This is a genomic window from Sphingobacterium thalpophilum (assembly GCF_901482695.1).
In the GTDB taxonomy this organism is placed as follows: domain Bacteria; phylum Bacteroidota; class Bacteroidia; order Sphingobacteriales; family Sphingobacteriaceae; genus Sphingobacterium; species Sphingobacterium thalpophilum.
Genome location: NZ_LR590484.1, coordinates 1,209,015 through 1,266,685, shown reverse-complemented (window position 1 = coordinate 1,266,685; position 57,671 = coordinate 1,209,015). Strand labels below are relative to the sequence as shown.

At 43.9% G+C, this 57,671-nt stretch carries 56 protein-coding genes (1 of these 56 only partly in view); 39 read left to right on the top strand and 17 right to left on the bottom strand.

Annotated elements, in window-relative coordinates; translation table 11 throughout:
- Positions 1-918 carry the 5' portion of a T9SS response regulator signal transducer PorX gene (gene porX / locus FGL37_RS05575; RefSeq protein ID WP_028070754.1) on the bottom strand. Its footprint begins 636 nt before the window's first position, so the window shows 918 of its 1,554 coding nt (coding positions 1-918); the start codon lies at positions 916-918; the stop codon falls past the left edge of the window.
- A gap of 260 nt (positions 919-1,178) precedes the next feature.
- On the opposite strand from porX, the gene FGL37_RS05570 reads away from it, so the two are divergent.
- The 8 genes from FGL37_RS05570 (at position 1,179) to FGL37_RS05535 (ending at position 9,712) form a co-directional block, all read left to right on the top strand.
- Positions 1,179-2,429, top strand: coding sequence for an HD domain-containing protein (locus tag FGL37_RS05570; protein ID WP_028070753.1), 1,251 nt, complete (start codon positions 1,179-1,181; stop codon positions 2,427-2,429).
- Positions 2,430-2,462: 33 nt separating this feature from the next.
- Entirely contained in the window at positions 2,463-3,503 is a 1,041-nt protein-coding gene (gene lpxD / locus FGL37_RS05565) for a UDP-3-O-(3-hydroxymyristoyl)glucosamine N-acyltransferase (protein ID WP_028070752.1), read from the top strand.
- Between the two features lie 135 nt (positions 3,504-3,638).
- Entirely contained in the window at positions 3,639-5,039 is a 1,401-nt protein-coding gene (locus tag FGL37_RS05560) for a bifunctional UDP-3-O-[3-hydroxymyristoyl] N-acetylglucosamine deacetylase/3-hydroxyacyl-ACP dehydratase (RefSeq protein WP_028070751.1), read from the top strand.
- A gap of 10 nt (positions 5,040-5,049) precedes the next feature.
- Entirely contained in the window at positions 5,050-5,838 is a 789-nt protein-coding gene (lpxA, locus tag FGL37_RS05555; protein ID WP_028070750.1) for an acyl-ACP--UDP-N-acetylglucosamine O-acyltransferase, read from the top strand.
- Positions 5,839-5,860: 22 nt separating this feature from the next.
- Positions 5,861-6,484: an ABC transporter ATP-binding protein gene (locus FGL37_RS05550; protein WP_028070749.1), complete on the top strand. Its 624-nt coding sequence runs from the start codon at positions 5,861-5,863 to the stop codon at positions 6,482-6,484.
- Between the two features lie 85 nt (positions 6,485-6,569).
- Entirely contained in the window at positions 6,570-7,130 is a 561-nt protein-coding gene (efp, locus tag FGL37_RS05545; RefSeq protein WP_028070748.1) for an elongation factor P, read from the top strand.
- Between the two features lie 133 nt (positions 7,131-7,263).
- Positions 7,264-7,839: a 5-formyltetrahydrofolate cyclo-ligase gene (locus tag FGL37_RS05540; RefSeq protein WP_037533766.1), complete on the top strand. Its 576-nt coding sequence runs from the start codon at positions 7,264-7,266 to the stop codon at positions 7,837-7,839.
- 193 nt (positions 7,840-8,032) lie between these two features.
- Positions 8,033-9,712 (top strand): helix-turn-helix transcriptional regulator, encoded by a 1,680-nt coding sequence (locus FGL37_RS05535; protein WP_138096682.1) that lies wholly within the window; start codon positions 8,033-8,035, stop codon positions 9,710-9,712.
- A 637-nt stretch (positions 9,713-10,349) separates the two neighbouring features.
- On the opposite strand, the gene galE is transcribed toward FGL37_RS05535, so the two are convergent.
- On the bottom strand, positions 10,350-11,381 hold the full coding sequence (gene galE, locus FGL37_RS05525; protein ID WP_028070745.1) for a UDP-glucose 4-epimerase GalE: 1,032 nt from the start codon (positions 11,379-11,381) through the stop codon (positions 10,350-10,352).
- A complete protein-coding gene (locus FGL37_RS05520) occupies positions 11,381-12,373 on the bottom strand; it encodes a UDP-glucuronic acid decarboxylase family protein (RefSeq protein WP_028070744.1) in 993 nt (330 codons plus the stop codon). The genes galE and FGL37_RS05520 overlap by 1 nt, the downstream gene beginning before the upstream one ends.
- A 65-nt stretch (positions 12,374-12,438) precedes the next feature.
- On the opposite strand from FGL37_RS05520, the gene FGL37_RS05515 reads away from it, so the two are divergent.
- Entirely contained in the window at positions 12,439-13,683 is a 1,245-nt protein-coding gene (locus tag FGL37_RS05515; protein ID WP_028070743.1) for a 3-deoxy-D-manno-octulosonic acid transferase, read from the top strand.
- Between the two features lie 89 nt (positions 13,684-13,772).
- On the opposite strand, the gene FGL37_RS05510 is transcribed toward FGL37_RS05515, so the two are convergent.
- Positions 13,773-15,221 carry a glyceraldehyde-3-phosphate dehydrogenase gene (locus tag FGL37_RS05510; protein WP_028070742.1) on the bottom strand — a complete coding sequence of 483 codons (1,449 nt, stop codon included), beginning with the start codon at positions 15,219-15,221 and terminating at the stop codon, positions 13,773-13,775.
- A 134-nt stretch (positions 15,222-15,355) separates the two neighbouring features.
- On the bottom strand, positions 15,356-16,483 hold the full coding sequence (hemW, locus tag FGL37_RS05505) for a radical SAM family heme chaperone HemW (protein WP_028070741.1): 1,128 nt from the start codon (positions 16,481-16,483) through the stop codon (positions 15,356-15,358).
- Here hemW and FGL37_RS05500 point away from each other — a divergent pair.
- Positions 16,482-17,720: a glycoside hydrolase family protein gene (locus tag FGL37_RS05500; protein WP_197734450.1), complete on the top strand. Its 1,239-nt coding sequence runs from the start codon at positions 16,482-16,484 to the stop codon at positions 17,718-17,720. The genes hemW and FGL37_RS05500 overlap by 2 nt on opposite strands.
- Before the next feature lie 98 nt (positions 17,721-17,818).
- Here FGL37_RS05500 and FGL37_RS05495 read toward each other — a convergent pair whose 3' ends face one another.
- The gene (locus tag FGL37_RS05495) at positions 17,819-19,696 is read right to left on the bottom strand and encodes a M1 family metallopeptidase (RefSeq protein WP_028070739.1); all 1,878 of its coding nucleotides are present in this window, start codon (positions 19,694-19,696) and stop codon (positions 17,819-17,821) included.
- A 159-nt stretch (positions 19,697-19,855) separates the two neighbouring features.
- On the opposite strand from FGL37_RS05495, the gene FGL37_RS05490 reads away from it, so the two are divergent.
- The gene (locus tag FGL37_RS05490; protein ID WP_028070738.1) at positions 19,856-20,713 is read left to right on the top strand and encodes a hypothetical protein; all 858 of its coding nucleotides are present in this window, start codon (positions 19,856-19,858) and stop codon (positions 20,711-20,713) included.
- A 72-nt stretch (positions 20,714-20,785) separates the two neighbouring features.
- Here the strand turns inward: FGL37_RS05490 and FGL37_RS05485 are convergent, their stop codons facing one another.
- The 6 genes from FGL37_RS05485 to FGL37_RS05460 form a co-directional block, all read right to left on the bottom strand.
- Positions 20,786-22,183 (bottom strand): MBL fold metallo-hydrolase, encoded by a 1,398-nt coding sequence (locus FGL37_RS05485; RefSeq protein WP_028070737.1) that lies wholly within the window; start codon positions 22,181-22,183, stop codon positions 20,786-20,788.
- A gap of 10 nt (positions 22,184-22,193) precedes the next feature.
- Positions 22,194-23,009 carry a sulfite exporter TauE/SafE family protein gene (locus tag FGL37_RS05480; protein ID WP_028070736.1) on the bottom strand — a complete coding sequence of 272 codons (816 nt, stop codon included), beginning with the start codon at positions 23,007-23,009 and terminating at the stop codon, positions 22,194-22,196.
- A 47-nt stretch (positions 23,010-23,056) separates the two neighbouring features.
- Entirely contained in the window at positions 23,057-23,470 is a 414-nt protein-coding gene (locus FGL37_RS05475; protein ID WP_028070735.1) for a DUF6691 family protein, read from the bottom strand.
- 1 nt (position 23,471) lies between these two features.
- Positions 23,472-24,032, bottom strand: coding sequence for a YeeE/YedE family protein (locus tag FGL37_RS05470; RefSeq protein WP_028070734.1), 561 nt, complete (start codon positions 24,030-24,032; stop codon positions 23,472-23,474).
- An 89-nt stretch (positions 24,033-24,121) separates the two neighbouring features.
- Positions 24,122-24,466 carry a hypothetical protein gene (locus FGL37_RS05465; protein ID WP_150113827.1) on the bottom strand — a complete coding sequence of 115 codons (345 nt, stop codon included), beginning with the start codon at positions 24,464-24,466 and terminating at the stop codon, positions 24,122-24,124.
- 85 nt (positions 24,467-24,551) lie between these two features.
- Entirely contained in the window at positions 24,552-25,949 is a 1,398-nt protein-coding gene (locus tag FGL37_RS05460; protein WP_028070732.1) for a WG repeat-containing protein, read from the bottom strand.
- A gap of 292 nt (positions 25,950-26,241) precedes the next feature.
- On the opposite strand from FGL37_RS05460, the gene FGL37_RS05455 reads away from it, so the two are divergent.
- The 27 genes from FGL37_RS05455 to groL all read left to right on the top strand — a co-directional run bounded on the left by FGL37_RS05455 (position 26,242) and on the right by groL (position 50,336).
- On the top strand, positions 26,242-26,922 hold the full coding sequence (locus FGL37_RS05455; RefSeq protein ID WP_028070731.1) for a response regulator transcription factor: 681 nt from the start codon (positions 26,242-26,244) through the stop codon (positions 26,920-26,922).
- Positions 26,912-28,294 carry a sensor histidine kinase gene (locus FGL37_RS05450; RefSeq protein ID WP_028070730.1) on the top strand — a complete coding sequence of 461 codons (1,383 nt, stop codon included), beginning with the start codon at positions 26,912-26,914 and terminating at the stop codon, positions 28,292-28,294. Before FGL37_RS05455 ends, FGL37_RS05450 begins: the two co-directional genes overlap by 11 nt.
- 156 nt (positions 28,295-28,450) lie before the next feature.
- Positions 28,451-29,641 carry a porin gene (locus FGL37_RS05445; protein ID WP_028070729.1) on the top strand — a complete coding sequence of 397 codons (1,191 nt, stop codon included), beginning with the start codon at positions 28,451-28,453 and terminating at the stop codon, positions 29,639-29,641.
- A 36-nt stretch (positions 29,642-29,677) separates the two neighbouring features.
- Positions 29,678-29,980 carry an urease subunit gamma gene (gene ureA, locus FGL37_RS25695; RefSeq protein ID WP_028070728.1) on the top strand — a complete coding sequence of 101 codons (303 nt, stop codon included), beginning with the start codon at positions 29,678-29,680 and terminating at the stop codon, positions 29,978-29,980.
- A gap of 15 nt (positions 29,981-29,995) precedes the next feature.
- Positions 29,996-30,367 (top strand): urease subunit beta, encoded by a 372-nt coding sequence (gene ureB, locus FGL37_RS25690; protein WP_028070727.1) that lies wholly within the window; start codon positions 29,996-29,998, stop codon positions 30,365-30,367.
- Positions 30,368-30,373: 6 nt separating this feature from the next.
- The gene (ureC, locus tag FGL37_RS05430) at positions 30,374-32,224 is read left to right on the top strand and encodes an urease subunit alpha (protein WP_081817916.1); all 1,851 of its coding nucleotides are present in this window, start codon (positions 30,374-30,376) and stop codon (positions 32,222-32,224) included.
- A 10-nt stretch (positions 32,225-32,234) separates the two neighbouring features.
- Positions 32,235-32,804, top strand: coding sequence for an urease accessory protein UreE (locus FGL37_RS05425; RefSeq protein WP_051607054.1), 570 nt, complete (start codon positions 32,235-32,237; stop codon positions 32,802-32,804).
- On the top strand, positions 32,794-33,498 hold the full coding sequence (locus tag FGL37_RS05420; protein WP_232048640.1) for an urease accessory protein UreF: 705 nt from the start codon (positions 32,794-32,796) through the stop codon (positions 33,496-33,498). Before FGL37_RS05425 ends, FGL37_RS05420 begins: the two co-directional genes overlap by 11 nt.
- Positions 33,499-33,514: 16 nt before the next feature.
- Positions 33,515-34,135, top strand: a complete 621-nt coding sequence (gene ureG / locus FGL37_RS05415) for an urease accessory protein UreG (protein WP_028070724.1) — start codon at positions 33,515-33,517, stop codon at positions 34,133-34,135.
- 12 nt (positions 34,136-34,147) lie between these two features.
- Entirely contained in the window at positions 34,148-35,083 is a 936-nt protein-coding gene (locus FGL37_RS05410; RefSeq protein WP_051607052.1) for an urease accessory protein UreD, read from the top strand.
- Positions 35,076-35,555, top strand: coding sequence for an urease accessory protein UreE (locus FGL37_RS05405; protein ID WP_051607049.1), 480 nt, complete (start codon positions 35,076-35,078; stop codon positions 35,553-35,555). Before FGL37_RS05410 ends, FGL37_RS05405 begins: the two co-directional genes overlap by 8 nt.
- A 105-nt stretch (positions 35,556-35,660) precedes the next feature.
- Positions 35,661-36,710 carry an A/G-specific adenine glycosylase gene (gene mutY, locus FGL37_RS05400; RefSeq protein ID WP_028070722.1) on the top strand — a complete coding sequence of 350 codons (1,050 nt, stop codon included), beginning with the start codon at positions 35,661-35,663 and terminating at the stop codon, positions 36,708-36,710.
- 19 nt (positions 36,711-36,729) lie between these two features.
- A complete protein-coding gene (locus FGL37_RS05395; protein WP_028070721.1) occupies positions 36,730-37,188 on the top strand; it encodes a single-stranded DNA-binding protein in 459 nt (152 codons plus the stop codon).
- 330 nt (positions 37,189-37,518) lie between these two features.
- Positions 37,519-38,559: a phenylalanine--tRNA ligase subunit alpha gene (gene pheS / locus FGL37_RS05390; RefSeq protein WP_037533789.1), complete on the top strand. Its 1,041-nt coding sequence runs from the start codon at positions 37,519-37,521 to the stop codon at positions 38,557-38,559.
- Positions 38,560-38,566: 7 nt separating this feature from the next.
- Positions 38,567-38,695, top strand: a complete 129-nt coding sequence (locus tag FGL37_RS25910; protein WP_262709446.1) for a hypothetical protein — start codon at positions 38,567-38,569, stop codon at positions 38,693-38,695.
- Positions 38,696-38,700: 5 nt separating this feature from the next.
- Positions 38,701-39,276 (top strand): TetR/AcrR family transcriptional regulator, encoded by a 576-nt coding sequence (locus FGL37_RS05385; RefSeq protein ID WP_028070719.1) that lies wholly within the window; start codon positions 38,701-38,703, stop codon positions 39,274-39,276.
- 107 nt (positions 39,277-39,383) lie between these two features.
- Entirely contained in the window at positions 39,384-40,793 is a 1,410-nt protein-coding gene (gene rlmD, locus FGL37_RS05380) for a 23S rRNA (uracil(1939)-C(5))-methyltransferase RlmD (protein WP_028070718.1), read from the top strand.
- A 4-nt stretch (positions 40,794-40,797) separates the two neighbouring features.
- On the top strand, positions 40,798-41,196 hold the full coding sequence (locus FGL37_RS05375; RefSeq protein ID WP_028070717.1) for a hypothetical protein: 399 nt from the start codon (positions 40,798-40,800) through the stop codon (positions 41,194-41,196).
- Between the two features lie 167 nt (positions 41,197-41,363).
- Positions 41,364-42,125, top strand: coding sequence for a hypothetical protein (locus FGL37_RS05370; RefSeq protein ID WP_138096680.1), 762 nt, complete (start codon positions 41,364-41,366; stop codon positions 42,123-42,125).
- A 200-nt stretch (positions 42,126-42,325) separates the two neighbouring features.
- Entirely contained in the window at positions 42,326-43,015 is a 690-nt protein-coding gene (locus FGL37_RS05365; RefSeq protein ID WP_028070716.1) for a YiaD family glycine zipper/OmpA-like lipoprotein, read from the top strand.
- A 184-nt stretch (positions 43,016-43,199) separates the two neighbouring features.
- Entirely contained in the window at positions 43,200-44,636 is a 1,437-nt protein-coding gene (gene miaB, locus FGL37_RS05360) for a tRNA (N6-isopentenyl adenosine(37)-C2)-methylthiotransferase MiaB (protein WP_028070715.1), read from the top strand.
- 35 nt (positions 44,637-44,671) lie between these two features.
- Positions 44,672-45,949 (top strand): sigma-54 interaction domain-containing protein, encoded by a 1,278-nt coding sequence (locus tag FGL37_RS05355; RefSeq protein ID WP_028070714.1) that lies wholly within the window; start codon positions 44,672-44,674, stop codon positions 45,947-45,949.
- 10 nt (positions 45,950-45,959) lie between these two features.
- The gene (locus tag FGL37_RS05350; RefSeq protein WP_028070713.1) at positions 45,960-46,475 is read left to right on the top strand and encodes an LptE family protein; all 516 of its coding nucleotides are present in this window, start codon (positions 45,960-45,962) and stop codon (positions 46,473-46,475) included.
- A gap of 22 nt (positions 46,476-46,497) precedes the next feature.
- Positions 46,498-47,640 (top strand): DUF8458 domain-containing protein, encoded by a 1,143-nt coding sequence (locus FGL37_RS05345; protein ID WP_028070712.1) that lies wholly within the window; start codon positions 46,498-46,500, stop codon positions 47,638-47,640.
- 12 nt (positions 47,641-47,652) lie between these two features.
- Positions 47,653-48,063 (top strand): preprotein translocase subunit SecG, encoded by a 411-nt coding sequence (gene secG, locus FGL37_RS05340; RefSeq protein WP_028070711.1) that lies wholly within the window; start codon positions 47,653-47,655, stop codon positions 48,061-48,063.
- Between the two features lie 259 nt (positions 48,064-48,322).
- Positions 48,323-48,598 carry a co-chaperone GroES gene (locus tag FGL37_RS05335; RefSeq protein ID WP_028070710.1) on the top strand — a complete coding sequence of 92 codons (276 nt, stop codon included), beginning with the start codon at positions 48,323-48,325 and terminating at the stop codon, positions 48,596-48,598.
- Between the two features lie 100 nt (positions 48,599-48,698).
- The gene (gene groL / locus FGL37_RS05330) at positions 48,699-50,336 is read left to right on the top strand and encodes a chaperonin GroEL (protein WP_028070709.1); all 1,638 of its coding nucleotides are present in this window, start codon (positions 48,699-48,701) and stop codon (positions 50,334-50,336) included.
- 58 nt (positions 50,337-50,394) lie between these two features.
- On the opposite strand, the gene FGL37_RS05325 is transcribed toward groL, so the two are convergent.
- The 5 genes from FGL37_RS05325 to FGL37_RS05305 form a co-directional block, all read right to left on the bottom strand.
- Complete coding sequence (locus FGL37_RS05325) at positions 50,395-50,739, bottom strand: hypothetical protein (RefSeq protein ID WP_037533761.1); 345 nt, start codon at positions 50,737-50,739, stop codon at positions 50,395-50,397.
- 193 nt (positions 50,740-50,932) lie between these two features.
- Positions 50,933-52,636 (bottom strand): gamma-glutamyltransferase, encoded by a 1,704-nt coding sequence (gene ggt / locus FGL37_RS05320; RefSeq protein WP_028070707.1) that lies wholly within the window; start codon positions 52,634-52,636, stop codon positions 50,933-50,935.
- Positions 52,633-52,959, bottom strand: a complete 327-nt coding sequence (locus FGL37_RS05315) for a nucleotide pyrophosphohydrolase (protein ID WP_028070706.1) — start codon at positions 52,957-52,959, stop codon at positions 52,633-52,635. The genes ggt and FGL37_RS05315 overlap by 4 nt, the downstream gene beginning before the upstream one ends.
- Before the next feature lie 18 nt (positions 52,960-52,977).
- Complete coding sequence (gene dtd, locus FGL37_RS05310) at positions 52,978-53,436, bottom strand: D-aminoacyl-tRNA deacylase (protein WP_028070705.1); 459 nt, start codon at positions 53,434-53,436, stop codon at positions 52,978-52,980.
- A 133-nt stretch (positions 53,437-53,569) separates the two neighbouring features.
- A complete protein-coding gene (locus FGL37_RS05305) occupies positions 53,570-56,005 on the bottom strand; it encodes a TonB-dependent receptor (RefSeq protein WP_037533758.1) in 2,436 nt (811 codons plus the stop codon).
- A 421-nt stretch (positions 56,006-56,426) separates the two neighbouring features.
- On the opposite strand from FGL37_RS05305, the gene FGL37_RS05300 reads away from it, so the two are divergent.
- Positions 56,427-57,602 (top strand): amidohydrolase family protein, encoded by a 1,176-nt coding sequence (locus FGL37_RS05300; protein ID WP_028070703.1) that lies wholly within the window; start codon positions 56,427-56,429, stop codon positions 57,600-57,602.
- Positions 57,603-57,671: the final 69 nt, after the last annotated feature.

Genomic DNA, 57,671 nt, shown 5'->3' with positions numbered 1-57,671 from the left:
GTATAGATTTTTGCCGCCTTCGTCTTCATCGTTCTGCCACATTTTTGGGAAGCGTTTTTCCATTTCGAGTGGTGTCAATCCGCTGAAAATAGCGTTTCTGGCGTACTGCGTCGCTGTGGGAAGGATACTGAAATAGTTGGTTTCTTCTTCCAGTCTAAAATAATCGGTGATGACTTCATTGATGATTTTCCATTGATCGTACCGTAAGTTGTCAATCAAGATGAAAAATGTGGACTTTTCCTCATCAAGTGCTGGAAATACCTTTTTTTTAAATAGCTGGTGGGATAATATCGGGGCAATTTCAGGACGGTTGATCCAATTGATATAATTGTTTTCGATAAATTTGGAAAACTGCATATTGGCTTCCGACTTTTGCATGGTCAATATTTCGTGCATATTGCTATCTTCGAGTTTCTCGAGCGATAGTTCCCAATATACTAACTTTTTATACACTTCTGACCACTGTTTAAAGTCCAGATTGTCATTTAGGATCATGCCGAGATTACGAAAATCCTGCTGATAGGCCATGGATGTCTTCTCGTTGACAATACGTTTGTTTTCAGTAAGTTTTTTTATCGTCATCAAAATCTGTTTGGGATTTACAGGTTTTATGAGATAATCGTCTATTTTGGAACCGATGGCGTCTTCCATGACGTGTTCTTCTTCATTCTTTGTCACGAGCACGATAGGAACAGTTGGATTGACGGATTTGAGAATTGCGAGCGTTTCGAGCCCTGTCAGCCCGGGCATGTTTTCGTCCAGAAATACTAAGTGAAAAAAACCATTTTTAAAGGCTTCAACAGCATCATTTCCATTGTTGACCGTGTCAACTTTATACCCCTTACTTTCTAAAAACAATATATGTGGTTTTAGAAAATCAATTTCATCATCGGCCCAGAGAATATGTGTTTTTTGCATCTTGTTATTATATGTCTATATATATCAGAGGCCGGTCGTGTGACCACATTCAGATGTAACAAATGTGTATGGCCTCTTTGATGAATGGATTTCAATATGATACTAACATAAGCAAATATCGTGCTTTAGATTTATTTTTAACATTTCTTAACGATGAACTAATTATCTTTGTTTTAAGTTTATAGTAGTGATAACCATGATTTTGTGCCAAAGTCTGGTTGTCTGCTGATATGTTAAGAATACCTTAATTTATTGCCACATTGAATAAGAACAAAATCATCAATGATCCTGTATATGGGTTTGTCTCAATCCCTGCGGGTCTGGTCTTTGATCTGATACAGCACCCCTATTTTCAGCGGTTGCGCTATATCAAACAGGTGAGCATGACCCATCTTGTCTACCCGGGTGCTTTGCATACGCGATTTCAGCATGCGATAGGGGCCATGCATCTGATGTCCATGGCCATAGAAACCTTACGGAGCAAGGGGATCATGATTTCGGAAGAGGAGGGCGAAGCGGTACTGGCTGCTATTTTGCTGCATGATATTGGCCATGGCCCTTTTTCGCATTCACTTGAGCATAGCTTGATTACAGGCGTTTCCCATGAATTGCTATCCTCCCTGCTGATGGATCGTATCAATCAGGATCTGGGCGGTAGATTGAGTTTAGCAATCAATATTTTTAATAATCACTACCCGAGAAAATTTCTGCATCAGCTGGTGTCCAGTCAGCTGGATGTCGACCGTATGGATTATTTAAACCGGGACAGCTTTTTTACCGGTGTTTCCGAAGGGGTCATTTCCTTTGACCGTATTATCAAGATGCTGCACGTGGTCAACGATGAAATCGTTGTTGAATATAAAGGTCTCTATTCCGTGGAGAAGTTTCTTATCGCGCGGCGGCTGATGTATTGGCAGGTCTATTTGCATAAGACCGTTATCGGTGCAGAGCAATTGCTGATAAAAATATTGCAGCGGGCGAAGGACCTGACCGCTGCGGGGGCGGCGCTATACTCGACGCCAGCATTTCACTGGTTTCTGAGCCAGCAGATTGACCGAACAAATTTTTTGGATGACCCGTTGCATTTGGACTGGTTTACTCGTTTGGATGATACAGACATTATGTCGGCGATAAAAACCTGGGAAAAACATGATGATAAAATTTTAAGTCGTATGTGCCAGCGGATTATGAAGCGGGATTTGTATCGGTCAATAATGAGCAATAAACCTTTTTCAGCAGCGGATATGGAGCTTGTGGAAAGGCGAGTTGGCCAGGCGCTGGATGTGAATGACGCGGATATTCATTATTATGTGTTCACACAGGAAATTCAGAATCGGGCGTATAATCCATCAAAGGATCCGATCAGGATCCTGTTGAAGTCGGGTGCACTTGTTGACATTACGGAGGCATCGGATCTCGGGAATTTAGAAGCATTGTCAAAAAACGTGTCTAAATACGCGTTATGTTATCCAAAAGAGGTAGGATATATAGCAATTCCTTCGGTTGGGTAGTTATTTTTTAATAAAAAAACATAGATTTGTACCATGCAATTTACTGCTCAACAAATAGGAACATTATTAGAAGGAAGGATTGAGGGGAATCCAGAAGTTACAGTGGGTAACCTTGCCAAAATTGAGGAAGGTAAAAAAGGTGATCTTTCCTTTTTGTCAAATCCGAAATATGAGCATTTTATATATACTACGGATGCTTCTATCGTCATTGTGAATGAAGATTTGCAATTGGCTCAGCAGACCAAACCTACATTGACGATCATTCGGGTGAAGAACGCCTACGCAGCCTTCTCCACGATATTGAATATGTATAACGAATTTCGTCTGGATAAGAGCGGGCGTGAGGAACCGTGTTACATTCATGCGGAAGCCAAGATTGGCAGCGGCGGCTATATCGGTGCATTTGCCTATATTGGAAAAGGTGCCCAAATCGGCGATAATGTCAAGATTTACCCTCAGGTTTTTATCGGGGATAAAGTCACGATTGGCGACAATACCACGCTTTATCCCGGAGTAAAGATCTATCACGATTGCAAGGTCGGTAAGAACGTCGTCATTCATTCCGGCGTTGTTATTGGGTCGGATGGTTTTGGATTTGCTCCCCAGGAAGATGGCACCTATAAAAAGGTACCACAGATCGGTTATGTTCAGGTGGAGGATAATGTGGAGATTGGAGCGAATACGGTCATTGACCGGGCAACCATGGGTGCGACGATTGTGCGCGAGGGCGTTAAATTGGATAATCTCATCCAGATAGCCCATAATGTGGATATTGGAAAAAACACGGTTATTGCTGCACAGACCGGGATTTCGGGCAGTTCGAAAATTGGAGAACATGTCGTCTTGGGTGGACAGGTGGGGGTTGTTGGGCATATTACCGTTGCTAAGGGTTCCCAAATACAGGCACAATCAGGTGTGAACAGGTCGATTAAAGAAGAGGGTAAAAAATGGGGCGGAACACCGGTCATGCCATATCAACCTCAATTGCGCTCAAACGTCATATTTGCACGCCTACCGGAGTTGGAAAAGCGGATCCAGGAGTTGGAGAAGCTGTTAGAAACAAAAGTAAAATAATCTTTTTTCATTGAAATAAACTGTTCTTTAATTGTTAAGCTATCATGGGCAGGCCTACTTGCTGCTATCGATATGTATTATTGTCTCATGATGGGTTGTCAAAAGAAGTTTTGATTTAAAAATATGTTAATAGAAATGAATGTAAAACAGAGAACCATCAAAAACGAGGTCGAAATTTCGGGGGTAGGTCTTCATACAGGGAAAATAGTATCGATGACCATCAAACCAGCTCCGGAAAATCACTGGTTTAAGTTCCGGCGTGTGGATTTAGAAGGACAGCCTGAAATATTGGTTGATGCGGATAATGTCACCGATACTTCCAGAGGAACCACTATTTCTCAAAACGGCGCGAGTGTCAGTACAATAGAGCATTTAATGGCTTCCTTGATCGGTCTGCAGATCGACAATGTACTGATCGATATTGATGGTCCTGAAATTCCTATATTAGATGGCAGTGCGGCAATTTTTGTTAAATTGCTGGAGGAGGCTGGATTTGAAGAACAGGAGGCCGATAGAGATTATTATGAAATTTCGAATAATATCCATTATGCCGAGCCAGATCGTAAAGTAGAGATTCTGGGTATGCCTATGGACGGTTACCGTCTGACCTGTATGATCGACTTTAATTCACCTGTGCTGGGCAGCCAGCATGCAGCCATTACTTCTATTGAAGATTTCAAGTCAGAGATTGCTTCTTCACGCACGTTCTGTTTTCTGCACGAGTTGGAAATGTTGGTCGACCACGGGCTGATTAAGGGTGGCGACCTAAGCAATGCCATTGTGATTGTCGATAAAGAAACCTCACCCGAAGAGCTTCAGAAACTTGCTCATCTTTTCCATAAAGAGACTGTTGCTGTCGCAAAAGAGGGAATATTAAACAATAATCAACTACGTCACCAGAATGAACCGGCCCGACACAAACTGTTGGATATGGTCGGGGACTTAGCATTGGTTGGAAGGCCGCTGAAAGGGCACATCATGGCTGCCCGCCCCGGGCATGCGGCGAATGTAGCTTTTGCCAAGAAAATCAAGGAGCAGATTAAGAAAGACAAAACGCGTAAAAGAGTCAAGGTTTATGACCCGAATATGCCGGCATTGTACGATACCGTGGAAATTATGAAAATCCTCCCGCATCGTCAACCGATGCTGATGGTCGATAAGATTTTGGAATTAACCGAGACCCATGTTGTCGGTTTAAAGAATGTCACGATGAACGAGGATCTGTTTATGGGACATTTTCCCGGCGCCCCGTTATTCCCCGGCGTATTGCAGGTGGAAGCCATGGCACAGACAGGCGGTATTCTGGTACTAAAGACTGTTCCGGATCCTGAGAACTGGCTGACGCTATTTCTTAAAATTGAGAATGCACGTTTTAAGGCGCAGGTGACTCCGGGAGATTCCGTGATCTTTAGGTGTGACCTGATGGAGCCTATTCGTCGAGGGATAGCGAAAATGAAGGGGGTTGCCATGGTGGGAGAGAAGATCGTCTGCGAGGCCGAACTTATGGCTCAAATCGTAAGAGTAAATAACAACTAAATAAGTATAGATGATACAGCCATTAGCTTATATTCATCCTGAAGCAAAAATTGCTAAAAATGTGGTCATAGAGCCCTTTGTTACCATATACAAGGACGTTGTCATTGGCGAAGGTACGTGGATCGGCTCCAACGTGACCATTATGGATGGAGCTCGAATTGGAAAAAACTGTAAAATATATCCAGGTGCTGTAATTTCGGGAGAACCTCAAGATTTAAAATTTGACGGGGAAGTCACGACAGCGGAAATTGGTGATAATACAACCATTCGTGAATGTGTAACCATTAATCGTGGTACAAAAGATAAATATAGGACGGTCATCGGCAAAAACTGTCTGATTCAGGCATATAGCCATGTTGCACACGATTGTGAAGTGGGCGATAACTGTGTTTTTTCCAACAATAGCACCCTAGCAGGACATATCACTGTCGGTGATTATGTAGTTTTGGCAGGGATGGTAGCGGTACACCAATTTGTGAAAATTGGTTCGCATGCTTTTGTCACTGGTGGATCATTGGTACGTAAAGATATCCCACCCTTTGTGAAGGCAGCCCGTGAACCTATTTCTTATGCGGGGATTAATTCTGTAGGACTTAGACGGAGAGGTTTTTCGGAGGAGCAGATTGCCGAAATCCAAAATATTTATCGTATCCTATTTGTTCAGAACCGCAACCTGGCAAAGGCCATGGAAATCATTGAAGCGGAGTATCAGGCTACAGAAATTCGTGACGAGATTCTGGATTTCATCCGGAATTCGGGACGCGGTATCATGAAAGGATTCAACAACCGGGCAATGTAATTGCACTACTGATTCATTCACTTTGGAAATAACACTGAAAGATATCGGCCGAAGGTATAATAATGAATGGATTTTCCGGCATATCAATTATCGTTTTGAGTCTGGTAAAAGTTATGCTATCCTTGGACACAACGGTTCGGGTAAATCAACGCTACTAAAAGTGCTATCGGGAAGTTTAACGCCGTCGGCGGGCGAACTGGTTTATACGCAGGGAGATCGAGTAGTTGGTGCTGATCAGGTGTATCAGTGGCTCGCTATCGCAGCACCTTACATGGATCTGATAGAGGAGTTTAGTTTGCATGAATTACTTGACTTTCATTTTAAATTTAAGGGCTATCTGACAGGCTTTGACAAGAACCGTGTGGTGGAGCTGCTGGGGCTGGAAAATGCTTTGGATAAAGAGATCAAATTTTTTTCATCGGGCATGCGTCAGCGGGTAAAGTTGGTTTTAGCCTGTTGTTCGGCTTCGGATCTGGTATTGCTGGATGAGCCAACGAGCAATTTGGACCGTGCAGGAGAAGAATGGTATCTCAGCCTAATTGATTTGACAAGGCGCCAATCCAGATTATTTATTATTTGTTCAAACCAAGAGAAAGAATACAGATTTTGTGACGAAACTATTTCAATTACGGAGTTCAAAAAGTAACGAATGAAATTTTAATAACACAATTAGTTTTTGTATTTTTGACGACTCAATAATGAGATAACCGTTTAAAGTTCAAATCAGAAAAATGGCCAAGGCATCAGAGGTAAAAGCAGGAAATATTTTAAGATTTAATGGGGAACTAGTCTCCGTAGAGGAATATATACATCGTACACCTGGAAATCTACGTGCATTTTATCAGGCGAGAATGCGTAATGTGAAGACTGGAAAATTAGTTGAATATCGTTTTCGTGTGGATGAGAGTGTAGAGATTGCACGGGTCGAAACCAATGATTATCAGTATTTGTACGAAGATGGAGAGTTTTTTGTTGTCATGGATAACGATAGCTATGAGCAATTTAACATTCCTAAATTTTTGTTCGGTGATTCAGCGCGCTTTTTAAAAGAAGGCATGAATGTGATCGTTGCCTTTGAAAGTGACGAGCCTATTATGGCAGAGGCTCCCAAAAGTGTTGAGCTGGAGATTACCTACACTGAACCAGCGGTCAAGGGCGATACCTCAACAAATGCGTTAAAAAAAGCTACAGTAGAAACTGGGGTAGAGATTATGGTGCCTTTATTTATCAATCAAGGAGAAAAAGTAAGAGTAGATACGCAAACCGGTAATTATATCGAGCGCGTAAAATAATATAAAGATTTTAGGTTTAGGTTGATTATTCGGTCTTGATAGCGCTCGCTACAAGGCCGTTTTTTTTAACATGGCAGGCTTAAAAATTTCTTTGTAGCAGTATCGATCTGATGCAGAACAGATAATACCAATTATGAAATCAAAAAAAGACCTTAGACAGGAGTTTAAAACAAAACGGTGTCAGCTTTCGGAGGAAGAGGAACACATGCTGAACCAAAAATTACAGATGCAGTTTCGTGGAATAGATCTATCGTTGATCCGATACTTGCACGTGTTTTTGCCGATCACAAAATATCATGAACCCAATACCTATCCGATGATCGAGTACCTGAAAGAGGCTTTTCCCCAGATGATGCTGGTGGTGTCACGGTCCAATTTTGAGGATTGTTCGATGCAGCATTATATCCTTGATCAGCACACCGTTTTTGAAATCAATAGGTGGGGGATTCCCGAGCCCGTGGCGGGCCTTGAGGTGGCCCCTTCGGAGATTGATTTTATTTTGGTTCCTCTGCTCGCTTTTGATTCAAACGGACATCGAGTAGGATATGGGAAAGGATTTTACGACCGTTTTTTCGCATTGTGCAGACCAGATGTTCAACGCGTTGGACTATCTTTTTTTGATCCGGTTGAAAACATTGCTGATGAAAACGAACACGATGTAAGGCTGACAAAAGCCATTACACCGGAGCGCATTTATCACTTTGATTAGTCCGAACTTTTGCACCGTATTTGCTATCTTTCCCGCTTGCAGGCTTCTCCCTGATGCTGAGCCGCGCGAGGCACATGGTAGAATAAAATTTATTTTCTATTTTTAGCGTAAATTCAATTGCTGTATCGGTATGCCGAGATTTTTGTTTATTCTATTTTTTATCGTTCTAAATTCTGGGATTACTGTCTCTGGAATGGATCTAATAGGTACCAATAGCTCGGTAGAAGAACGCAATTTTTATGAACGCATTATTCAGGAGGCGCAGCAGCATCAAGTTTCCAGTTCGGCTTTGACGCGGTACCTTACGCCCTATTTTGATCAGGCCATACGGAAAAATGACAAGGCCTTGCTGGCCATTTATTACTGCCTGTTGGCTGACCAGTCGTTTGAAGTAGAAGATACCAGGAATAATTTCAGTGATAAATATTATCTAAAAGCACTTGATCTCGAGAAGGATTACAGCTATCAAAATGTGAAAGCTTGGGTAAAAGTGATGTATGGTTTTTATCTGTACAGATGCTTAAAAGCTTCTGAAGCCCTTCCTTTTATGTTGGAAAGTGAAAAGGCATTAGAGGATATACCCAAAGATCTGGTGCTGGATCTGACACAAACGTATAAGAAGTTAGGATATTTCTTTGGGACCTTGGGAGATTATGCAACCGGAATCAAATACTTGAAGCTTGGGGCACAGCAAGCAGGAGTACCGTCGCGGCTGAAGGCTGCCATTTTGGACAATTTAGGTCTTTTGACGCTAAAAAGCGGGGGAGATACCGCACAGGCAATGAAGCATTTTGTGTTTGCCCGGGATTTGGCGCTTTCCGTGAGAGATTCTCTCCGATATGCCAAGATTTTGGGCAATCAGGCCAAGGTCTTTGAAGGTAGAAAAGATTACCGGAGGGCGTTGGCGTTGTTAGAGCAGGATCTGGCGATCTCCAGGGCTTTGGGCAACAATAAGAACAGCGTTTACGCTCTGATGGCCCGTATCCGTCTATACATTTCGATGGGGGATAATAAGGGAATACCTCATATGCTTGATGAAGCGGAAGACCTCTTGACGGGATCGGATGATAAAAAGACGATCCTCGAGCTGGAGGGGTATAAACTACGTCTGGCGTTACAGGACGGCGATGCACGAAAGGAGCTCCAAGCGCGGCGCAGGATCGATCGCCTTCAGGATTCCCTGCGATTTTTGGATGGAGACCCGGTATTGTCCCAGTTGAAATTCATGGCTGATAAACAGAAATACGCCTATAAGCTTTCATTGGCTCAGGCTCTGGTCAAGAAAAAACAAGCGGAGAAAAGAGTGTGGGTTATGTTAAGTCTTTTTGTATTAGCCCTGTTCTTTTTTATTTATCAAGCTTTCCGTTACCGCTCCAAAAAGCGCTTGCGTGAGTATGAATATCAGCTGCTTCATTTAAAGTATACGAAAGCCAAGCTGGATAAAGAACTGGTCAGTTCTAAAAGTCAGGTGGAGGAATATATGGTTTATCTGAAGCGGAACAACGAACAGATCAATCTGTTGTCCTCCATGCTGGAGGAAATCGGGGAGAGCAGTGCCAAAGATCGGGATGAGCTGAAATCACTGTTGCACTCCCATCTCATCACAGAAGAGAAGTGGCAACAATTTAAGCTATTGCTGGCAAGAGAGTTCCCGCATTTGCTACAGGATATTCAGGGTAAGTTTCCTGATATTACCGAATCCAATCTTCGGGTGATTGTGCTAATGAAATTGGGGCTAAATAACAGAGAGGTGGCCAATGTCCTTGGCGTCACCCCAGATGCGATTAAGAAATCGATGCAACGCTTAAAAAAGAAACTCGGAGAGCAGGCAGGATTATTAATGGAGTACATTTCGGATAAAGAGCTTGTTTAGGCCATTTTATCTCTTGGTCACTTGGATGCCACACCGCAATCTTTCACTCAAGCCATTGCCAATTCATAATCTTTTGCCCGAGGGCCTTGTCGTATGATCCCGTAAATGAACTTCTTGTTCTCTTTTGCCCGCTGGGGATGTTATTCCATAAACATGCGGAAGCGGAGCAGTTGACCAAGCAGACGATAGGACGATGCTGTTAGATCGGACCTTAAACTGTGATCAGTCTGTTATGAACAGATAGCAGTTTGTTCAGAACTCCCTATGGTTTACGATAACCAAGGAGGAGTTTATATCGAAATATCCTCAGTCTAGGGTAAAGTTTACGTATACTAGGTTAAACTGCCAGCTGTTTATGTGCTTATGCACTGAGTTTATATCAAGCTGTCGTTCGTTTAAGGTAAAGTGTAATAAGTTGACAGTATACTGCTGGGAGTTTGGTGTAGCCCTATAGCAGTATGCTGTAAATTTGTTGCAGCTGAAAGTAGACTGCTCTGTGTTTGTGATAAACTGTCAGGAGTCTATGATAGACTGATAGGAGTTTATATTGGACTGATAGCAGTTTAAAGGAGCGTATATTATCGTGAGTAGATAATATACGCTTTTCTATCCGCTTCAAAAATGTCGGTCGGATCGATTAATCCAGCGGATTTTCCTTTAGGTACTTTTCCCAGGCCCAGGCTGAGGCCATCATTTCATCAATGCCTAGTGCAGCCTTCCAGTGCAGCTGCTGAGCTGACTTCGTTACATCGCCATACACTTTGATGATGTCACCATCACGTCGCGGGCCGATTTCATAATTCAGCTTCTGGCCTGATGCCTTTTCGAAGGCTTTGATCGCTTCCAGTACAGAGTATCCATTGCCTGTACCCACGTTGAACACGTCGTATTTGCCGTTTGGATTGCCTTGTTCCAATAATCTGATAGCGGCGACATGAGCTTTTGCCAGATCGACGACGTGGATATAGTCGCGGACGCATGAGCCATCCGGCGTGTCGTAATCGGCTCCGAATACCGTCAATTTTTCTCTTTTTCCGATGGCCGTCTGCGTGATAAACGGCAGTAAATTCTGCGGCACGCCGTTTGGCAGTTCACCGATCAGTGCGGACTCGTGAGCACCTACAGGATTAAAATAGCGCAATGCGATAATATTATAGTTGTCGTATGCTGCCGCTGTTTCTTCCAGGATCTCTTCTGCAATTTGCTTTGTATTACCATAAGGAGATGCTGCCTTTTTGACTGGAGCAGTTTCGTCTACCGGAAGACGGTCCGGTTCTCCATATACCGTGCAGCTTGAAGAGAATACAAAGTTGATCGGTCTGCTGCGGTATGCTTCCAAAAGATTGATTAAGGAGAAGAAGTTGTTGTGATAGTACTTTAAGGGGTTCTGTACAGATTCTCCAACTGCCTTAGAAGCGGCAAAGTGGATAATTCCCGAGATGTCGCTATTATTTTTGACAAATTCATTGACCTTGGCGGTATCACAAAGATCGAACTGGTGAAATTCGGGTTTTATCCCGATGATCTTTTCGATCTGATCCAAGATTTTAATGTTTGAATTCGAAAGATCATCGATGATTACGGGAATATATCCCGCCTGGTGAAGTTCGACAACGGTGTGCGAACCAATATAGCCTGTTCCTCCTGTGACTAATATTTTTTTGTTCATTATTGTTGATTATAGTAAGTAAAGTCTTTATCTGATAAGATATCCAAAGGCAATTTTCGGTAAAAATCAATAGTTTTTTGCAGGCCTGATTTTCGACCTACCTGCGGCTGCCAGTTCAATTTAGCCTTCGCCAGGCTGATGTCCGGCTTTCGTTGTTTTGGATCATCCACGGGCAATGGCTGGTAGCTGATTTTACTTGGACTGCCTGTCAATTCCAAAATTTCCTTTGCAAGTTGCACGAGTGATATTTCGTCCGGATTGCCAATATTGATGGGGTTTACGCAGTCGGAATGCAGTACACGGTAAATCCCTTCCACCTGATCGTCGATATAACAGAATGAGCGCGTCTGAAGCCCATCGCCAAATATGCTAATGTCTTGACCGCGGATGGCCTGCGCAATGAAAGTCGGGACAGCACGGCCATCGTTGAGGCGCATTCTCGGGCCAAAAGTATTGAATATTCTTACAATCCGCGTGTCAAGCCCATGTGCATTGTGATAAGCCATGGTAATAGCTTCCTGAAATCGTTTTGCCTCATCATATACCCCTCTGGGGCCCACGGGATTTACATTTCCCCAATAGTCTTCCGATTGTGGAGAAATCAAGGGATCCCCATAGACTTCCGAGGTAGAGGCCACCAATATGCGGGCTTGCTTTGCTCTGGCCAGGCCAAGGAGGTTGTGAGTACCTAACGAACCTACTTTGAGGGTTTGAATCGGGATCTTGAGGTAGTCTACCGGACTTGCGGGGGATGCGAAATGCAGGATATAATCCAGCGGCCCCGGGATGTGCACAAATTTGGACACATCGTGATGATAAAAGTCAAAATTTTCGAGTTTGAATAAATGTGCGATATTCTGAAGATCACCTGTGATCAGGTTATCCATGCCAATCACCTCATAGTCTTCAGCAATAAAACGGTCGCAGAGGTGGGAGCCGAGGAAGCCGGCTGCTCCCGTGATCAAAATCCGTTTACGATGTTTATTTTCCACTCAATGCTTCCTTTTAATGAAATGGGTTTAATATCTTTGACTAAGATAAACATTATTTTAAAAACATGCGTTTGCTTTATTCGATTGGAATCTCTCTATATGGACTCTTATTGCGTATGTTGGCTCCTTTTCATGCCAAAGCCCGCCTCATGGTCGAGGGTCGCAGAGAATGGTATTTTCGGATGAAACAAACGGTTGACCCAACGCAAAAACATATCTGGTTTCACTTTGCTTCCCTGGGAGAATTTGAACAGGGAAGACCCGTGCTGGAGTGTGTAAAAAATAATTATGGTGACCATAAAATCATTGTAACATTTTACTCTCCTTCGGGCTACGAAATCCGGAAAAATACCAATCTGGCGGATTATGTTTTCTATCTGCCTTATGATAACGCTGACAATGCCACGCTATTTTTGGAGCTTGTCAATCCCACTTTTGCCGTTTTTACGAAATACGAATATTGGTATTATTATTTTGAAGGATTGCACCGACGCGGGATACCTCTATTCCTGATTGCGGCTATTTTTAGACCGGAGCAAATATTTTTTCAGGATTATGGCGCGTTTTTCAGGAAGATTTTAAGTTATGTGACGTATTTTTTTGTACAGAATGAAGAGAGTGTCCGGTTGCTGAAAGAGTATGGTATCCGTAATGCCGGGCTGGCCGGAGATACTCGTTTTGACCGTGTCATTGATCTTCCAAAGCACCGGAAAGCAGTTCCTTTGATCAGCGATTTTGTGGAGACATCACCTACACTGGTAGCCGGAAGTACCTGGCCGGAGGACGAAAAACTGTTGAAGGAGCTGTTGGGACAGTTTACTGGATATAAGCTGATTTTAGCACCCCATGAGGTCGACGAAGCACATGTCTCGAGCGTCATGACACTATGGCCGGAAGCGTTGCGGTTTTCAAAAATACATACATATAGTAAAGATACATTGCGGGGGGCGAAGGTTTTGGTCATCGATAATATCGGGCTGCTGTCTTCCCTGTATGGTTATGGGCAGATTGCCTATATAGGTGGGGGATTCGGAGCAGGTATACACAACACATTGGAAGCTGCGACGTACGGAATACCGGTACTATTTGGTCCCAACTATAAAAAGTTTCAGGAGGCAAAAGATCTGATCGAGCTTGGCGGTGGGTTTTCGTTTACGGGAGCTGAGGGGTTGAAGAAAGCGTTTACTTCGTTGCAAGATCCTTCCAGGCTGAACGATGCCGCAGCATCTGCACGGCAGTATGTGCAACAAAAAGCTGGCGCGACACCTATTATTATGAAATATCTAAAGAACGCCATTGGTCAGAGGTAAAGGCGGCCATTGCCCATACTGCGGCTCAGAAAACTACCTGCCCATACAGTACCGCTCCGGCCGGCCTTCTATCTATTGAAAATTGGATTTTAGTAGTACGTGTAACGTCTTACTCCGGCAATATGACGGGCCAGACGCATGACCTGATGTGAATAGCCGTACTCATTATCGTACCAAACGTACAGTATGACGTTTTTGCCGTCTGCGGAAACGATGGTCGAAGGCCCGTCGACGATTGCTGCTGCTGTGGTTCCTATAATATCCGAGGAGACGAGCTCATCGTTGTCCGAAAACTTGATCTGCTCGGCAAGCCGATAGCTCAAAGAACTGTTCCGTAGAAGCCTGGTTATCTCCTCAAGGGATGTTGGGACAGAAAGCTCCAAATTTAATATCGCCAGAGAACCATTGGGTACCGGTACCCGGATGGCGTTAGAGGTTAAGCGACCATTTAATACTGGTAGTACCTTGGCAACAGCATTGCCAGCGCCCGTTTCCGTAATGACCATATTCAATGCTGCCGCGCGGCCTCTTCTGGATTTCTTATGCATATTATCGACCAGATTCTGATCATTGGTATAGGAATGGATCGTTTCTATATGTCCTTTTTCTATACCTATTGCCTGTACCAGTACCGATAGAACAGGAGCAATGGCATTGGTTGTACAGGATGCTGCTGAATACAAGTCGTAAAGTGAAAGGTTGACGGAGGTTTCGTTGACGCCATAGACAATATTGGGCACTCCCTTACCCGGAGCGGTCAGTAATACTTCTGCAGCCCCTTTGGATTTTAAATGGCGTGCAAGCGCTTCTTCGTCTCGAAAAACTCCGGTGTTGTCAATTATCAGGGCATTATGTATATCATAGAGGGTATAGTCAATATCTTCTGGTTGTCTGGCAGAAATAAACCGTACTGTGGTGCCGTTAATAATCAATGCGTTTTTTTCAGGATCCGGATAGATGTCGGCTTTAAATTCTCCGTGGATCGAATCACTTTTCAATAGGGCGGCCCTTTTTTGAAGCGATTTTGGATCGTTAGCATCGCGGGTAACGATCGCCCGCAAACGAAGCTGTTGTCCCGCACCCGATTTATTGATAAGTTCACGTGCCAGGAGACGTCCTATACGTCCGAATCCGTACAGGACAACATCGCGCGGTTTTAGTTCCTGATAAGCCTCAATCCCTTCCAACTCGTTGTGTATAAACGCAGATAATCCATCATTACTGTTCATATAGGCTTGGGCTTTTGCGGCTAGCTTGCCTATATCAATCCTGGCGGGAGGAAGGTCGGCCTTTTCAAGGATGTTTGCGACCCTCAGTAGATCAAATATCGTCGGCCCGCTATTGGTCAGCGTCGTGTTTTTGCGCAACAGACTAATAATTGAATCGACTGTTTCATCGATAAGCTGTTCGCGGAAAAGAACGAGTTCGATGGAACGGTTGTACCAAAGATGGCTAATGATCTGAATTAGGTTTACAGCGGCATTTTGCTGTTCCTTATAACTTTTGATCTCTAAATCAAAAGATGTACGATGTAACATAATATTTATAATAGATTATGTCACAAACATAGGGTAAACGGATTTAAAAAAGGATTTTATTTTTATTTTCGTAATTTTTTGAATGTTAAAACGTTTTATATTGATATTTTTATAAATTTAGCGTTCTTTTTTTATTAATCATTAATTATAAAGAGCTCGGACATGATACGGTCTGCGATCAGCTTGCCCGAATCGGAGAGCCGTAAGCTATTGTCCTCGATAACCAATTGTTGCTCTTCCAAAAAAGGTGCCGCTTCGTCCAAGATTTTCGCCTTTATGGAGGAATCAAAATTCTGCTCCAACTGCGCTAAGTCGAGTCCCCACATAGTTCTGAGTGATGTCATGATACATTCATTGATCTGATCTGTAGTGGAAAGATGCTCTACTTCGAGCGGAAGTTGCTTAGCCTGAATGGAGGAGATGTATTGAGCATTGTTGGCTATATTCCAAGCTCTGGAACTGCCATTAAAAGAATGGGCAGAGGGGCCAATTCCCAGGTAGTGCTTTCCCTTCCAATAATTTGTATTGTGGCGTGCATAACAGCCATCTTTTGCAAAATTCGAAATTTCGTATTGTTCGTAACCCGCACGCTGTAGGGTTGCGATCAGCAGGTTCATTTGATCTGCGGCCTGATCTGCATCAATAGCAGGGCTTAGTCCTTTTTTGATAAAATGGTCGAGCGCTGTTTTAGCTTCTACGGTCATGGAATAGGAAGAAATGTGGGGCACGGCCAAGTCTATCAGCTGCTGCATGTTGTACCGCCATTTTTCATCTGTCAGCAGTGGATAACCATAGATCAGGTCGCAGGTGATATTTTCAAAACCAGCATCCTGCACACGCATGACCGCAGCGGAGGCCTCCTGACTGTTGTGCGCGCGGTTCATCCATCGCAGGTCTTCTTCGAAAAAAGACTGTATTCCAATACTGAATCTATTGATCGGGGTGGACTTGAATGCCTTGACCTTTGCGGCACTCAGATCATCTGGATTGGTCTCTAGGGTGATCTCGGCGTCCGTACTGATTTCGAAATGTCGCGCTATGGTGTCAATTATCCGTGATATTTCATCAGCTTCTAATAAAGAAGGCGTACCACCACCAAAATAGATCGATTCCAATTTCCGGTCTTCCAGATAAGAATACCGGAGTTCAATCTCCCGAATGAAGGCATCGATCATTTCGGATTTATACTGTAACGAAGTGCTAAAATGAAAATCACAATAATGACATGCCTGTTTACAGAACGGAATATGGATGTAGATCATGAAGACAAACTTAGATAAATTGCCTTTTTTTCACAAATGTTTATTTGAGCGTACCAACGCTTATGATATCTTTGTATATAAAATAACCTCGTGTAAACCAAAGATCAAAAAAATGAACCGGAGTTCGAGACGTGTCTTCCTCAAGAATATGGTCGGTGCTGGAACGATGCTGGCGCTATCAAAATACAGCTTTGCCTTAACGGATCATGCTGAAGAAGCATTTATTGATAAACTGCTTCCTGCCCCCAAGGGCGGCGGGTTTGCGATGGAAAACTATTGGATCTGGGACCCTTCGGTGATTAAGGGCGAAGATGGGAAGTACCATATGTTTGCCTCCCGCTGGAGCAAGAAATACGGATTTGGCAATTGGGTGACCAATTCGGAAGTGGTGCGTGCAATAGCTGACCGGCCCGAGGGTCCTTATGAATTTGTCGAGGTGGTACTGCCCGCCCGCGGTAAACAGTATTTCGATGGCTGTACGACGCATAATCCGCGGATTGTCAAAATCGGTGATTATTATGTTCTGTATTATTTTGGCAACACCTATGAAGATCCAGATCCGGCGTATTCTGAAAACGTGTGGGAATCGGGGCTGGCGCAAAAAGCCTGGATGCATAAACGGATCGGAATGGCCTACGCGAAGTCCATCTCAGGCCCTTGGAAACGCGTGGATCAACCAATTTTGAACCCCCGGCAGGGCGAGTGGGACGCTTCCATTACTTCCAATCCTTCTCCCGTCGTGTTGCCCGATGGTAAAGTATATTTAGTGTATAAATCTTCACCTGTAAATTATAATCCCCCGCTATTGTTGGGCGCAGCACAGGCCGATTCGTTTCAAGGTCCCTATATCCGTTTGGCAGACAAGCCCATTTTTTCTTTTCATACAGATCAAAACCATGAAAATGATGTGGAAGATCCTTTTGTATGGCACAATGGGCGGCACTTTGAATTGATTATGAAAGACCGTTATGGAAAAATATGTGGCGAAGAAGGCGGAGGTATTCACGCCTATTCCAAAGATGGGATAGATTGGCAACTGTCAGCTGCTGTCAAGGCCTACTCCAAGGTGATCCGGTGGAATGACGGCAGCGTTACACATCAGGCGAATTTTGAGCGTCCATTCCTGTTGTTTGATGGGGGAAAGCCGACTCATTTATTTGCAGCAACAGGAGACGGCACTGCTCCCTATCAATTTGAGCGGACATGGAATATGGTTATTCCGCTGAAAACCAGCTAAAGCATTCTAGTGTTAACAGTACCTGCTGCCGGAATGAACAAAACAGGGATGCCCATTGTTGGGGCATCCCTGTCTTGTTTGTCCGTATGAAGTATACTCTAGCGTGTCAGGCTGTTGTCTGACGATTCAACATCTGCAAGCCGGAGTGAAGGATCTATGGTTACGTTTTCAGGTGCTTTGGCGACCGAAAATTTATAATCAGGTTTTGTCCAGAACCAATCTTCGAGAACCGTCCGTTTGACGCCTTTATAGATTCCAGATTGTTCAGCCGGTTTCTCGCCACGCATTTCACGCAAGGGGATATAGAACAATTCTTTGCTGCCGTCCCGGTACTCAACCAACACATCGAGTGGCATCGCAAAATTGGATTTATTGACCAATTGGATTTCAGTATCGCTTACGTTGCCCACAGCGTAGTCGATTTGGCGGGTGGTATTGATAAAGAGGTTGAAATACCATTTCAGATTTATGCCCGAAACTTCTTCAGCAACGCGTTTAAAATCGTTGGGCGTAGGATGTTTAAATTTCCAGATGTCATAGAATCTGAGGAAGGTCTTCTCCAGATTTTCCTGACCGATAATATATCCTAGCTGTTCCGCGAGCACAGCACCTTTGTTGTACGCTTCATTGCTATATGCATAGTTTGTGTTGTAGTAATCAGCCAGAAGGCTCATCGGTTCTTCCTTGCCTGAAAGGGCCAGCTTATAGTATGCACGGTACGCATTGATCATGGGGTTCGACGCGATGGCTCCCCTTTTATCAAATAAGTGTTGCATGGCTAATTCTTCCACGTATGAGGTAAATCCTTCATCAAACCATTCGTCGACGGTTTCGTTGATGCCGAACAACTGCTGATACCAGGAATGGGCCGACTCATGGAATATGACGCCCACGAGGCTTTTGAGGTTGCGTCCGCCGGTAATTAATGTCGCAGTGCCATATTCCATGCCCCCGTCACCTCCCTGAATGATCGTGTAGGTTGGCCAAGGATAAGTTCCAAATTTCGCACTGCAAAAATCAAAAAATTCCGTCGAGAGACCCAATGCTGTTTTCCAGTTTGATACGACTTGTTTGTCCGTAGGCAGATAAACGGTATAAACCTTTATTCCATTTTTGCTTGCTGCTGAGTCGACGACAAATTTGGGGTCGGCAGCCCAGACAAAATCGTGTATATTTTGTGCTTTATAGCGCCATGTGGCTTTGCCATCACTTGTTTTTATTTTGGCTTTTGGCTGGTAGCCCTTTACTTCATTGGGATTCTGAAGAACGCCCGATGCGCCGACAACATAGTTTTGGTTAAGGTGAATAGTAACATCAAAATTGCCGAAAGGTGCAATAAATTCGCGGCCTACGTACTCGTCGAGATGCCAGCCGAATTCATCGAATTGAGCCATTTTGGGGTACCATTGTGCCATTGAAAGAGCTACGCCTTCTGCTGAATTGCGGCCCGATCTTCGGATCTGTTCGGGAACCTGTGCCGTCCACTCCATCGCAAAGCTTACGGTTTCTCCATCTTTGATTGCCCTTGGAAGGATTACTTCTAAAATGGTGCCATCAGTCTTAAACTGGGTAGGGGCGCCATTCATGGTCAGGCTTTTGACTTTTTGATAGCCGATCTGATTGGGTTGTAATTTTTCTATGCGGCTTTGGTAGAGGGGTTTTTCCTTTGTCCCCATATTGGATACCATCCGCTTGTCCGGATCACTGATATTTTTTAGACGATAATCCATCATCGATCCTGGCTGAAAGGCATTGAAGTACAAATGGAAATAGACCTTGGAGAGGGATTGACCCGCGTTGTTGCTGTATTTCAGTGTCATTTTTCCCTCATACTGATAAGCCTTCTCATCCACGTTGACATCCATGGTATAGTCAACTTTCTGCTGCCAGAATCCTTTTCTTTGGGCTTTCGCTTCCTGACCCAACATATGTATTGCACATAGCACTGCAAGAAAGGATATTATTTTGATTTTCATGTTTCAAACTTACAAAATAGTCTTAAGAAATGCTCATTAATCGCTTTGATCCTACTTCATTGTCATTAAATCTTGACGAAAGGAGAGAAAATTCAGTAGATTGGCTTGATTTTAGTTAGGGAATTTATCTGATAAGTTAAAAATATCTATACTAAATTTATGGAAAATCTGTATTATAAACCTTCCGGCAAAGTGCCTGTAGGTGCACTTATTGGCTCACTGCTTGTCGGTATTGCAGGCGCCATCGTGCTGGCGGTTATCTACATTGCGCTGCAATGGTTTATCCCGATTGTTTACTTCAATGTATTCATCACCATTGGTTTTGGAGCAGGCCTATTTTTTGTTCTTAATTTCTGTTTCAAACAATGGAAGTTAAGGAATAAGGGTGTTGCTATGGTCATTACACTACTTGTCGCGCTAATCGGACTCTATGCGCAGTGGGCATTGTTCATTTCACTGATGTACAATGCCGAGGGTACCATGGGTGGGGATACATGGGTGAAGTCTTCTTTTAGTCTGGAAGGTTTTAAAGCATTTTTTATGCATCCGTCGTTTATTTGGGAAGCCATGCAGGGGCTTAATGAAGTGGGAACTTTCACGCTGAAAAAAAGTACGGTTTCGGGGGCAGCGCTATGGGCAGTGTGGGCTATCGAAATGGCGATCATTATCCTGACACCTATTATCCTGACTTTTCGTGGCATTACGATCTATCCTTTCTCGGAAAAAGATGAGGTCTGGATGAACAAGCGCGTGCTGCCCGGTAGATTAAAGTATGTTGAAGATAAAGACGCTGTTGTGAATACATTGGCCAATCATGATTTTGCCTATGTTTATGATCATCTATCGGAGGAAGAGGAACATTATTCCTATGCTACGGCCGAAGTTTATGAATCGGATACGGATGACTATCAGTATCTGACCGTTTACAACCATCAATTGGTTGACAAGAAGGGGAAACTGGAGGAAAAGAAAGATGAGGTAATCGAATTTTTGCGTATTCGTAGAAATAGCCTGTAATACGGCTGGCGTTGTAAAACCTTATCCTGTAAAGTGCTTCGGCGAACAAGCGCTGAAGCACTTTGTCTCTGACTATGTGACCAGTTGACCACCCTTTGCCTTCCAGTCATTGATTGAAGGGCTATATATTTTAATGTTTTTTATGCCGTGTTTAGCCAGGATGGAAGCCGCGATCGTGGCGCGGTCACCAGACTGGCAGTGCAGATAGAGCTCTTTACGCTGATCGATTTTGTCGAGCTGGCTGCTAATCGTTCCGACAAATACATGGGTGGCATGGGGTAAATGACCCTCTGCAAATTCGGCTGCATTTCTGACATCCAAAATCTGGGTGTTAGGTTTTTCAAGCGCTTCTGCCATCTGTTCAAATCCGATGATCTGTTGTTGTTCGAGCGGCAGCTTCGATCCGGCCAACATATCGGGTGTGATGTATCCCGCTACATTGTCGAGCCCGATGCGCATGAGCTTGCGTGCTATATCATCCAGCTGATCCTGTTCGAGAATAAGGGCAAAAGGTTCATTATATTCGATGACCCAACCGGCCCAGGTCGTGAAGGATTTATTGTTCTGGATATTGATGCTGTTGCTGAGATACCCTTTGGCGAATTCAGATTTAGGTCTGGTATCGATGACCGCCGTCCCTGCCTGATAAAGCTGGCTAAACTCTTCCACCGAGAGTTTTGTATAATGAGGTACAGCCATTTGCAGCTGGCGTGGTATCTTGTTGAGTTTTTTCATCATGGCAAAATAGCGGGGAGGTTCGGGCTGCCCGTCCAAAAGTTCTGCGATAAATTCTGTTTCATTTGCACCATATTGAAGCGCCCAGTTTCGTATACGTTCATAGCCGACTGTAGAACTGGGTACTGCGCCCAGCGCTTTACCGCAAGCGGAGCCAGCGCCATGTGCGGGCCAGACCTGGATATAGTCCGGTAAGGTCAAGAAATGCTGTAAGGACCTGAACATCTGCCGGGCACCAGCTTCTTTGGTTCCGATCAGTCCAGCAGCATTCTCCAGCAGGTCTGGCCTGCCGATGTCCCCAACAAAAACAAAATCCCCGGTAAATAGCATGACAGGTTCTTTTGTGGCAGGTGCGTCGACCAGCAGCAAGCTAATGCTCTCAGGGGTATGTCCGGGGGTATGGATGACATGAAAGACAAGGTTTCCGAGGGGTATCTGGTCTCCATCTTTTAATCCTATATGCGGAAATTCGTACTGCCAGTCTTCACCGCCTTCGTCGGAAAGATAGCACTGTGCACCGGTCAGCGCTGCCAGTTCCAACGTTCCTGAAAGATAATCGGCATGAATATGAGTTTCGGCAATATGCGTGATCTTTAGGTTATTTTTCTCAGCAATATCGAGATAGGTATCCACATCTCTTTTGGGATCAATGACCATGGCCACACCGAGGGCCTGACAGCCGATTAAATAACTCGAATGGGCTAAGGATGATTCAAAAATGTGTTGAAAATACATAATATGTGTTTTATTGATTGACGAATTGGATGCTTTCAAAAACAAGAATCAGTACGGCGATACTGATCAGGAAATACGCAAACATGCCCTGTAACCGTATGGTGTCCAGCCTGCCTTTCCACTTGTTGCCGAGCTGCAGTCCTATTAACGTGATTAGGGTAAAGATAACCAATATTGGCCAGTTCATATGGGCCCAGAAGTGATAATTTGCCATTAGTCCGAAAGAAGCATTGAGCCCGATGATCAATAAGGATGTGGAAATAGCCTGCTTGAGCGGGATTCCTAACAGCAATACCAAAGATGGTACGATGATAAAACCACCACCTGCGCCTACCAAACCCGTGATCAGGCCAACGAGCAGTCCTGATGCGATGGCTTTGGAGACCTGAACGATATTCATGTGGGCTGTGCTGGCTGCAGTCTGTCTTTTTCTGCTGATCATTGCTACCGCAGATAACAGAATCACAAACGCAAATAACAGCATAATAATATGGTTTCGGGAAATGAAGGTATTGTCAAAATCGACCTGTTGGGGAATGGCTGGTAAAAGGTATCGCTTTGTCAGATAGACGGACAGGATCGAGGGGACAAGAAAAACAGTGGTGATGTGCAGATCTATCTCCTTTTTTATCAAGGGAGTTATTGAGCCTATTATGGCAAGCGCGCCTATGGAGAATAGGGAATAATCCAGTGCATATTGTGGCTCGATGCGAAATAGATACACAAAGATAGGAAGAGTCAGAATACTGCCACCGCTGCCCATCATGCCCATCGATAAGCCTACCAAAATCGCCAATAGAAATCCGATTACAAGGATTAATTCCATTTTTCCGTTATATAAAGCCGAGGTATAAATCTTTGTCTGGGTTTAATTTAATGCGGTAGCTTATGACGGAGCAGTCCGTAAAGCCATGTCCCGAGAACAGCAAACAGCAGTGTGATGCCCATTGTCCAATAGCCAGCGCCCATCAGTGTAAATAGCGGGCCGGGGCAGGCTCCAGTCAAGGCCCAGCCGAGTCCAAAGATGGTGCCGCCTACTAAATAGCGTGTGATGCTCTTGTCTTTGTCGTGAAACTGAATTGGCATGCCGTTGCTGTCTTTAAGCTGTTTGCGTTTGATGATCTGTACGAGGATGATGGCGGTACCTAGCGCTGATCCGATCATTCCATACATATGGAAGGAGCGAAACTGGAACATTTCGTAGATCCTGTACCAAGAAGCAGCCTCCGATTTGTAGAGGACGATTCCGAGCAATATGCCGATAGATATAAACTTGATTGCTTTCATTTTATGTAAAGATTAAGGGAAATAAAAAATGTACCATTACGATACCACCGATGAAAAAACCGATCACAGCAATGAGGGAAGGGATCTGAAAATTGCTTAAGCCTGAAATAGCATGACCGGACGAACAGCCACCTGCATATCTTGTTCCGAAGCCAATCAAAAGCCCGCCGATACTTAAGATCAGCAGCTGAAACAGGGAGCCATCGAAAATGAAAAGCGATTCGGGCAGATAACCCTGCAGCTGATCAATGATGCCCAGCTGCCTGAGGTCGGCAATACTCTGGGGATTGATCTGTGCGGCTCTGCCATCACTGAGAAAGTAGTGGGCAAGGAAACCACCCATGACCGTGCCGCAGGCTACCAGAAGATTCCAAGCCTGTGTTTTCCAGTCAAACCGGAAAAAGGAGGTGGTCTTACCAGCTCCGAATATTGTACACATGGTCCGCAGATTGCTGGACATGCCAAAATCTTTTCCTTGTTTTAACAGCAGGTACATAACTACTGCAATTAGAGGGCCTGAGATGTACCAGGGCCAGGGCTGTCTGATGTATTCTAATAACATGACACGTCGTTTTGAGTTACCTTACAAAGGTAAGCACTGCTCAGTCAAAAGCCTGTAACAAATGTTACCGTGGTATGAAATGTCTGTCGTTACATCGCATAATATTCGATGTTTGCCTCCCTGAAAGCTTCGACCAGCAGCGGGAGATCATCTTCTTTTTGAAAGAGTTTGTTGCGCCATGTACGGAAAGCAGCACCTTTGTTTTTGCTGATGATGATGAGATTTCCGCCCGAACGTTTGAGGTTCCGGATATGTGAGATGTCACTGAGCGGGATCACCAGCGTTTTCTTACTGTTGCTGACGGTCAATCTATCTGCCTCCAGTTGCCATGTCGACGGAAGAGCAGCCGATTTTACGGCAAGGAACATAGCTAGAGGAACCAGAAGAAGTGTAATGATAATCTTATATATTTCCTGTATTGGAACTTTTGACATACCTATTCCAATAATTACAATCGAGGTTAACAGGATAAACATGTATTTGCCACGATGCAATGTGGAAAGATGGAATGCTGGAGAATTACTCTTCATACTTCTTGATAAACTTACCTCTAGCATCAATATAGTAAAAATTTTCGAGGTCTTCACTCACCAGGGCCAATCCGTTTTCGAAAGCTTGGGCATTCTGAAATTGGAAAGGAATAATGACTTTTCCACTGTAGTCTATGTAACCGTATTTATCACCTTTAAAGGCAAGCAGTAATCTTTCGCCAGCAAAAGACAGAAACTCCTGACTGGAGGGAAGCAGCGCCTGGCCAGATTTGTCCACCAGCTGATAGGTTTGATTTTCAAGAATCAGGGCCAGATTGTCATGGTATTCGGCAACGATCTCGTACTTGGCAGGGATCAGTACATTGCCCTTAAAGTCGAGTACACCTGTCTGTTCGCCTTCATTATAGAGCGCATAGTTTAAGTTCGGAATGCTGATAAAATCATATTTTGCCGCCAGCAACTGTTTCCCGGTGCTATCCAGCAGGCCATATTTTTGGTCCTTCATAAATACGAGAGGAGCTCCTTCGATATCGAGGCTCAATGATTCATACTGACAAGGAATAACCTCTTTACCCTGGAGGTCGATCAAGCCAAACATTTGTGCCGCATCAGATACGATGGCGAACTTGCCTACATAAGCGTAGATGGACGAATATTTAGCTGGGGTCAGTTTATTCCCTAAACTGTCCTGTACACCAAAATATTCAGTAGCGGGGTCCTGGTACCAGGATAAATTGTCGTTTAATGCAGAATCCGCGGTGGCATCGTCACGTTCACCTTCTTCGTAACCCTCTGGTATTTCAAATAAAGTTTTGTCAAAAGGAATTTCCTCCACTTTGGTGGCCTGAATGCCCAGTCCTGCTGCTCCGACATATAGAGCTGCACCCGGCACCTTTTCGAGGTAATCATAGGTGCCCCAATATAATTTTGGCAAATTTTCAGCGTACCAAACGGTGATCTCTGTTTGCGGATCGTTGGTGCCTTCCAGATTGAATATTGCTTTTTTACAGGCTATGCCGGCAATTATCTTTTTCTCATTGGGGATAAGCCTGATCTGCAGGTCGCTGGAGTATGCATAGTCGCCCTCCGCCGAAGTTTCGATAAGTTTGCCCGAAGCAATTTCCGTTGTCGTGTATGTTTTGCTGATTTCATCCAGCTGATAGGAGGTCTGCTGGGTAAGGTCGCTTATCTGCACGGATTTTCCGAACAGCAAGGTCTCGACACGTATTTGATCTTTGGAAATATACGCACGCATCAAGCTTTCCCCTTGGTCCGCCAGAACTTTGATAAACTCCGACGCAGAAGTGTCGGTCCCCGTTTCGGGATCGGCAAACTGATATGCTATTTTAAAAACCTTCTGTTGTGCAGTCCCCTTAGAGACACAAATGAGGGTGAAAATGCTTATGCAAAGAAAAAGATGTTTCATGTCTAATTAATTAAACAGCGAAAATATCGAAAATCGGTAGCTTTGAGAAATAATCTTTTGTATTTGGTTAAAAATCATGCGAAAATTTTGATACTATTGTAGATAAATCGCATTTGTGGAATAATCGATTATTTGGCGACGACACTATGTAATCTTCGCGTCAATAGTGGAAAAGTATCATAAAAACGTCAAGAAAGTTACAAATTTCGTGACATACAGCGTCTTAGGTACGCCGTATAATGCTATTTTTGTATTTTACATCCCTTTACATTTACTTTTTAAAACAATATCTGTGGAACTATTGCTTATAGAGGACGAACCATCGGTCATTTCCTTGATCGAGAGAGGGCTAAAAGAGGAGGGCCATCACATCAGCATTGCAATGGATGGTTATACTGGTCTTAAAATGGCTGGTTTAAATCACTATGATCTGATATTGCTGGATGTCATGTTGCCGGGTATGAATGGTATGGATGTCTGCAGAAACATCCGGATGTCCAATAATGAGGTTCCCATAATCATTCTTACCGCGCTAAATCAGACTGAAGATATTGTTGAAGCGTTTGACCGGGATGCGGATGATTATCTGACCAAGCCCTTTCGTCTGGAGGAGCTGAAAGCACGGATCAACCGTTACAATAGAAAGTCCAAAGTCATCGTTGAACAGAAGAATATCCTGACCTTCGATGACCTACAGCTTGACCGGGACAGTAAGTCGGTGCAACGGGCGGGTGTACCCATAATACTTACCGCGACCGAGTTCCGCTTACTGGAGTTTTTGATGCTCAACCGCAATAAGGTGCTGACAAGGATCGATATTTTAGAAGAAGTATGGGGGATGGATGTAGATCTCAGTACGAATGTGGTTGATGTCTATGTGAATTATCTCCGCAAAAAAATCGATAAACAATTTGCACGTAAACTGATCCATACGGTTATTGGTATGGGCTATGTGATCCGTCATGAAAATTAGGACCAAGATCGTACTGTTATTTTCTATTATCAGCACGCTTTTGCTTGTTGTCTTTGCGCTGTATGTTTCTTACTTTACCTACGATAGTCTGCAGACGAAGTTCTTTCACCGTCTGGAGGAGAATGCGGTCATCGTTGGGGATCATATTGTCCATCAGAAGGAGGAGAACAAAGAGCTCTACATTCAGGTCAAGCGTAAATACCTTAAACAGCTTTCGGAAGGCACTGATCATCTGATACGGGTGGTAAAGGGCAGTGATAGTATTCGGTTTAAGCCTAATCTGCCCATGCCCATGGATTTTTACAGGGATGTCATCCGCACCGGTAAAGGGCGATATATGGATGACAAAACTGCATTTGTCGCGGTGTTTTTTAAAGATAGTCTGCATCACGATAACCTGATCGTGGTATCTGAAGGTGTAGACGAATACGGCCACGAGGAACAGGGGCAGCTGGACCGCACACTCATCACAGGCGGTTTTTTGGCGATCGTATTGATTATCATTATGTCTTTCTATTTTGCCGACCGCCTATTGAAACCGATTAAGGATATCAACCGGGATCTCGGGAAAGTGGATATTGCCAATCTCGATTATCGACTGTTCAGTAAGTTCAGCAACGACAGGGATGAACTAGGGGTCCTGATTGCCAACTTAAATTCGATGCTCAACCGTCTGGATATTTCTGTGCAATCGCAGCAGAGCTTTATCGGTAATGCCTCGCATTCGCTTAAAACGCCCTTGACGATTATTGGCGGTGAGGCTGAGCTGGCACTGCATCTGATTCCGAAAGAGCATGAAGCCCGTTTTTCGCTGGAAACCATTGCCAGATACGCCGATAAAATGGAGCTTATCATCAATAATCTCCTGCAGCTTTCACGTATGGGTTTTAAAGGAGAAGTGGATAACAAGGTCATTATCCGGATTGATGAACTGTTGTACGAAATATACAAGGCAGAACGAAGCATAAACAAGGATTTCCGCCTCTCTTTTGATTTTACCGAAATCCCCGAAGACAGCGATGAACTCACGGTCTATGCGAATCCTGATCTGCTTTACATCGCTTTCAGCAATATTATTTCCAATGCCTATAAATATGGTAACAATAAGCAGGTTCAAGTGTCGATCAGCTGCGATGATCACAATATCACTGTCAAGGTGTTTGACAAAGGAATCGGTATTCCCCAAAAAGACCAGCCCCATATTTTCACTTCTTTCTACCGTGCTTCCAATGTCGGAGATATCTATGGAAATGGGCTGGGGCTCGTGCTCGCGAAGAATATTTTTGATCTGCATGGTGCGGAACTAATGCTTTATTCCGCTGAAGGACAGGGTACTCAGGTGCTGGTCACCCTTCCGAAAGCAGCGTTCTAATTTCATTTTAATCTCATCCTTATTTCATTTTTAAATTGCTGGGATATACTTGTGCCAGAGACAAGGTATATCATATGAAACCATCAAAATTTATTCAATCCATCGAGAATAAATAAATCTGATAGTTTCATTACCAATAAAAAGCAAGTTATACGGATGAAAAAAACACTTACACTTATTGCAATATCGGGCTTGAGCGTGGCCAGCTTGCATGGACAGGAGCAGACGGCAGCAGACTCTCTTACGGCAGGACGGTCCAGCTTGCTGTTAAAAGAACCTGCAAGGGCGAAGCTCTTCCAATTGGATGTTTTGCTTCGTGCCGGATTGCAGGTCGAGAATGCCGACGGTTCTTCTCAAGCAAAAGCGAATCTGGACGATGCGCGTATTTTGATGAGTGGTGACTATAACGAGCAGCTTTCCTATAAAGTTCGTTTTCGGCTGAATAGGTCATTTGGTCCCACAAGTCAGGATAATGCATCCCGTGCATTGGATATGGCGTACATCAAGTACAAATTTGGTAAGGATCGTAAATGGTCTGTTACAGCAGGTAAGCAAAGCGCGATTGTCGGTAGTTACGAATTTGAAAATAATCCGATCTATGAGTATAAATTTACCGATTATGTGGACCGGATCTTGAATCTGTTTGTCGTTGGAGGAACCTTATCCTATGAGATTGATGCTAACCATTCCGTGCATGCCCAAGTCTATAATACCACCAATGACAGTTTCATGGATGTGCATACCAAAAATGGTTTCGGGGTGGGTGAGCTGGAGCGCTCTGATGTGCCGATGGGCGCATATTTGACCTGGGTAGGCGCTTTTATGGACAAAAAGATCCATACAAAGTGGTCTTATAATATATCTCAGTTTGCTAAAGGACATACCAATCATTCCGTTTCCCTGGCGAATAAGTTGAAGACCGCCAAGCAGATGCTATATCTGGACTTACAGTATTCATATTTAGGGGTTGACCATGCGTTGATCGCGTCATCGGCAATCAACGACTTTTACGGACGCACCGGTACGGCCCGTGTACTGGCAAAAGATGTCAACTATGCTTCAGCCATTCTGCGGTATGATCAGTTTTTAAGCAAAAAATGGGAACTGGCGCTCAAGGCCGGTTACGAAACCGCTGGCGCCAGGGATGACGATCAGCTCGGTAAAAACTTCCGTCAGAACTGGACCTATTTTGCCGCGCTGCAGCACAAGCCTTTTCACAATCAGGATTTACGATTTTACCTTGGTTACGTAGGTAACACGGTAAATTACAAGGGATATATGAATATGGACAAGAGCCAGTACAACCGTATTGCCTTTGGCGCATACTTTACCATACCAGTGTTGTAATGATTCCTTTAACAAAATAACAAAAATTTATTTTTTATGCGTTTAACACCAAGAGAAACAGAAAAGCTGCTACTGCATCTAGCAGGTGAATTGGCGGCAAAGCGGCTCAAGCGTGGGGTGAAATTGAACTACCCCGAATGCATTGCATATATCAGTGCACAGATTATGGAGGAAGCGAGAGACGGTAGGTCTGTTGCCGACCTGATGGCTTATGGTACCACTTTGCTGAAGAGAAGCCAGGTCATGGAGGGGGTGCCTGAGATGATCCATGATGTACAGATTGAGGTTACCTTTCCCGACGGTACCAAGCTGGTGACTGTCCATGATCCAATTCGTTAATAAAATCCAATTGATATGATTCCAGGAGAATACATTTTAAAAAAAGAAGAGATCAAAGCTAATGTGGGTCATAGGACCACAAGCCTTGTTGTCAAAAATGAGGGCGACAGACCCATTCAGGTCGGCTCGCATTATCATTTTTTTGAAGCGAACAAACTGCTTTCTTTTGACCGGGAAAAAGCGTTTGGCATGCGCTTGAATATACCCGCCAGTACAGCGGTACGTTTCGAACCCGGAGAGCAGAAATCTGTTGTGCTGGTCGAGTTTGGAGGAAATAAAGAAATTCACGGCTTTAACGGACTGACAAACGGTAAATACACCGACCAGAACGTCAAATCCAAGGCGGTGGAGAAAATGAAAAAATTAAAATTCAGACAATCTAAATAAAATAGAATGGGAGGATGGAATAGACGCGAATGGATCAAGGTGGTGGGACTCACGACATTGGGTTCTACGGTTGGTCTACATGCACTTGGTTTAGATAAACTAGGTTTAGACAAATCATCTGTAAAATATATTGATGGGGAACTTTATATCCCCAGAGACAAATATGCTGCACTTTTTGGTCCGACTACGGGCGATAAAGTGCGTCTGGCGGATACGGAGCTCTTTATTGAAATTGAAAAAGATTTCAACGTTTACGGTGAAGAGAATAAATTCGGTGGTGGAAAAACGATCCGCGACGGTATGGGGCAGTCGGCACGTGCATTGCGGGACGAGGACGTATTGGACTTTTGTATCACCAATGTGATTATCATTGATCACTGGGGGATTGTAAAAGGTGATATCGGGATCAAAGACGGTAAAATTGTCGGTATCGGCAAAGCAGGTAATCCCGATGTACAGGATGGGGTTACCAAAGGCATGGTCATCGGCGCTTCGACCGAAGTGCATGGCGGGGCCGGCTATATCCTTACGGCCGGAGGTATTGATACCCACATCCATTTTATATCGCCACAACAGATTGAAACCGCACTTTATTCGGGGGTAACAACATTCATCGGTGGCGGAGCAGGCCCGGCAGACGGCACGCTTGCCACCACGGTCACCTCGGGAAAATGGTATATCGAACGCATGTTTGAAGCCTTTGAGAACTTGCCGATCAACGTGGGATTCTTCGGAAAAGGGAATGTTTCAACAACCAAACCGATCGAAGAACAAATTGAAGCCGGTGCACTGGGTGTCAAAATCCACGAGGACTGGGGCGCAACACCCGCGACTATTGATGCCGCATTGAAGGTTGCTGATAAATACGATGTACAGGTGGCTATACACACCGATACGCTCAACGAAGCGGGTTTCCTGGAAGATACTGTTGCAGCAATTGACGGACGTGTTATTCATACCTTCCATACTGAAGGAGCTGGGGGAGGTCACGCGCCTGATATCATCAAAATTGCAATGTACCCGAATATCCTGCCGGCGTCTACCAACCCGACAAAACCATTTACGGTGAATACAGCAGAAGAACATCTGGATATGTTGATGGTGTGTCATCACCTGGATAAGAATGTGAAGGAAGACGTGGCATTTGCGGATTCTCGGATTCGCCCGCAGACCATCGCTGCTGAGGATATTCTTCAGGATATGGGGGTATTCTCCATCATGAGCTCGGATAGCCAGGCAATGGGCCGTGTCGGAGAAGTGATTTCACGGACTTTCCAGACAGCGCATAAGATGAAAGTACAGCGCGGACCATTGGCTGAGGATAAAGGGAAAGATAATGACAACTTCCGTGTCAAACGCTATGTGTCCAAATTTACGATCAATCCAGCGAAAGCACATGGTATCGATAAGTATATCGGATCCATAGAAAAAGGTAAATATGCGGATCTGATCTTATGGAAACCCGAACTGTTTGGTGTGAAGCCCGAATTGGTGATCAAGGCGGGAATGATTTTGGGTGCGAAGATGGGCGATGCCAATGCGTCTATTCCTACACCGCAGCCAATTATCTATCGGCCAATGTTTGGAAATTATGGTAAGGCCGTATCGAAACTGTGTTTCAACTTCGTTTCAAAAGTATCGCTCGAAAATGGCAATATCGAAAAATTGAATTTATCCCGCAAGTGTCTTCCCGTCGAAGGATGCCGTACGGTGATGAAAAAGGATATGGTGCATAATCACGCCACACCGGACATCGTGGTGAATCCAGAAACGTATGAAGTAACGGTAGATGGTGTTTTGGCTACCTGTGAGCCTTTAAAGGAGCTTCCGATGGCACAACGCTATTTCCTGTTCTAATTGATATCCTATGATTTTAGCAAGCGACATTAAAGGCAATATTCGGAACGAAAAGCAAAAAAATGACAGCCTTGAGCTGGACTTTTTGGAGCTCGAATGGTTTGATACAGAGAAGCGTGTCATCCGGGGATTTACGGTCCAGGGCCGCGAGATCGGATTCAGAAATTTGGGTGAGCAGCCCTTATTTGATGGCGACATTCTGTTTGAAACGGAGCAGTTCCGTATCGTTGTCCGAATATTGCCCTGTCCTTGTCTGGTCGTGCGGCCAAAAAATAGATTGGACATGGCACGAATATGTCTGGAAATAGGGAATAAGCATATCCCTATTTTCATTAACGCAGCACACGAGATCATCGCTGCATATGAAAATCCATTGTGGGAGCAGCTGCATAGAGCCGGTTTTATTCCCGTCCGCGAATTACGGGTAATCGAACGGACACATACCCTGCGGATACATCAATATGCCGTGGTGCAAAATAAAATCACGTTAGCGAAGGAAATCCGTAGAAATGTTGATGCTGGGTATTCTGGTGCTGATGAAACAACCCGGGCATTCTATATGCCCATAGATGAAAAATAATTTACGTATGAATCCATTGTTGACATTGATGCAGATCAATGATTCTGTTTTTCCGATCGGAGGGTTTACCCATTCATATGGGTTGGAAACTTACATTACCAAAGGGATCGTGCATGATTCGAAGTCTGCGAAAGTGTATGCCCAAACTTTGCTGGAGCACAGCTTTTTCTACAACGATGCGGCTTTCTTTCATAAAGCCTGGCAACTGTGCGAAACAAAGGCGACCAAAAAGAAAGTCGCGGAACTGGATGCGCTGGTTACCGCTTTTAAAGCCGCCTACGAGATCCGGGACGCCAGCAAAAAACTGGGCATACGGTTTCTGAAACTCACTGAAAAACTGCAGCCCGTCAAACGTTGTTCGGCCTACCTGAAAGCCATCAATGCTCAGGAAGTGCATGGGCATTATGCTATTGCGTTTGCAATGTTTGCTCAGGCACAGGGGATTCATTATGCCGATGCACTGAGCGCTTTTTATTACAATTCACTCAACGGTATCATGACCAATTGTGCAAAATTAGTTCCCATCAGCCAGATGGATGCGCAACAGATCCTATTTAAGCTCCAGCCGCTGATTAGCAGACTGGTTGCCGCTCAACCTGCATTGGCTGACGATCTGATCGGAAATTGTTGTATCGCACAAGATATCCGATGTATGCAGCACGAGAAGTTATATACACGAATTTATATTTCATAAACAAGTAAAAGATAAGATGTCGAAAAGAAAATATGTAAAAATTGGTGTTGCCGGACCGGTGGGCTCTGGTAAGACGGCTTTAATCGAAAGGCTGACACGTTCGATGTCGGCAAACTATAGTATTTGTGTTGTTACAAATGATATTTATACCCGTGAAGATGCCATGTATCTGCAGAAAAATTCAGCCTTGCCAGCGGAACGTATTATCGGTGTGGAGACGGGTGGATGCCCACATACGGCGATCCGTGAAGATGCTTCCATGAATATTGAGGCCGTGGAGGAGCTGGCGAGCCGTTTTGAGGATGTTGAGCTTATCTTCGTGGAAAGTGGTGGCGACAATCTGACTGCGACATTCAGTCCTGATCTCGCTGACCTGACCATTTTCGTACTCGATGTGGCCGAGGGAGAAAAGATGCCCCGTAAGGGCGGGCCCGGCATCACACGTTCGGACCTGCTGCTGATCAACAAAATTGACCTGGCACCGTATGTACATGCCGATCTGGAAGTCATGCGCCAGGACACTTTAAAAATGCGTGGCGACCGTCCCTTCATTTTTACAAACCTGATGACGTTGGAAGGCCTGGAAGACGTGAAGAAATGGATCAGAAAATATGCCTTATTAGAACAAGTCGGTTAAAAGGAAAAACACATGGATAGCAAGATTACATTACATGTAGCCAAGGAAGAAGGCAGAAGCAGATTGAAAGAGAGCTACCATAATGCTCCTTACAAATTGACACATTATGGCGCGCCGAATCTGACGGATCATCTGGAAATGATCATTATGAGTGCCTCACCGGGCATCATGGATACCGACCATCTGCATATTGATGTCCATGTCAGGAGCGAAGCCCATTTAAAGCTATTTACACAGTCTTTCAATAAGTTGCATCCCATGAAAACGGGAGCCAGTCAACATACCGATGTTCATGTTGCCGAGGGCGGCATTTTTCACTATATCCCCCATCCGGTGACACCGTTTAAGGATTCTATTTTCAAGGCTACCAACCATATTCACCTGGCCGGAGATGCGGTACTGATGTGGGGAGATATTATCAGTGTGGGACGTATCCATATGAAAGAAGCTTTTGAATTTGAAAGGCTACATACGCAGACGAAGATCTTCCGCGCAGGTAAGCTGGCTTTTATCGATAATCAGCTGCTGATCCCAAAGGAACAGCCGATCCAAAAAATGCTGTTTTTTGAGGGTTATACCCATCAGGCAACATTTTTGTTTTCTGCTGTCTTCGCTCAGGAGCTTAAAGCTGAGCTTGACGAAATCTTAACGGTAGAGTACAATGATATCTCATATGGATTTACACTGGCTTCACCGGAGGTGATCATTCTGCGGGCGTTGGGCTCAGACGGCGAACTGCTATACGATTTTCTACATATGCTGGGGCAGCTCTGCTGGGATTTTACGATGCACAAGCGGTCAGAGCCAAAGGACGCTGTGGCTGAAGAAGGGAATCCGGCGCCTTTGCCCATTGTAGCCGAAGCGGATGCGGTGAAAGAGAAAAGAAAAAAAACACCACCGCGGCCGGGGGCTGGCAAAATAAAAGAAGAAAAATTGAAGTATGCATAAATCTCAAATACCGGAAGAAATCCTTATTGATTACATTCCTGATTTGGAACATGTCAAATTCAGCCGCGAGTCGGATATTCTGGACTTGTCTTATTTCGAAGTAAATAAACGTGTTATCCAGCGTAAAACCAGAAAAGGCAATCTTGTCAAAATACAGCGGGATGATAGTACAGCCCTACGCTCTGGGCAGTGTATCTACTATAGAGACGACGTATTCATTCAGGTCAATATTCTGCCTTGCCTGTGCGTCTTGCTTGACAGTGACAACCTTTCTGTGGTGGGTGAGTTTTGTTTTGATGTGGGAAACCGGCATTTGCCGGTTTATCTCAAAGCAGACGGCAGATTTGCCGTTTCCTATGATGGCCGGCTATATCAGGCGCTGAAAGAAAAATATAACGGCTGTATCGCGCTGGAGAATGCTGTTCTGGAACCTGATGAGCAGATTACCTATATTACTTGCCTACGCAAATAAGTCTATTACTCCGCCATCTCGTGCTATTGCCGTTGTTGTTATCCAGCTGCTCTCCTTTGCCTGGGCCAACCTTGAAAATCAGAAAAATTGTGCATTTTTGCACTTATGATATTTAGTGCAGCATTGCAAGACTGGTATCGGCAGCATAAGCGCGATCTGCCGTGGCGCGAGACAACAGACCCATATAAAATCTGGCTTTCGGAGATTATCCTGCAACAGACCCGTGTTGAACAAGGGATGCCTTATTATCTACGGTTTGTGGAGCGGTTTAGCACTGTCGTGGACTTTGCTAATGCTGAAGAAGATGAGATTTTGCAGCTTTGGCAAGGACTGGGTTATTACTCGAGAGGTAGAAATATGCATAAAGCTGCGCGGATTGTCCGCGACGAATATGGAGGTGTTTTTCCTGTGGAATACAGTACTCTACTGAAGCTGCCAGGAATTGGCGAATATACAGCTGCTGCTATTTCGTCGTTTTCCAGCAATGAAGCACAGGCCGTACTGGACGGCAATGTGTTTCGTGTTCTTGCCCGATATTATGGAATTGATACTCCCATTAATTCGACTGAGGGAAAAAAGATTTTTACCGCCATTGCCCGGGAGAATCTGGACCGTGAGCACCCAGCAGAGTATAATCAGGCAATTATGGACTTCGGCGCAATCCATTGCAAGCCGAAGCAACCGCTCTGCAGTGAATGCTCGCTGAGCACATCTTGTCATGCCCTGCATCAAGGAGATGTGGCCCGACTGCCTGTTAAGTTGAAATCTAAAGCAAGTAAAGACAGGTATTTCAATTATTTTATTGTTAGCGATGGGGAACGTATATTGATGTCCAGGCGCGGAGCAGGCGATGTGTGGCAACATCTTTACGAATTTCCGTTGATAGAGTCTGAACGTACGCTTGATATTCCGGACGTTCTTGAAAATACAGAATTTGTTCAGTATTTCGGTCAGGAGGTTACTCTTAAGGTCTTACAAAAGCAGACCAGACATGTGCTGAGTCATCAGAATATATACGCCACCTTCTTTCAGGTGCGCTTAGATGGTGATCTCAAGCAAAAAAAATCCAGCTGGGATTATGTATTTTTAAAAGATTTAGATAAATTAGCTAAACACAAGTTGATCTTTACTTTTTTGGAGAGATCCAATTTTTAACCATTTATGCTTTTAAATTATGTCAGGAGTTAACAAAGTTATTTTAGTCGGGCATCTCGGAAAAGATCCGGAAATTCGTTATTTAGAAGGCAATGTCTCGGTTGCCAGTTTTCCATTGGCAACTTCAGAAACGTATAATAAAGACGGTAAGCGAGTCGAACAGACCGAATGGCACAATATTGTGATGTGGCGGGGCCTGGCGGATGTGGCTGTAAAATATTTAATGAAGGGTAAGCTGGTCTATATCGAAGGCCGTTTACGCACACGTACCTATGAAGATAAGGAAGGTATCAGACGCTATGCTACTGAAGTGGTTGCCGAAACGTTCACACTTTTGGGCCGTAAATCAGATTTTGAGCCAGCGAGTGGGGCGGGCGCAGCTAATGCAGGAAATACCCAAGCTCAGAAGGTTGAAGATAAGGAAATTGAAGTTGATTTTACTGAAAACGACGAGGAGGATAACCCGCTTCCATTTTAATTGCGGTCCGGGTTATACACCGAAATGTTTTCTACCATACGAAGAAAAAGAGCCGAGCGAATTGGCTCTTTTTTTTGAAAACGCAGGGCTTCGACTTATCCAGTGCTCGAGAGCGCTTCATCCAGCGTATTGATCAAAGTGCATTCGGCAGGTCTTTGTCGCTATTGCTGCTATTCATCGGTTATATGTCATTTTTCTACCATTCGTAAACATCGGGCTTAATCGGGTCCGAAAACAGCTTTAGTTTAATTGTTTACCTGTTTTCCACGTGCGGACAGCGAATGTCAAAATTTCTTTTTAGCCGAAATTTTGGCTATGTTTGCGCTAATTATGTTGCAAGATAAAATTACGCAGTATACTGAAGAAATTAGGGCATTTGCCCCATCATCTTCAGCCGATGTAGAAAATTTCAGATTGAAATTTTTGGTTTCCAAAGGGATAGTGAAAAATCTTTTTGATGAATTCAAAACAGTTACGCCTGAAGAGAAACGTACTTTGGGAAAAGTGCTTAATGAATTTAAGCAGCTGGCAGAAGCTACCTTTAAAGAGGCACAGGAAAAATTCGGCTCTTCCGAAAAGCAACAGGCGCAGCAAAAGGAGGGTGATTTGACTTTGCCGGGTAATGGGTTCCAGCTGGGGTCAAGACATCCTATCTCGCTGGTGCGCAAGGAAATTGTTGAGATCTTTAAAAAATTAGGTTTCGTCGTTTCCGAAGGTCCGGAAATTGAAGACGACTGGCATAATTTTTCAGCGTTGAATTTCCCGCCGGAACATCCGGCGCGTGACATGCAAGACACGTTTTTTATCAAAAAGCAGGAGGGTAACGATATCACTTTAAGGACGCATACGTCATCGGTTCAGGTACGTTTAATGGAAGCAGGTAAGCCACCTTTTCGTGCCATTATGCCGGGACGTGTCTATAGGAATGAAGCGATTTCAGCACGGGCGCATTGTTTCTTTCATCAGGTAGAGGGCTTATATGTGGACGAGAATGTATCATTTGCCGACCTGAAACAAACCTTGTATCATTTTGTTCAGGAAATGTATGGTGAGGGAACTAAGGTCCGTTTTCGCCCATCGTACTTTCCGTTTACAGAGCCCTCTGCTGAAATGGATATTTCTTGTACCATCTGTAAAGGTGCAGGATGTAATCTTTGTAAATATTCTGGCTGGGTAGAAATCCTGGGTTGTGGTATGGTGGATCCGAATGTATTGGAGAATTGCGGAATAGACAGCAAGAAATATTCGGGCTTTGCATTTGGTATGGGTATCGAGCGTATCACCAACCTCAAGTATGTCATTAAAGATTTACGCCTTTTTTCTGAAAATGATGTCCGTTTCCTGTCTCAGTTTGAAACGGAATTAATATAAAATAAAAATGGGAACTGTAGAAGCCATCACATTGTTGCCTGTCTCCACGCTAACGCTGGCCTGCGTGGAAAACCAGAATAATGTGATGTGCTGTAGTCCCGGACAAGTAAGCGTCATGCGTCCTTGTATTATCTGAAGAGTATGGAACCAGATTATATTATTGAATCCATAAAAAGAACAGCACGGGAACTTTTTCGTCAGAATGGTTATCATAAGACCAGCGTCAATGCACTTGCAAAAAAGGCTAAGATTGCCAAGGCAACGGTTTACAAGTATTTTGATAGTAAGGAAATGATTTTACATGCCATACTGATGGATTATCTTCGGGCTAGCCTGCAAGATATCTTAAGGACGACAAAATACGATGACGATATGGCGTCTTTTTTGGCTTATACGATACTTCGTGTGAGCCGACTGACCTACACAGCATGTAACGAGCTGATCGGCTGGGAATTTATCCGCGAATCCGCGAATGCGCAGGAATACCTGAAAATGCTTTCTGAGGATCTGGAGTTTCTGCTGCTCAGTACCTTTATTCAAAACGAGAAAATTAGTGAAGCAATCAGTGAGGACAAGCTGACTTTTCTAATTAAATCGAGCAAAAGTATTGTGTTCTCATTTGCTTTTACTGCGGTGTCGGATGCCGACGTTCGTAAAAACTTTATTTCCTTCCAAAAAGAAATCTTGCCTTATCTGGTTCAGGCAACGGTGTTGTAAGGTTTCCGTTCACTTGCGCCTCATTGTTGTAAAGAGTTGCACCATTGCCCCTAAGGCGCAATTTATTCCACTGAAAAATCCTGATAAAAATTGTATTTTTGCGAACTATGAGTAGAAGAATTCCGCAAGAAAAAAAGTTTTTAAAAGATATCGCCATCATTGATATTGCCGAGGAGGGCAGAGGTGTTGGGAAAACAGATGATTTGGTGTTGTTTGTTGAAAAGGCTGTTCCAGGTGATGTGGTTGATGTGGAGCTGATGCGCAAGAAGAAAAACTTTGCGGAGGCCAGGGTAACCCACCTGAAAGAAGCTTCTTCTTATCGGGTTGCGCCATTTTGTGAACATTTTGGTGTTTGTGGCGGCTGCAAGTGGCAGCATATGAGCTATGATTCCCAGCTGAAATTTAAACAGCAGTCTGTCGACAATGCACTATCACGTATTGGGAAGGTGGATACCTCTTCCATGGAGCCTATCCTAGGTTCTGCGCAGACCGAATACTATCGCAATAAATTAGAATATACATTTTCCAATAAGAAATGGCTGACCTCTGTTGATGAGGATGCTACCCAGCTGCAGATGAACGCCCTAGGCTTCCACGTACCGGGACGGTTTGACAAAATTCTGGACATTGACCATTGTTTTCTTCAGGAAGATCCTTCCAATAAGGTGCGCAACGCCATTCGCGATTTTGCGATCAGTCGCGGCATCACGTTCTATGATCTGCGCGAGCATACGGGTGTGCTGCGTAATCTGATCATCCGCATTTCGTCCACAGGCGAAATGATGGTTATCGTTGTCTTTGCCTACCCCGAACCGGGACAGGTGGAAATGCTTATGGAATTTATCAACCAGCAGTTTCCGCAACTGGCCTCGCTTCTCTACATTATTAATCAGAAGCGAAACGATACCATTTTTGATCAGGACATCCATGTTTATGCGGGCCGCGATTTTATTTATGAGGAGATGGAAGGCCTCAAGTACAAGGTGGGTCCCAAATCATTTTATCAGACCAATTCGGCACAAGCGTATGAACTCTACAAGATCACACGCGAGTTTGCTGATCTAAAGGGCGATGAACGGGTGTATGACCTATATACCGGAGCAGGTACTATTGCCAATTTCGTGGCAAAGAATGCTAAGGAAGTCATCGGGGTTGAATATGTACCGAGTGCAATTGAAGATGCAAAAGTAAATTCTTCCATCAACAATATTCACAATACGAAATTCTATGCAGGGGATATGAAGGAGGTGCTGACGCCTGCTTTTATTGCAGAACATGGCAAACCTGATGTCGTGATCACTGACCCGCCGAGAGCGGGGATGCATGCCGATGTTGTGGAGCGTCTGCTGGAGATGGAATCTCCACGTATTGTTTACGTCAGTTGCAACGCTGCAACCCAGGCCAGGGATCTGACTTTGTTGGCGGAAAAGTATACGGTGAAGCGGATTAAGCCTGTTGACATGTTCCCTCATACGCAGCATGTGGAAAATGTCGTTCTATTGGAATTAAAGAAATAATGTCATGGAAGTAGAGGATTTTTTTTCAGGAGCATCGAAAGACGACACAGCGGCGTCCGCCGGTCAGAGTCCGCTAAAAAGTTTACAGGCAGACCTCGATTTTTATAGCGAGTCCCTGCGCGAGGTAGCCTTAGAAATTATAGAAGGTGAGTATTCTGCGTATCCAATTTTCGTGGCCCATCAACATGAGGTTTCTGTGGGAGAGGTGATCTTGGACCGGACAGAGCTGGAAACCAACTGGACCATCAATGCATCTACCTTGGAGGAATTTGTTGAGATCGGGATTATTCAGGAGGATCGCAAAGCTGCCTTTATGCAGAATTATAAACCGGCTAAAGAATATATGTGCTTGTTTGTGGTTGTTGCTGAGGGGGCTAATTTCGTCTTCTATCCTTATAAATAGGGACGTAATATTTAAACTTTTTTAACAGTACAATTGTCAAACTATTATTACTTTTAAAAAGTAGGCTGGATGTATTGTGTCTAAAGCAGATATCCGGGGGATCGTGGAAATGCGCACCCGCTACAATTTGAAATGCTGATAAAGGCGTAGACTGATAACGATATCCAATGAAAAGAATACACATACATATAGGGGTTCTGAGCATCTTCTTGTTGCTTTTGTTGACGGCTGGGGCTGTCACGGCGCAGCATATACAAAAGGTTTCGGGTATGGTCATGCAGAAAGGTACAGCAAACCGGATCGGTGATGTTGTGGTGCTCAATTTACGTACCCACCGGTCAGCGTTGACCAATTCCTTTGGTGTTTTTACGATTGATGCATCGGTAGGGGATTCTCTTTCTTTTACTAAAGTCGGATTTTCGCCAGTGAAGACCGTTCTGACGGACTTAAAGGAATTTTATATTGAAATGCAAGAAGGGATAAAACTGGAGACGGTGATCGTGGAGCGCAAGTCTAAGGAAGCGGAGTTGAACGAGGCAATGAGCAACTACTCGAAAAAAGGTGTTTACAACGGCGGGAAAAATAAATTCGGTACTTATCTCGGAAGTCCGGCGACTGCCCTTTATAATCTTTTCGGCAGGGAGGCAAAAAATGCCAAACGTTTTGGGCGTTTCATGGACAGGGAAAAGGAGGAACTACAGGTGGACCGTATATTTTCGCGGGAGGCTGTCCGTAATTTAACCAAGTTAGATAGTGCCGATCTGGACGCTTTTATGGTACGGTACCGTCCATCATTTGACCTTGCGGAACACTGGGGACAATATGACCTGATGCATTATGTAAAACAGTCCCTGGAGGATTTTAATGCCAAAGGACGTCCAAAGGGCTCTTTGTTGCCCGATATTGAAGTAAAGACACAGGAGAAATAAAACATTTTTCGTTTGCTGCTGTTAGTCTCTATACCTATAAACGGGGCGGCCTATTTGTAGCTTGTTGTCGTCATTTATCGAATTGGAGGCATGATTTTCGGTATGTCGTCACAAAAAAGTTGAAAAAGGATGCTTTTGGCACTTTGTTTGATTTTGTCATTAACAGAATTTAGTTTGAATATTAAAAGTCTTAGATAGATATGAAAATGAATAGAAAATTGGCTGTATTTGGTTTGACTGTTGCGACCTCAGCTATGTTATTTGGAAGTTGTTCGACGATCCAAAATACGAATAATGCAACCAAAGGTGGCGTAATCGGTGGTGTTGCCGGCGGTGCCTTGGGCGCTTTAATTGGCGGTAAAGCTGGTAATACAGCCATCGGAACTTTGGCGGGAGCTGCAATCGGTGGTGCTGCCGGGGTGCTGATCGGTAAGAAGATGGATAAGCAGGCCGCTGAAATTACCAAAACCGTAGAGGGAGCTGAAGTTACTCAATCTGCTGAAGGTATCGTGGTTAAATTTGACTCTGGTATTCTGTTCGATTTCAATAAATCTGACCTAAAACCTTCTGCGAAGGATAACATTGCGAAGCTGGTGACTACTTTAAACAAAGAGCCAGGTACAGAAATTCTTGTCATTGGTCATACAGACAATGTAGGTACTTTGGCCGCAAATGAAAAGGTATCGTTGGATCGTGCCAATTCTGTGCGTGCTTTTGCAGTATCCAAAGGATTGGCCTCTTCCAGAATCCGTACCGAAGGAAGAAACTTTGCTGAGCCCATCGCGAGCAATGATACCGAAGCAGGACGCGCACAAAACCGTCGTGTGGAGATCGTGATCGTAGCAGGTGATCAAATGAAACAAGAAGCCAAACAACAGGCTGGTCAATAGATAATCAATTAGCGAGGCTCTGTTAGGCTAATCCTGGCGAAGTTGGTGACTAAAACATAGAAGGCGTTGAAAAAGTTCAGCGCCTTTTTTGTGAAATTTGACAAAGTATAAACCATATTATGGCTGACAAACTGTCATTTTATGAATATTAATTTCTAACTTTGTAGTCTTTGAAAATTGAGCTATGTTAGATTTAACACATACAACTAAGGAACACGACGAGTCGCGTCAAGGAGAGGCATTGTTGCTGGAGCAGGATCCGAAGATCAGTAACGGACGGAAGCTGTATATTGAAAGTTACGGCTGCCAGATGAACTTTTCGGATAGTGAGATTGTTGCTTCTATTTTGTTGGACAAAGGGTTTGAGACGACCAAAAACTATCAGGAAGCTGACGTTGTTTTTATCAATACTTGTTCAATCCGTGAAAACGCAGAACAGCGTGTCCGTAACCGGCTAAAGGAATTTGAAGCGGCGAAGACCAAAAACCCAGGAATGATCGTGGGGGTATTGGGCTGTATGGCTGAGCGTTTAAAATCCAAGTTTCTTGAAGAAGAAAAGCTCGTTGATGTGGTCGTTGGCCCGGATGCCTACAGGGATCTGCCAAACTTAATTGACAAGGTTGATGACGGTACCAAGGCTGTGAATGTGCTCTTGTCAAGAGAGGAGACATATGCCGATATCAATCCGGTGCGCTTAAATTCGAATGGCGTCACGGCATTTATTTCGATTATGCGCGGTTGTGACAACATGTGTTCGTTCTGTGTAGTTCCATTTACCAGAGGGCGTGAGCGGAGCCGTGATCCACATTCTATTGTGAAGGAAGCGCAGGATTTATTCAAGGCCGGATATAAAGAAGTGACTTTGTTGGGGCAAAATGTGGATTCCTACAAATATACAGCCCCGGTTGCAGAGGGCGAAGCTGTGGGGGAGACCGTGAATTTTGCGAAGCTGTTAACTATGGTTGCCGCTGTAAGTCCACTTTTAAGGGTACGTTTCTCCACTTCGCATCCCAAAGATATTACCGACGAAGTGTTGCGTGCGATTGCTGCACACGAAAATATATGTAATTACATCCACTTGCCCGTACAGTCCGGAAACTCCAGAATATTGGAGTTGATGAACCGTACCTATGATCGCGAATGGTATATGGAACGTGTTGATGCCATTCGTCGTATTATCCCGGATTGTGCAATCTCCACCGATGTGATTACAGGTTTCTGTACTGAAACAGAAGCCGAGCATCAGGAGACATTGTCCATGATGGATTATGTAAAATATGATTTTGCCTATATGTTTGCTTACTCGGAACGTCCGGGTACGTTGGCGGCAAAGCGTTATGAGGATGATATTCCGGAAGATGTAAAAAAACGTCGCCTTACCGAGGTGATCAACAAGCAACGCGACCATAGCCTGTACCGCTATCAGCAGTTCGTCGGGAAAGTGTGTAAAGTGTTGATAGAAGGGTTCTCGAAAAGGTCGGAATTTGATTTCTGCGGACGTAATGATCAAAATGCGCTTGTTGTGTTCCCAATCGATCCACGTTACAAACAAGGAGACTATGTCAATGTTTTGATCGAGTCTTGTACTTCGGCGACGTTATTGGGTAAAATTGTCGATTAATAAACTAATATAAATTTATTTCCAGCTGGAAATTTATGGATAATCAAGATATAAAAAATAGGTTTGGAATCATCGGTAACTCACCGTTATTAAATCGTGCGATAGACATTGCCCGTCAGGTGGCTCCAACTGATATTTCTGTATTAATACAAGGTGAAAGCGGTAGTGGTAAGGAAGTTTTTTCACATATTATCCATCAATTGAGTTCCCGTAAGCACGGTCCGTTTATTGCGGTAAACTGTGGGGCCATACCAGAGGGGACAATAGATTCTGAATTGTTTGGTCATGAGAAAGGTTCCTTTACTGGAGCCCACGAAGCCCGTAAAGGATATTTTGAAGTTGTCGACGGGGGTACAATCTTTCTGGATGAGGTAGGTGAATTGCCTTTGGGTACTCAGGCGCGTTTGTTGCGAGTCTTGGAATCCGGTGAATATATCCGTGTGGGCTCATCCAAGGTACAGAAGACCAATGTGCGGGTTGTGGCAGCGACCAATGTCAATATGTTTGAGGCAGTACAGAAAGGCAAATTTCGGGAAGATCTGTATTATCGTTTGAATACTGTGCCTTTGCGTGTCCCGTCGTTGAGAGAACGTCCGGAAGATATCAATCTACTTTTCCGAAAATTTATCGTGGACTTTTCGGAAAAGTATCGGTCTCCGGGAGTGCAGCTAACGGAAGATGCCCAAAATATGTTACGTAACTACAGCTGGCCGGGGAATGTGCGTCAGTTAAAAAATGTTGCCGAGCAGATCGCTGTTTTGGAAAAGGAGCGTGTAATCGACGCGCATACCTTGCAGAATTACCTTCCCAACGAATCGCGTACTAGCCTGCCGACTTTGGTGCCTTCGAATAAAGGCGCGAAAGAGGACTTCTCAGAAAGAGATTTGCTCTATAAGGTCTTATTTGATATGAAGAAGGACATGGTGGATCTGAAGAAGCTTGTTGTGGAGCTTATCCAAAAAGGAGTGGACGCCACGACTTTCGACCAAAATTCTCCTTATATCAATCAGTTGTACCAAGAGATCGAACCGCAATTGAAATCCGATCCCGAGAATTACGGACTTGCACCTACATTGACCATACATTCACCCAATAACAACCCTGCGAATGTGATCAAGGGATCTGTGGCACAGGACGATTATCTCCAGGATGCTCAAGAGGTAGAAGAATCTTTGTCATTGATCGACAAGGAGTCGGACCTTATTAAGAAGGCCTTGAAAAAGCATCGGGGCAAACGTAAGGCGGCAGCTCAGGAATTGGGTATTTCTGAACGTACTTTATATAGAAAAATTAAAGACTTAAATTTAGACTAAGGTTTTACACATGGTGTCAAAAAGAATATTATATACCCTATTGACGGTGGTCTTCCTATTCGTCATCAACAGCTGCGGTGTGAAGTACAGCTTTACCGGAGGCTCTATTCCGGAAGGAATGAAGACGGTGAACATCCAATATTTTGAGAATATCGCTCCGCTGGTGTATCCGACCTTAAGTCAGAATTTTACAGAAGCTTTAAAAGAACGTATCCGGAACCAGTCCCGGTTGAGCCAGGTGAATCAGGATGGCGACGCTACCTTTGAAGGTTTTATTACTGATTATACGATCAGTCCTGCTGCTGTGGAGGCCGGTACCGACCGTGCAGCCATGAATAGATTGACCATTACCGTAAAAGTTTCTTATCACAATAAGATCAATCCTAAAGATGATTTCGAGCAGCCTTTTACGCGGTTTAAAGAGTTTGCCGGTAACTTACAGAGTGCACAGGAAGAGACTTTGGGTAAAGAAGTAATCCAGATGTTGACTGAGGATATTTATAACAAGGCATTTGCCAATTGGTAATCCTGTTCTAAACTGAATGTATATGGCATTATCCAATCATGAGCTTTTTTCTCAGGTGATCAATCAGCCTGGGGCGGTTGAAGAAGATGTGATATTGGCTTTGATCGAGAAATATCCTTATGTCCAAGGCTTACGGTTTGTCTACGAGCGTAAAATTTTTGAAGAGCACAAAGCTGTTCAAAATCTGTCATCTACCCTACTATATGCTTCTTCACCCAATTGGCTGTATGAATTTATGCATAGAAAGCCGGGTACGCAGACTGCATCGGCGCCTATGGATAATGTGTTGGAAGATGAGGATCGTATTGCTGAAGAGCGGATGCAGATCCTAGGTGAAGAGGCCGAGGTTGAGGTGGTGGAGATACTCGATGCCGTGTCTGCCGTTGAGGCTGCTACAGAGGCTGAGACAATTCCGGCAAAAGGGGATATTGATGAATTGGATCGTCTGATCCAGGCGGGCGTGGCCCAAGATTATTTCCGTTCGGAAGAACAGTACAGAAATACGGAGCAACAGCATAGCGAGGCAGAAGAGCCGCATAAAGAAGCAGAAAACCAATCCGAAGTTTCCACTGTGGAATCTGGGGATGCAGCTGTAATCCCTTCTGTAACAGCCACGGGCCAAGAACGCGTATCTGTATACGATGATGATACAATGCCGTATAGCTTTCTGTGGTGGTTACATAAGACGAGACTGGAATACGCAGAGACTTACCAGCCCTATGTCAAATCACCTCTAAGACGAATGACGCCTTCCCATGATGATATTGCAAAGATTCATGAGAAATTAGACAGCCAACTCCTCGATCAGCAGATCCGGGAAAATATTTTCCATCTGCAGTCACCAGAAGCCAAACTGAGTGATGCCGTGAAAACAACGATCGCCTTTCAGATACCGCGCAAAACGGATGAAGTGATTGAAAAATTTATTCGTGAGGAGCCAATGATCCAGCCGTTGCAGGCTGAAAAGCTGGATTTGGAAAACAAGGCGCGGAAAAGTTCGGAAGATCAATATTCTCTGGTGACGGAGACTCTGGCCAAAATCTATACTGAACAAGGTTTATATCCTAAAGCGATAGAGGTTTACAAAAAATTAGTTTTGAAATATCCAGAAAAAAATGCTTATTTTGCGGCACGCATAACAGAATTAGAAAAGAAATTAAATTAATTACATAAAGAGATGCAAGGATTATTAATCGGTCTTATCATATTAGCTAGTATTATTTTAGCGTTTTTAGTTTTAATCCAAAATCCAAAAGGAGGGGGGTTATCGTCAGGCTTTGCCGGAGGTACTAACCTGATGGGGGTAAAACGTACAGGTGACTTTTTGGAGAAAGGTACATGGATCATGGTCATTGCCATTATGGTATTCAGCCTAGGTGTAAATATCCTTGGTACATCCCCGAGCACGTCGAAAGGAGGATTAGGTGGTCAGATCGAGGCGCCTGTGCAGCAAGGTCCATTGAATCTTGGAACTCCGGCACAGAAACCTGCAGGTGCGCCAGCCGGGCAAGACAAAGCTACTCCAGCGCCAACAGAAAAGGCGCCGGCTTCTACTTCAGAGACGAAGCCAGCAGAGGCTAAGAAATAGTTAATGACACAAAGATTACGAGCCCTGTCCATAAGACAGGGCTTTTTTTTGTATTGATGTCCTGGATGTTGATTTGAAAGACTGTCAGCAGACAGTGACAGGCTGACAGCCCAATGACTATTTGCGGCTGATAGTACCCAGTTTTCGATGAAAAAATGTCTTATGCCAGGTCTTATTGACAATTGGCATAGAAGATGATGTGTCTATAACGATTATAACATAAAAATAAATTCAATAACAGATAAAAAGTAAATTAATTATGGCATTAAGTATCAAACCTATCGGAGACAGAGTAGTAGTAGAGGCTGCTCCAGCAGAAGAAAAAACAGCTTCAGGGTTGTATATCCCCGATACAGCAAAAGAAAAACCATCTCAAGGTACAGTTGTTGCTGTAGGTACAGGTAAAGTTGACGAGCCGTTAACTGTAAAAGTTGGTGACAAAGTATTGTATGGTAAATATGCCGGTACTGAAATCACTTACGAAGGAAAAGAGTACTTAATTATGCGTGAGTCCGATATTTACGCAGTTATCTAATTAAACTTTAAAAATCATGAACTCGTTGTAGTTCAAATCAATCAAAAGGTTATTGTATGATCGAGTAGTGAATACTCATAATACTAAACATCAAATAAAAATGGCAAAACAAGTAAAATATAATGTTGAGGCTCGTGAGGCCCTAAAGAAAGGTGTAGACACTTTAGCAAATGCGGTTAAAGTAACATTGGGTCCTAAAGGACGTAACGTAATCATCGAGAAAAAATTTGGTGCTCCAGTGATTACTAAAGATGGTGTTTCGGTTGCGAAAGAAATCGAATTAAAAGACGCTTTGGAGAATATGGGTGCTCAAATGGTCAAAGAAGTAGCTTCCAAAACAGCAGATCAGGCTGGTGATGGTACAACAACCGCTACTGTATTGGCACAAGCTATTGTTGCACCAGGTATCAAATCTGTGGCTGCAGGAGCAAATCCAATGGATCTAAAACGTGGTATCGACAAAGCTGTGGCTACTGTGGTGGCTAACCTTAAATCACAGTCACAAGAAGTTGGTCAGGATAACAACAAGATCAAACAAGTGGCTACCATCTCCGCAAACAACGACGAAGTAATCGGTTCGTTAATTGCAGAAGCTATGCAAAAAGTGGGTAATGACGGAGTTATCACGGTTGAGGAAGCAAAAGGTACTGAGACAGAAGTGAAAACTGTGGAAGGTATGCAGTTTGACCGCGGATATTTGTCGCCATATTTCGTTACAAATTCAGACAAAATGGAAGCGGAATTGGATAACCCTTACATTTTGATCTACGACAAGAAAATCAGCAACATGAAAGAGTTGTTGCCAATTTTGGAAAAACAAGTTCAAACTGGTAAGCCATTGTTGATCATCGCTGAAGATTTAGACGGTGAAGCTCTTGCTACATTGGTTGTGAACAAAATCCGTGGATCATTGAAAGTTGCTGCTGTAAAAGCGCCAGGTTTCGGTGACCGTCGTAAAGCCATGTTGGAAGATATCGCTATCTTAACCGGTGGTACAGTAATCTCGGAAGAAAGAGGTTTCAAACTAGAAAATGCAGAATTGTCTTACTTGGGTCAAGCAGAAAAAGTGCAAGTGGACAAAGACAATACTACAATTATCAACGGTTCTGGTAATGTAGAAGACATCAAAGCACGTGTTGCTCAGATCCGTTCTCAAATCGAAACGACTACATCTGATTACGATCGCGAGAAATTACAGGAGCGTTTGGCAAAATTGTCAGGTGGTGTAGCCGTATTATATGTAGGTGCAACTACTGAAGTTGAGATGAAAGAGAAAAAAGACCGCGTAGATGATGCTTTGCATGCTACTCGCGCAGCTGTGGAAGAAGGTATCGTTGCTGGTGGTGGTGTTGCTTTCATCCGTGCTACCGATGCTTTAGCTGATCTTAAAGGTGAAAATGAAGATGAGCAAATCGGTATCGATATCATCAAACGTGCTATTGAAGAGCCATTGCGTCAGATCTGCAACAACGCAGGTATCGAAGGTGCCGTTATTGTTCAGAAAGTAAAAGAAGGAACTGCTGACTTTGGTTACAACGCGCGTGCTGACCGTTATGAAAACTTAATTTCTGCCGGTGTCATCGATCCAACTAAGGTGTCTCGTGTAGCGTTGGAAAACGCTGCTTCTGTTGCTTCCATGTTGTTGACAACAGAGTGTGTCCTTGCTGACGAAGCAGAAGAAAACCCTGTAGGTGCTGGTGCTCCTCCAATGGGTGGCGGTATGGGTGGTATGATGTAAGATCATCCTGCTATATGATAAAAGAGGCCCATCTGAATACCAGATGGGCCTTCTTTTTTTACCGGTTACGCCGGTAGCGTCTATGATATTCATCGTAATCATTCGGAGAGTAGTTTTCTTTAGGTCCCCATTCTTGCAATTCATTATTAAAAAAATGCAACCAATTTCTTCTCACATGTGTGGAGTCTCCTCCGATGATGTATTCATAAATTTCCAAAACTCCATCGTCATATTTTTTTGAGGCTACGACGAGGTTTGGCTTTCCTATTTTTTGGATAACTTGCTGTTGGTTCATACCTACCTTGATGTTGGTGAAATCCATTGGCCTCATTAACCCGCAGCTTCCGAGTAGCGCAATAAAGGCAAATACGATAAATGTAATGGAGTAGTTGTTTTTTAACATAAAGTTTTGGCTTATTTCTTTGGCGAATATATCTTAAATAGTTGATATTAATTGGATGTAATATCAACTATTATTGAGTGTTTTTATCGGAGGATTGCGTTTTGTGTTATATTCCTGGAGATATTGACTTTTTTAATGTATAACGCTCATCTGTTTTAGTTTTTTATTTAAAAAATTGACTTTTGGCAAATTGTCAGTATCCCTTTGCCGTGTCATCACCCCTCGGATCTGCGCCCGTTTGCAGTTTGCCATTCGGGAGAATAAGGATGTTTTCAACGCGGCCTATTGCGCCTCTGGGATGGATGGCATAACCATCTTCTGTCAACTTTTCACGGACTGCTGAATGGATGGCATCGTTTTCTACATCGATACGGTCTGGCAGCCATTGATGATGAAATCGCGGTGCACTTACAGCTGATTGTGCATTTTGGCCAAAATCTATGACATTTAAAATGGTCTGGAAAACAGATGTAATAATTGTGGAACCTCCGGGGGTGCCGACGACCATAAATAGTTTGCCATCCTTTTCGAGAATAGTTGGCGTCATGGAGCTCAGCATCCTTTTTCCCGGCTGTATTTCATTCGCCTTTTCTCCCGTTAACCCATACATGTTGGGTACGCCGGTTTTAATGGAAAAATCGTCCATTTCATTATTCAGCAAGAATCCAGCTCCGTCAACGATGACTCCGGATCCATAGGAATCGTTGAGTGTCGTCGTTATGGAGACTGCATTTCCTTCTTGATCCACGATATTGAAATGCGTGGTCTGTTCGCTTTCATAGCCTGGGATGGCATCGGCGCTGACATCTTTGCTAGGTGTCGCCTTGTGAAAGTTAAACGGAGAAAGTTTGGCAGCATTTGCAGCGGAATCTATTAGTTGCTGTATGGGGACATTGATAAAATCGGGATCCCCTAGATATTTTGCCCGATTGGCATAGACCCGTCGTTCGGCTTCTACCATCACCCGTACCGTGGAATCGGTCTGAAAGCCCCAGCTACGCAATGGAAATTGTTCAACTGACTTTAATAAGGCCAATAGAGAAGTTCCGCCGCTGGATGGTGGTGGCATTGAAACCACTTTATGGCCACGGTAAGTCGATGCAATCGGATCACGCCAGATGGCTTTATACTCCGCTAGATCCTGATGGTTAATCAAGCCATTCCCTTTTTTCATTTCAGCTACCAGCAGGTCTGCGGTTTTGCCCTTATAGAAGCCATCCCGACCCTGATTGGCGATTCTTTCCAATGTACTGGCCAGTTGCTCCTGAACAAATAGATCACCCGCTTTCCAGACCCCATTTTTAATTATTGCAGGACCTGTGGGATTGAGCTTGACAAAGCGATCTTTATGAGCTTCAAATTCGTCAGCTTGTCTTTTGCTGATCTTAAAGCCTTTCTTTGCAAGCGTCACAGCAGGTAGAATAAGGTCTTTCCACGCAAGCTTGCCATATTTTTGGTGTGCCTCCCACATTCCGGCAACTGATCCCGGTACGCCCGATGCCAATCTGCTATACAGGCTAAGTTCCGGAATGACAGCGCCCTGTGCATCCAGGTACATATCCCTATGAGCTCGGCTGGGCGCGGTTTCACGAAAGTCCAGCGCATCAAATCTGCCTTGGTGATCGCGGTAAAGCATGAATCCACCGCCGCCGATATTTCCAGCGTTTGGATAAACTACTGCAAGGGCAAACTGGACGGCAACAGCGGCGTCTACGGCATTTCCTCCTTTTTTCAGAACCATAACACCTACTTCGGAAGCTAAGGGATGGGCCGTGACTACGGCAGCCCTGCTGAAAGTGAACACTTTATCTTTACGTATGTCAGACTGTAGACGAGTGCTGGAACAGGAGGTAAACAGCAAGGCTGTTATCATCGAAAAAATAAATAGTCTTTTCATTTTAATTTCTCATTGTTCCGGTGACGGTCGGCATCCCGGATAGATTTCTTTTGCAGGTTGTTCTCCAGTGCCTCGGTGAGGTCAATACCAGTTTGGTTGGCCAGACACATGAGGACAAAGAGTACATCGGCCATCTCATCGGCCAGGTCAATATCTTTGTCGGATTTTTTGAATGACTGCTCGCCATATTGCCGTGCCATGATCCTTGCGACCTCGCCGACCTCCTCCATGAGTATGGCGGTATTGGTTAATTCGTTGAAATACCGAACACCGGTGCTATTGATCCATTTATCGATTAGATCCTGAGCTTCTTTGATTGTCATGTTGTGTATTTAAGCGGTTTAAAAATTGTCTTTATCCTTTGTATCCATAATTATGGTGACTGGGCCATCGTTGAGTAAATTGATTTTCATGTCAGCACCGAAAACTCCCAGCTGTACTTGTTGATTAATCAACTGCGATAGCAGTTTAGCCATTTCTTCGTAAAGCGGTTTGGCCGTATTCGGTTTAGCCGCCCGTATAAAAGAAGGTCTATTGCCTTTTTTTGTCTGGGCAAACAAGGTGAACTGGGATATCAGCAAAATATTCCCACCGATATCCTGAATGGATTTGTTCATCAGTCCATGTTCGTCTTCAAAGATACGTAGGTTAACAAATTTTTGTCCTAACCATTTTAGGTCTTCCATCGTGTCGGCTTCTTCTATTCCCAATAAAATCAGCAAGCCCTGCTGGATCTGTCCCGTCATTTGGCTATCGACAGTGCAGGAAGCATGTTTTACTCGTTGTATGACTGCGCGCATAATAAAAAGTATAGGGCCAAAGTTAAAAAATCAAATGATCAAAGCCATAGCATCTTAAATTTATGTAGCCCCCAACGGAAGAGCCTCCTTTTCTGTGCAGTAAAAGGAGGCTCTGTTTGACGGACAGGATCTTTTAAAACTTAATATTTAAACCAAGCATAAAATTGGTGGGCGCCTGAGGAAAATAGAAATTATAGTATATTCTGGTATCGCCTTCCATGCCGCCAAAGGTATATCCGCTGGTCTCGTATTTCTCGTTGAATATGTTGTTGACCTGGAGACTGAGGCTGATATCCCGGATGCCAAAGGCAGTCAGGCTGTAACTTGTCAACAGGTTGTTCACAAAGTAGGGGGAGATGCTTCTTTCTTTTGCCGATGAATTATCAAGGTATTGGCGGCTCACATATTTGGATAACAAGGAAAAGCTCAGCCGTTCAATCGGGCTGTAGGAAAAATTGCTCGACAGTATGGTATTTGGAGATAAAGCAATATTCGTTTTCGGATAAAAGATCTTAACATCACCAATGACTTCTTCAAAATCGTTTATCTTGTTTTGGCTGATGGAGGCGGTAGCTTTCCAGTTTAGCTGTTGACTGATGTTCCAGGCTCCGTCGAATTCGAGGCCTATTCTATAGCTATCCTTAACATTCTGGCGGATCGGTGCGCCGGTGTCACTGATTTCTCCAGTGGGTATCAGCTGATCTTTATAGAACATGCCATATCCGTTGAGCCCGATATTGAATACCGTATTGTTAAACCGGTAGCCCAGTTCGATATCCTGCATTTTTTCGGGTGTTGGATCGGCCAGCTTACTGTTTTTCTCTATAAAGTCCTTCCGTACCGGCTCCTTCTGCGCAAAAGCATAAGAAGCATATACATTGGAATACTCATTTAAAAGAAATGTTGCACCAGCTTTCGGATTCAGAAAATTAAATTTTGGATGGTAATCATAGTTTTTCACTTTGTCATCATCTCCATACATCTTGTAATTGACATTGCGGTATTGGACGTCGGCCATCAAAATCCATTTATCCGATTTATAATCCAGCTTCAGGAAGTTGCTAAAGTCATTTTTCTGCGATTTTCCGAAATAATATTTATCGTCCAGAAAACCTGTCGACGCGTATTGCGCCCATATCACTTCGCCATAATGCTTGCCTTTATATTGATTGTAGGCACCACCCCAGATAATTTCCAGGTGATCATTGGGTTTGTAATTCAATGCGTAGGTAGCACCGTAAAAGTAGTTGTCGAGCCATCTTCTTCTGACGAGGTCTGTCGTTTCTATTTTTTCGTTCCCTATGTTTACATCTGTTAATCCATAGTGGTTTAATGAATCCGATTGTCTAAATTCTTCATAATAACCATACCCCCTTGTGTAATGGAGCGCTGTATTCAATGTGAGCTTATCATTCAGTATATTGCTGTAATGGAGCTGGTGATGCTTTTGAGTATAATTGTCCGTCTGGTTTTTATAGGTGTAGACGTTATAGTTCCTCCCGGCATTCATAAACCGGTCTTTTTCAGCTCCGGATACCCCCAGTCCATTCGCCGCATAATCGTCCATCCGGGATCTGTCTCCAGTGATTAAAGGTTCGGGTACGCCGTTCCAGGCCTGGTAGGTTTTTTCTTTTCCCCAGAATACAATGCCTTTTAAAGTATGCTTTTTACCATAATAACCGCCGTCGAGATAAAAGGATTGTAGATCAGAAGCGCCCCGCTCGATATATCCGTCACTGCTAATTCTGGAAAGCCTGGTGTTGAAGGCAAATTTGTCGTTGATCAGTCCTGTTCCCAGCCTGACCGTGTTCTTCCAGCTGTTATAGGATCCAAACGAGTTGTTCAATTCAGCGTAAGGTTGCTCGACCAGCGTATTCGACTGAATATTTAAAGATGCTCCAAAGGAGCCTGCACCGTTTGTCGAGGTTCCGATGCCCCGCTGCACTTGAATGCTCTCTGTTGAAGAAGCGAAATCAGGAAGATTGACAAAGAAGGAACCCATACTTTCGGCATCGTTGAGAGGGATGCCATTTAAGGTGACGTTGATCCGTTGGTTGTCCGACCCGCGGATGGTCATGCTCGTATAACCTATCCCCGCGCCAGCATCAGAGTTGACCTGAACCGAGGGAGTCTGATTTAGTAGATATGGAATATCCTGCCCAAAATTGTTGCGGGAGATGTCTTCTTTTGAGATGTTTTTGAAGGTTGTGGGGGCATTTTTTCTGGCACGGGTAGAAACCACAAGCACTTCTTCGGTACGGATTGTTCTTGGATCGAGCTGAATGGTCATTTCCAGGTCACGGTCAATTGTTAGTCTCTTCTGTAAGGTTTCGTATCCAACAAAAGACACGCGGACCGCATACTCGCCATTCTTGATATTGTACCATTTGACAAGGCCCTGCTGATCCGAATTGCCAGTCAAAGCTGTCTGTCCATCTATAACTATAGACGCGTTGTGTAACGGTTTTTGGTTGTTTTTGTCCACAACTTTAATAGTCAGATTATGCTGAGCAACAGCATATTGGCCAAAAACAGTAGCTAAAGCGCTACAAATCAAAATTTTGATCATGTTGATGTATTTTCTTTAAGTTAAACAAATCGTAGCAAGGGGTTACTACGATCGCATCATTTAACTAACCTCTCCCTCCGCCAGCATTACCTGGATCAGGTGCACAGAACTTAATCTGTCGGGTATAATCTCAGCCTGTATTTGTGTTCTTGACAAAACAAGGCACCCCTATTCGACGCTGCGAATATATAAATTAAAATTGGAATGACCTATAAAGATGTGATTTATGACAAGAATGCGGCAAAGTGAATTTTCCTTGTATTTTCCTTGTTGTTTAAAATTTTACGTATATGTTGGTTTTTGGTATTTATAATTCTTTTTAGGTACCTTGGCATAGATTTTTCTACTGTTAGTGTATTCAATGAATCAAAAATTTTTTGAATAATTAGGTTACCAATTTAAATGAGAGCGAGGAAGTAATATGTTAAAATATTTAAGTGCTAATTATATTCTGCCGATCACATCGATGCCCATAAAGGACGGTATCATTGCGGTAGATGAGGAAGGAGTAATTCAAGGTATTTATGACTCCACTTCATTTGCGCCGATCGATAAAGCTAAGGTCGAGAGATATAACGGGGTGATTATCCCTGGATTTATCAATGCTCATTGTCATATCGAACTGTCCCATATGAAGGGTGTAATACCGAGAGGTACTGGACTACCGAATTTTTTGAGTCAGGTAATGACGGCACGTGGTGCATCAATGAAAAAAATAGATGATGCAATGGCCAAGGCTGATAAAGAAATGTATCAGAACGGTATTGTGGCTGTAGGTGATCACGCCAATACAGACAATTCTTCGAGGGTCAAGCAGGAGTCGGAGATATTGTACCATACATTTATAGAGGTGATCGGAATTGAGCCTGCTGAAGCAGATTTTAAGATCAAAGAAGCAAAATCCTTGATACATGAATTTACAGGTAATCATGTGTCGATTACACCGCATGCTCCTTATTCCTGCTCTAAAGTGTTGTTCAAGAAATTTAAGAAAGCCGTTACGGAAACAACTATCCTCAGCATACACAACCAGGAAAGTGACGAGGAGAATAAGCTTTTTCGTTACAAAATCGGTGAATTTTTAAAATTCTATGAAAGTATAGGGAAGGATCCCGATTCGATGAAAGCGCAGGCAAGAAACTCCATTCAGTCGTATCTACCGTATCTGCCTTATCCGAATAAGATCATATTGGTTCACAATACGTATACATCTTTGAAGGATCTGGATTTCGTGGAACGTATGGATAGGGATATCGTCTGGTGTCTGTGCCCAAAAGCGAACCTGTATATTGAGGGAACCTTACCCAAAGTCCCCAATTTTGTGAACGCAGGGCAACTGCTGGCTATCGGAACAGATAGCTTGGCTTCAAACGATAAGCTATCGATACTCGACGAATTAAAGGTATTGCATGAACATTTCGAAGAGCTCGATTTTTTGCAAACCATTCAATGGGCAACGATCAATGGGGCCATCGCATTAAATATCCAGGATCAGTACGGATCACTGGAAATTGGCAAGAAGCCGGGGATTGTTTTACTTGAGGGGATGGAGCAGATGCGCTTGACAGATAAAGTTAAAGTCAAACGCTTAGCCTAGTATTTGATTCCACAAAAACTTCTGTACTTTTGCTGTTATGAACAGTCTGGGACCAGGTACCTCATTAAA

What these genes read in the sequence shown, in the direction of transcription:
- FGL37_RS05470 (WP_028070734.1), bottom strand. Translation starts at nt 24,032, where the DNA reads ATGTTATTAGAATACATCAGACAGCCCTGGCCCTGGTACATCTCAGGC.
- mutY (WP_028070722.1), top strand. Translation starts at nt 35,661, where the DNA reads ATGATATTTAGTGCAGCATTGCAAGACTGGTATCGGCAGCATAAGCGC.
- FGL37_RS05335 (WP_028070710.1), top strand. Translation starts at nt 48,323, where the DNA reads ATGGCATTAAGTATCAAACCTATCGGAGACAGAGTAGTAGTAGAGGCT.
- FGL37_RS05350 (WP_028070713.1), top strand. Translation starts at nt 45,960, where the DNA reads ATGGTGTCAAAAAGAATATTATATACCCTATTGACGGTGGTCTTCCTA.
- FGL37_RS05500 (WP_197734450.1), top strand. Translation starts at nt 16,482, where the DNA reads ATGAAGACAAACTTAGATAAATTGCCTTTTTTTCACAAATGTTTATTT.
- FGL37_RS05385 (WP_028070719.1), top strand. Translation starts at nt 38,701, where the DNA reads ATGGAACCAGATTATATTATTGAATCCATAAAAAGAACAGCACGGGAA.
- FGL37_RS05535 (WP_138096682.1), top strand. Translation starts at nt 8,033, where the DNA reads ATGGATCTAATAGGTACCAATAGCTCGGTAGAAGAACGCAATTTTTAT.
- FGL37_RS05410 (WP_051607052.1), top strand. Translation starts at nt 34,148, where the DNA reads ATGGATAGCAAGATTACATTACATGTAGCCAAGGAAGAAGGCAGAAGC.
- FGL37_RS05485 (WP_028070737.1), bottom strand. Translation starts at nt 22,183, where the DNA reads ATGTATTTTCAACACATTTTTGAATCATCCTTAGCCCATTCGAGTTAT.
- FGL37_RS05425 (WP_051607054.1), top strand. Translation starts at nt 32,235, where the DNA reads ATGATTTTAGCAAGCGACATTAAAGGCAATATTCGGAACGAAAAGCAA.
- FGL37_RS05460 (WP_028070732.1), bottom strand. Translation starts at nt 25,949, where the DNA reads ATGAAACATCTTTTTCTTTGCATAAGCATTTTCACCCTCATTTGTGTC.
- FGL37_RS05560 (WP_028070751.1), top strand. Translation starts at nt 3,639, where the DNA reads ATGAATGTAAAACAGAGAACCATCAAAAACGAGGTCGAAATTTCGGGG.
- hemW (WP_028070741.1), bottom strand. Translation starts at nt 16,483, where the DNA reads ATGATCTACATCCATATTCCGTTCTGTAAACAGGCATGTCATTATTGT.
- FGL37_RS05540 (WP_037533766.1), top strand. Translation starts at nt 7,264, where the DNA reads ATGAAATCAAAAAAAGACCTTAGACAGGAGTTTAAAACAAAACGGTGT.
- FGL37_RS05405 (WP_051607049.1), top strand. Translation starts at nt 35,076, where the DNA reads ATGCATAAATCTCAAATACCGGAAGAAATCCTTATTGATTACATTCCT.
- lpxD (WP_028070752.1), top strand. Translation starts at nt 2,463, where the DNA reads ATGCAATTTACTGCTCAACAAATAGGAACATTATTAGAAGGAAGGATT.
- groL (WP_028070709.1), top strand. Translation starts at nt 48,699, where the DNA reads ATGGCAAAACAAGTAAAATATAATGTTGAGGCTCGTGAGGCCCTAAAG.
- FGL37_RS05465 (WP_150113827.1), bottom strand. Translation starts at nt 24,466, where the DNA reads ATGTCAAAAGTTCCAATACAGGAAATATATAAGATTATCATTACACTT.
- FGL37_RS05480 (WP_028070736.1), bottom strand. Translation starts at nt 23,009, where the DNA reads ATGGAATTAATCCTTGTAATCGGATTTCTATTGGCGATTTTGGTAGGC.
- FGL37_RS05345 (WP_028070712.1), top strand. Translation starts at nt 46,498, where the DNA reads ATGGCATTATCCAATCATGAGCTTTTTTCTCAGGTGATCAATCAGCCT.
- ureG (WP_028070724.1), top strand. Translation starts at nt 33,515, where the DNA reads ATGTCGAAAAGAAAATATGTAAAAATTGGTGTTGCCGGACCGGTGGGC.
- FGL37_RS05490 (WP_028070738.1), top strand. Translation starts at nt 19,856, where the DNA reads ATGGAAAATCTGTATTATAAACCTTCCGGCAAAGTGCCTGTAGGTGCA.
- FGL37_RS05325 (WP_037533761.1), bottom strand. Translation starts at nt 50,739, where the DNA reads ATGTTAAAAAACAACTACTCCATTACATTTATCGTATTTGCCTTTATT.
- ureB (WP_028070727.1), top strand. Translation starts at nt 29,996, where the DNA reads ATGATTCCAGGAGAATACATTTTAAAAAAAGAAGAGATCAAAGCTAAT.
- FGL37_RS25910 (WP_262709446.1), top strand. Translation starts at nt 38,567, where the DNA reads ATGGGAACTGTAGAAGCCATCACATTGTTGCCTGTCTCCACGCTAACG.
- ureA (WP_028070728.1), top strand. Translation starts at nt 29,678, where the DNA reads ATGCGTTTAACACCAAGAGAAACAGAAAAGCTGCTACTGCATCTAGCA.
- FGL37_RS05445 (WP_028070729.1), top strand. Translation starts at nt 28,451, where the DNA reads ATGAAAAAAACACTTACACTTATTGCAATATCGGGCTTGAGCGTGGCC.
- FGL37_RS05305 (WP_037533758.1), bottom strand. Translation starts at nt 56,005, where the DNA reads ATGATCAAAATTTTGATTTGTAGCGCTTTAGCTACTGTTTTTGGCCAA.
- FGL37_RS05495 (WP_028070739.1), bottom strand. Translation starts at nt 19,696, where the DNA reads ATGAAAATCAAAATAATATCCTTTCTTGCAGTGCTATGTGCAATACAT.
- FGL37_RS05515 (WP_028070743.1), top strand. Translation starts at nt 12,439, where the DNA reads ATGCGTTTGCTTTATTCGATTGGAATCTCTCTATATGGACTCTTATTG.
- FGL37_RS05475 (WP_028070735.1), bottom strand. Translation starts at nt 23,470, where the DNA reads ATGAAAGCAATCAAGTTTATATCTATCGGCATATTGCTCGGAATCGTC.
- ureC (WP_081817916.1), top strand. Translation starts at nt 30,374, where the DNA reads ATGGGAGGATGGAATAGACGCGAATGGATCAAGGTGGTGGGACTCACG.
- FGL37_RS05420 (WP_232048640.1), top strand. Translation starts at nt 32,794, where the DNA reads ATGAAAAATAATTTACGTATGAATCCATTGTTGACATTGATGCAGATC.
- miaB (WP_028070715.1), top strand. Translation starts at nt 43,200, where the DNA reads ATGTTAGATTTAACACATACAACTAAGGAACACGACGAGTCGCGTCAA.
- FGL37_RS05365 (WP_028070716.1), top strand. Translation starts at nt 42,326, where the DNA reads ATGAAAATGAATAGAAAATTGGCTGTATTTGGTTTGACTGTTGCGACC.
- rlmD (WP_028070718.1), top strand. Translation starts at nt 39,384, where the DNA reads ATGAGTAGAAGAATTCCGCAAGAAAAAAAGTTTTTAAAAGATATCGCC.
- FGL37_RS05315 (WP_028070706.1), bottom strand. Translation starts at nt 52,959, where the DNA reads ATGACAATCAAAGAAGCTCAGGATCTAATCGATAAATGGATCAATAGC.
- FGL37_RS05355 (WP_028070714.1), top strand. Translation starts at nt 44,672, where the DNA reads ATGGATAATCAAGATATAAAAAATAGGTTTGGAATCATCGGTAACTCA.
- efp (WP_028070748.1), top strand. Translation starts at nt 6,570, where the DNA reads ATGGCCAAGGCATCAGAGGTAAAAGCAGGAAATATTTTAAGATTTAAT.
- FGL37_RS05450 (WP_028070730.1), top strand. Translation starts at nt 26,912, where the DNA reads ATGAAAATTAGGACCAAGATCGTACTGTTATTTTCTATTATCAGCACG.
- FGL37_RS05510 (WP_028070742.1), bottom strand. Translation starts at nt 15,221, where the DNA reads ATGTTACATCGTACATCTTTTGATTTAGAGATCAAAAGTTATAAGGAA.
- galE (WP_028070745.1), bottom strand. Translation starts at nt 11,381, where the DNA reads ATGAACAAAAAAATATTAGTCACAGGAGGAACAGGCTATATTGGTTCG.
- FGL37_RS05300 (WP_028070703.1), top strand. Translation starts at nt 56,427, where the DNA reads ATGTTAAAATATTTAAGTGCTAATTATATTCTGCCGATCACATCGATG.
- secG (WP_028070711.1), top strand. Translation starts at nt 47,653, where the DNA reads ATGCAAGGATTATTAATCGGTCTTATCATATTAGCTAGTATTATTTTA.
- ggt (WP_028070707.1), bottom strand. Translation starts at nt 52,636, where the DNA reads ATGAAAAGACTATTTATTTTTTCGATGATAACAGCCTTGCTGTTTACC.
- lpxA (WP_028070750.1), top strand. Translation starts at nt 5,050, where the DNA reads ATGATACAGCCATTAGCTTATATTCATCCTGAAGCAAAAATTGCTAAA.
- FGL37_RS05370 (WP_138096680.1), top strand. Translation starts at nt 41,364, where the DNA reads ATGAAAAGAATACACATACATATAGGGGTTCTGAGCATCTTCTTGTTG.
- FGL37_RS05375 (WP_028070717.1), top strand. Translation starts at nt 40,798, where the DNA reads ATGGAAGTAGAGGATTTTTTTTCAGGAGCATCGAAAGACGACACAGCG.
- pheS (WP_037533789.1), top strand. Translation starts at nt 37,519, where the DNA reads ATGTTGCAAGATAAAATTACGCAGTATACTGAAGAAATTAGGGCATTT.
- dtd (WP_028070705.1), bottom strand. Translation starts at nt 53,436, where the DNA reads ATGCGCGCAGTCATACAACGAGTAAAACATGCTTCCTGCACTGTCGAT.
- FGL37_RS05395 (WP_028070721.1), top strand. Translation starts at nt 36,730, where the DNA reads ATGTCAGGAGTTAACAAAGTTATTTTAGTCGGGCATCTCGGAAAAGAT.